The 55,722-nt window shown below is 74.4% G+C and carries 53 protein-coding genes, 2 pseudogenes and 1 riboswitch (2 of these 56 only partly in view); of the genes and pseudogenes, 23 read left to right on the forward strand and 32 right to left on the reverse strand.

From position 1 onward, the window contains the following. Together tuf and ACIRPP_RS00305 are read left to right on the forward strand one after the other, a co-directional pair. Positions 1 to 160 carry the end of an elongation factor Tu gene (gene tuf, locus ACIRPP_RS00300; protein ID WP_403636629.1) on the forward strand. The gene continues 1,016 nt to the left of window position 1, outside the view, so the window shows 160 of its 1,176 coding nt (coding positions 1,017-1,176); its start codon lies beyond the left edge, outside the window; the stop codon is at positions 158 to 160. 92 nt (positions 161 to 252) lie between these two features. After that, a complete protein-coding gene (locus ACIRPP_RS00305) occupies positions 253 to 1,098 on the forward strand; it encodes a spermidine synthase (protein ID WP_403636630.1) in 846 nt (281 codons plus the stop codon). 118 nt (positions 1,099 to 1,216) lie between these two features. Here ACIRPP_RS00305 and ACIRPP_RS00310 read toward each other — a convergent pair whose 3' ends face one another. Further along, positions 1,217 to 2,497: an MFS transporter gene (locus ACIRPP_RS00310; protein ID WP_403636632.1), complete on the reverse strand. Its 1,281-nt coding sequence runs from the start codon at positions 2,495 to 2,497 to the stop codon at positions 1,217 to 1,219. Positions 2,498 to 2,577: 80 nt separating this feature from the next. Further along, positions 2,578 to 3,588 (reverse strand): hypothetical protein, encoded by a 1,011-nt coding sequence (locus tag ACIRPP_RS00315; RefSeq protein WP_403636634.1) that lies wholly within the window; start codon positions 3,586 to 3,588, stop codon positions 2,578 to 2,580. Positions 3,589 to 3,732: 144 nt separating this feature from the next. Here ACIRPP_RS00315 and ACIRPP_RS00320 point away from each other — a divergent pair, with 144 nt between their 5' ends. After that, complete coding sequence (locus ACIRPP_RS00320) at positions 3,733 to 4,170, forward strand: DUF4442 domain-containing protein (protein WP_403637544.1); 438 nt, start codon at positions 3,733 to 3,735, stop codon at positions 4,168 to 4,170. A 54-nt stretch (positions 4,171 to 4,224) separates the two neighbouring features. On the opposite strand, the gene ACIRPP_RS00325 is transcribed toward ACIRPP_RS00320, so the two are convergent. Next, complete coding sequence (locus tag ACIRPP_RS00325) at positions 4,225 to 4,686, reverse strand: cyclic nucleotide-binding domain-containing protein (RefSeq protein ID WP_403636636.1); 462 nt, start codon at positions 4,684 to 4,686, stop codon at positions 4,225 to 4,227. Positions 4,687 to 4,949: 263 nt separating this feature from the next. Between ACIRPP_RS00325 and ACIRPP_RS00330 the strand changes: the two genes are divergently transcribed. Further along, entirely contained in the window at positions 4,950 to 5,852 is a 903-nt protein-coding gene (locus ACIRPP_RS00330; protein WP_403636638.1) for a universal stress protein, read from the forward strand. Between the two features lie 365 nt (positions 5,853 to 6,217). After that, entirely contained in the window at positions 6,218 to 8,596 is a 2,379-nt protein-coding gene (locus ACIRPP_RS00335; protein WP_403636640.1) for a phosphoketolase, read from the forward strand. Between the two features lie 72 nt (positions 8,597 to 8,668). Here the strand turns inward: ACIRPP_RS00335 and ACIRPP_RS00340 are convergent, their stop codons facing one another. After that, positions 8,669 to 9,202 (reverse strand): gamma carbonic anhydrase family protein, encoded by a 534-nt coding sequence (locus ACIRPP_RS00340; protein WP_403636641.1) that lies wholly within the window; start codon positions 9,200 to 9,202, stop codon positions 8,669 to 8,671. Between the two features lie 108 nt (positions 9,203 to 9,310). Here ACIRPP_RS00340 and ACIRPP_RS00345 point away from each other — a divergent pair, with 108 nt between their 5' ends. The 3 genes from ACIRPP_RS00345 (at position 9,311) to ACIRPP_RS00355 (ending at position 11,443) form a co-directional block, all read left to right on the forward strand. After that, positions 9,311 to 10,174: an acyltransferase gene (locus ACIRPP_RS00345; protein WP_403636642.1), complete on the forward strand. Its 864-nt coding sequence runs from the start codon at positions 9,311 to 9,313 to the stop codon at positions 10,172 to 10,174. A 95-nt stretch (positions 10,175 to 10,269) separates the two neighbouring features. Beyond that, positions 10,270 to 10,842 carry an XRE family transcriptional regulator gene (locus ACIRPP_RS00350; RefSeq protein ID WP_164335830.1) on the forward strand — a complete coding sequence of 191 codons (573 nt, stop codon included), beginning with the start codon at positions 10,270 to 10,272 and terminating at the stop codon, positions 10,840 to 10,842. A gap of 43 nt (positions 10,843 to 10,885) precedes the next feature. Continuing rightward, a complete protein-coding gene (locus ACIRPP_RS00355) occupies positions 10,886 to 11,443 on the forward strand; it encodes a YbaK/EbsC family protein (protein WP_403636644.1) in 558 nt (185 codons plus the stop codon). 82 nt (positions 11,444 to 11,525) lie between these two features. Here ACIRPP_RS00355 and ACIRPP_RS00360 read toward each other — a convergent pair whose 3' ends face one another. Then, positions 11,526 to 11,933 (reverse strand): CoA-binding protein, encoded by a 408-nt coding sequence (locus tag ACIRPP_RS00360; protein WP_403636646.1) that lies wholly within the window; start codon positions 11,931 to 11,933, stop codon positions 11,526 to 11,528. Positions 11,934 to 12,464: 531 nt separating this feature from the next. Between ACIRPP_RS00360 and ACIRPP_RS00365 the strand changes: the two genes are divergently transcribed. The 3 genes from ACIRPP_RS00365 to ACIRPP_RS00375 are packed head-to-tail and all read left to right on the forward strand — an operon-like array spanning position 12,465 to position 14,514. After that, positions 12,465 to 13,310 (forward strand): hypothetical protein, encoded by an 846-nt coding sequence (locus tag ACIRPP_RS00365; protein ID WP_403636648.1) that lies wholly within the window; start codon positions 12,465 to 12,467, stop codon positions 13,308 to 13,310. Continuing rightward, positions 13,307 to 13,846 carry a SixA phosphatase family protein gene (locus tag ACIRPP_RS00370; protein ID WP_403636650.1) on the forward strand — a complete coding sequence of 180 codons (540 nt, stop codon included), beginning with the start codon at positions 13,307 to 13,309 and terminating at the stop codon, positions 13,844 to 13,846. Before ACIRPP_RS00365 ends, ACIRPP_RS00370 begins: the two co-directional genes overlap by 4 nt. A 41-nt stretch (positions 13,847 to 13,887) precedes the next feature. Then, entirely contained in the window at positions 13,888 to 14,514 is a 627-nt protein-coding gene (locus ACIRPP_RS00375) for a YigZ family protein (RefSeq protein WP_403636651.1), read from the forward strand. 75 nt (positions 14,515 to 14,589) lie between these two features. On the opposite strand, the gene ACIRPP_RS00380 is transcribed toward ACIRPP_RS00375, so the two are convergent. Continuing rightward, on the reverse strand, positions 14,590 to 15,018 hold the full coding sequence (locus ACIRPP_RS00380) for a DoxX family protein (protein WP_403636653.1): 429 nt from the start codon (positions 15,016 to 15,018) through the stop codon (positions 14,590 to 14,592). Positions 15,019 to 15,538: 520 nt separating this feature from the next. Here ACIRPP_RS00380 and ACIRPP_RS00385 point away from each other — a divergent pair. The 5 genes from ACIRPP_RS00385 (at position 15,539) to ACIRPP_RS00405 (ending at position 22,290) form a co-directional block, all read left to right on the forward strand. Continuing rightward, positions 15,539 to 16,270, forward strand: coding sequence for a lytic polysaccharide monooxygenase (locus tag ACIRPP_RS00385; protein ID WP_403636655.1), 732 nt, complete (start codon positions 15,539 to 15,541; stop codon positions 16,268 to 16,270). Between the two features lie 401 nt (positions 16,271 to 16,671). Further along, the gene (locus tag ACIRPP_RS00390) at positions 16,672 to 17,835 is read left to right on the forward strand and encodes an exonuclease SbcCD subunit D (RefSeq protein WP_403636656.1); all 1,164 of its coding nucleotides are present in this window, start codon (positions 16,672 to 16,674) and stop codon (positions 17,833 to 17,835) included. Further along, the gene (locus ACIRPP_RS00395; RefSeq protein ID WP_403636658.1) at positions 17,832 to 20,831 is read left to right on the forward strand and encodes an AAA family ATPase; all 3,000 of its coding nucleotides are present in this window, start codon (positions 17,832 to 17,834) and stop codon (positions 20,829 to 20,831) included. The genes ACIRPP_RS00390 and ACIRPP_RS00395 overlap by 4 nt, the downstream gene beginning before the upstream one ends. A gap of 44 nt (positions 20,832 to 20,875) precedes the next feature. After that, the gene (locus tag ACIRPP_RS00400) at positions 20,876 to 21,388 is read left to right on the forward strand and encodes an immunity 21 family protein (RefSeq protein ID WP_403636660.1); all 513 of its coding nucleotides are present in this window, start codon (positions 20,876 to 20,878) and stop codon (positions 21,386 to 21,388) included. A gap of 56 nt (positions 21,389 to 21,444) precedes the next feature. Beyond that, positions 21,445 to 22,290: an SDR family oxidoreductase gene (locus ACIRPP_RS00405; RefSeq protein ID WP_403636662.1), complete on the forward strand. Its 846-nt coding sequence runs from the start codon at positions 21,445 to 21,447 to the stop codon at positions 22,288 to 22,290. A gap of 90 nt (positions 22,291 to 22,380) precedes the next feature. Here the strand turns inward: ACIRPP_RS00405 and ACIRPP_RS00410 are convergent, their stop codons facing one another. Both ACIRPP_RS00410 and ACIRPP_RS00415 read right to left on the reverse strand, forming a co-directional pair. Next, positions 22,381 to 24,072 carry a DUF885 domain-containing protein gene (locus ACIRPP_RS00410; RefSeq protein ID WP_403636664.1) on the reverse strand — a complete coding sequence of 564 codons (1,692 nt, stop codon included), beginning with the start codon at positions 24,070 to 24,072 and terminating at the stop codon, positions 22,381 to 22,383. A gap of 32 nt (positions 24,073 to 24,104) precedes the next feature. Further along, positions 24,105 to 24,596 (reverse strand): Lrp/AsnC family transcriptional regulator, encoded by a 492-nt coding sequence (locus tag ACIRPP_RS00415; RefSeq protein ID WP_164337401.1) that lies wholly within the window; start codon positions 24,594 to 24,596, stop codon positions 24,105 to 24,107. Positions 24,597 to 24,655: 59 nt separating this feature from the next. Between ACIRPP_RS00415 and ACIRPP_RS00420 the strand changes: the two genes are divergently transcribed. Continuing rightward, a complete protein-coding gene (locus ACIRPP_RS00420; RefSeq protein ID WP_403636666.1) occupies positions 24,656 to 25,861 on the forward strand; it encodes a trans-sulfuration enzyme family protein in 1,206 nt (401 codons plus the stop codon). A 642-nt stretch (positions 25,862 to 26,503) separates the two neighbouring features. On the opposite strand, the gene ACIRPP_RS00425 is transcribed toward ACIRPP_RS00420, so the two are convergent. From ACIRPP_RS00425 to ACIRPP_RS00435, 3 genes are all read right to left on the reverse strand, one after another. Continuing rightward, positions 26,504 to 27,805, reverse strand: coding sequence for a GNAT family N-acetyltransferase (locus ACIRPP_RS00425; protein ID WP_403637545.1), 1,302 nt, complete (start codon positions 27,803 to 27,805; stop codon positions 26,504 to 26,506). Between the two features lie 116 nt (positions 27,806 to 27,921). Next, entirely contained in the window at positions 27,922 to 29,508 is a 1,587-nt protein-coding gene (locus tag ACIRPP_RS00430) for an alkaline phosphatase D family protein (RefSeq protein WP_403636668.1), read from the reverse strand. A 534-nt stretch (positions 29,509 to 30,042) separates the two neighbouring features. After that, the gene (locus ACIRPP_RS00435) at positions 30,043 to 30,873 is read right to left on the reverse strand and encodes an alpha/beta fold hydrolase (protein WP_403636670.1); all 831 of its coding nucleotides are present in this window, start codon (positions 30,871 to 30,873) and stop codon (positions 30,043 to 30,045) included. Between the two features lie 265 nt (positions 30,874 to 31,138). Between ACIRPP_RS00435 and ACIRPP_RS00440 the strand changes: the two genes are divergently transcribed. Both ACIRPP_RS00440 and ACIRPP_RS00445 read left to right on the forward strand, forming a co-directional pair. After that, entirely contained in the window at positions 31,139 to 32,026 is an 888-nt protein-coding gene (locus ACIRPP_RS00440) for an RNA polymerase sigma-70 factor (RefSeq protein WP_403636671.1), read from the forward strand. A gap of 169 nt (positions 32,027 to 32,195) precedes the next feature. Beyond that, positions 32,196 to 32,957 (forward strand): GntR family transcriptional regulator, encoded by a 762-nt coding sequence (locus ACIRPP_RS00445; RefSeq protein WP_403636673.1) that lies wholly within the window; start codon positions 32,196 to 32,198, stop codon positions 32,955 to 32,957. A gap of 140 nt (positions 32,958 to 33,097) precedes the next feature. Here ACIRPP_RS00445 and ACIRPP_RS00450 read toward each other — a convergent pair whose 3' ends face one another. The 3 genes and pseudogenes from ACIRPP_RS00450 to ACIRPP_RS00460 form a co-directional block, all read right to left on the reverse strand. Next, the gene (locus tag ACIRPP_RS00450) at positions 33,098 to 34,255 is read right to left on the reverse strand and encodes an ROK family protein (protein ID WP_403636675.1); all 1,158 of its coding nucleotides are present in this window, start codon (positions 34,253 to 34,255) and stop codon (positions 33,098 to 33,100) included. A 98-nt stretch (positions 34,256 to 34,353) separates the two neighbouring features. Further along, complete coding sequence (locus ACIRPP_RS00455; protein ID WP_403636677.1) at positions 34,354 to 35,010, reverse strand: response regulator; 657 nt, start codon at positions 35,008 to 35,010, stop codon at positions 34,354 to 34,356. Positions 35,011 to 35,143: 133 nt separating this feature from the next. Beyond that, positions 35,144 to 35,518 (reverse strand): annotated as a pseudogene (locus ACIRPP_RS00460) (sensor histidine kinase); the annotation flags it as partial. Between ACIRPP_RS00460 and ACIRPP_RS00465 the strand changes: the two are divergent. Together ACIRPP_RS00465 and ACIRPP_RS00470 are read left to right on the forward strand one after the other, a co-directional pair. Continuing rightward, a pseudogene (locus ACIRPP_RS00465) lies at positions 35,515 to 35,847 on the forward strand (ABC transporter permease); the annotation flags it as partial. The pseudogenes ACIRPP_RS00460 and ACIRPP_RS00465 sit on opposite strands and share 4 nt — an antisense overlap. 55 nt (positions 35,848 to 35,902) lie before the next feature. Next, positions 35,903 to 36,340 carry a hypothetical protein gene (locus ACIRPP_RS00470; protein WP_403636679.1) on the forward strand — a complete coding sequence of 146 codons (438 nt, stop codon included), beginning with the start codon at positions 35,903 to 35,905 and terminating at the stop codon, positions 36,338 to 36,340. 28 nt (positions 36,341 to 36,368) lie between these two features. Here the strand turns inward: ACIRPP_RS00470 and mug are convergent, their stop codons facing one another. The 12 genes from mug to bioB all read right to left on the reverse strand — a co-directional run bounded on the left by mug (position 36,369) and on the right by bioB (position 50,145). Then, on the reverse strand, positions 36,369 to 36,914 hold the full coding sequence (gene mug / locus ACIRPP_RS00475; protein WP_403636681.1) for a G/U mismatch-specific DNA glycosylase: 546 nt from the start codon (positions 36,912 to 36,914) through the stop codon (positions 36,369 to 36,371). 8 nt (positions 36,915 to 36,922) lie between these two features. Further along, positions 36,923 to 38,365 (reverse strand): adenylosuccinate lyase, encoded by a 1,443-nt coding sequence (purB, locus tag ACIRPP_RS00480; protein WP_403636683.1) that lies wholly within the window; start codon positions 38,363 to 38,365, stop codon positions 36,923 to 36,925. Positions 38,366 to 38,438: 73 nt separating this feature from the next. Next, entirely contained in the window at positions 38,439 to 39,215 is a 777-nt protein-coding gene (locus ACIRPP_RS00485; RefSeq protein WP_403636685.1) for an SGNH/GDSL hydrolase family protein, read from the reverse strand. Positions 39,216 to 39,275: 60 nt separating this feature from the next. After that, complete coding sequence (locus tag ACIRPP_RS00490) at positions 39,276 to 40,289, reverse strand: hemolysin family protein (protein ID WP_403636686.1); 1,014 nt, start codon at positions 40,287 to 40,289, stop codon at positions 39,276 to 39,278. Next, positions 40,286 to 41,716, reverse strand: coding sequence for a hemolysin family protein (locus tag ACIRPP_RS00495; RefSeq protein WP_403636687.1), 1,431 nt, complete (start codon positions 41,714 to 41,716; stop codon positions 40,286 to 40,288). The genes ACIRPP_RS00490 and ACIRPP_RS00495 overlap by 4 nt, the downstream gene beginning before the upstream one ends. 160 nt (positions 41,717 to 41,876) lie before the next feature. Further along, a complete protein-coding gene (locus ACIRPP_RS00500) occupies positions 41,877 to 42,302 on the reverse strand; it encodes a GNAT family N-acetyltransferase (RefSeq protein ID WP_403636689.1) in 426 nt (141 codons plus the stop codon). Positions 42,303 to 42,398: 96 nt separating this feature from the next. Beyond that, the gene (locus ACIRPP_RS00505; protein ID WP_403636691.1) at positions 42,399 to 44,966 is read right to left on the reverse strand and encodes an FtsX-like permease family protein; all 2,568 of its coding nucleotides are present in this window, start codon (positions 44,964 to 44,966) and stop codon (positions 42,399 to 42,401) included. A gap of 4 nt (positions 44,967 to 44,970) precedes the next feature. Next, entirely contained in the window at positions 44,971 to 45,876 is a 906-nt protein-coding gene (locus tag ACIRPP_RS00510; RefSeq protein ID WP_403636693.1) for an ABC transporter ATP-binding protein, read from the reverse strand. Positions 45,877 to 46,123: 247 nt separating this feature from the next. Next, positions 46,124 to 46,852: a class I SAM-dependent methyltransferase gene (locus tag ACIRPP_RS00515; RefSeq protein WP_403636695.1), complete on the reverse strand. Its 729-nt coding sequence runs from the start codon at positions 46,850 to 46,852 to the stop codon at positions 46,124 to 46,126. Between the two features lie 81 nt (positions 46,853 to 46,933). Beyond that, the gene (bioD, locus tag ACIRPP_RS00520; protein WP_403636697.1) at positions 46,934 to 47,650 is read right to left on the reverse strand and encodes a dethiobiotin synthase; all 717 of its coding nucleotides are present in this window, start codon (positions 47,648 to 47,650) and stop codon (positions 46,934 to 46,936) included. Between the two features lies 1 nt (position 47,651). After that, entirely contained in the window at positions 47,652 to 48,932 is a 1,281-nt protein-coding gene (locus tag ACIRPP_RS00525) for an adenosylmethionine--8-amino-7-oxononanoate transaminase (protein ID WP_403636699.1), read from the reverse strand. Further along, entirely contained in the window at positions 48,925 to 50,145 is a 1,221-nt protein-coding gene (gene bioB, locus ACIRPP_RS00530) for a biotin synthase BioB (RefSeq protein WP_403636701.1), read from the reverse strand. The genes ACIRPP_RS00525 and bioB overlap by 8 nt, the downstream gene beginning before the upstream one ends. Before the next feature lie 146 nt (positions 50,146 to 50,291). Between bioB and ACIRPP_RS00535 the strand changes: the two genes are divergently transcribed. Then, a complete protein-coding gene (locus tag ACIRPP_RS00535; protein WP_403636703.1) occupies positions 50,292 to 51,419 on the forward strand; it encodes an 8-amino-7-oxononanoate synthase in 1,128 nt (375 codons plus the stop codon). 61 nt (positions 51,420 to 51,480) lie between these two features. Here ACIRPP_RS00535 and ACIRPP_RS00540 read toward each other — a convergent pair whose 3' ends face one another. Continuing rightward, positions 51,481 to 51,705: a DUF397 domain-containing protein gene (locus ACIRPP_RS00540; protein ID WP_403636704.1), complete on the reverse strand. Its 225-nt coding sequence runs from the start codon at positions 51,703 to 51,705 to the stop codon at positions 51,481 to 51,483. Between the two features lie 9 nt (positions 51,706 to 51,714). Continuing rightward, positions 51,715 to 52,575, reverse strand: a complete 861-nt coding sequence (locus ACIRPP_RS00545; RefSeq protein ID WP_403636706.1) for a helix-turn-helix domain-containing protein — start codon at positions 52,573 to 52,575, stop codon at positions 51,715 to 51,717. Positions 52,576 to 52,784: 209 nt separating this feature from the next. On the opposite strand from ACIRPP_RS00545, the gene ACIRPP_RS00550 reads away from it, so the two are divergent. Next, positions 52,785 to 53,243 (forward strand): ATP-binding protein, encoded by a 459-nt coding sequence (locus ACIRPP_RS00550; RefSeq protein WP_403636708.1) that lies wholly within the window; start codon positions 52,785 to 52,787, stop codon positions 53,241 to 53,243. 65 nt (positions 53,244 to 53,308) lie between these two features. Here the strand turns inward: ACIRPP_RS00550 and ACIRPP_RS00555 are convergent, their stop codons facing one another. The 4 genes from ACIRPP_RS00555 to ACIRPP_RS00570 all read right to left on the reverse strand — a co-directional run. After that, entirely contained in the window at positions 53,309 to 53,911 is a 603-nt protein-coding gene (locus ACIRPP_RS00555; RefSeq protein ID WP_403636710.1) for a DUF6328 family protein, read from the reverse strand. Between the two features lie 94 nt (positions 53,912 to 54,005). Beyond that, the gene (locus ACIRPP_RS00560) at positions 54,006 to 54,479 is read right to left on the reverse strand and encodes a C40 family peptidase (protein ID WP_164338815.1); all 474 of its coding nucleotides are present in this window, start codon (positions 54,477 to 54,479) and stop codon (positions 54,006 to 54,008) included. A 3-nt stretch (positions 54,480 to 54,482) separates the two neighbouring features. Further along, positions 54,483 to 54,685, reverse strand: a riboswitch (cyclic di-AMP (ydaO/yuaA leader). Between the two features lie 346 nt (positions 54,686 to 55,031). Next, positions 55,032 to 55,340, reverse strand: coding sequence for a hypothetical protein (locus tag ACIRPP_RS00565; RefSeq protein ID WP_403636712.1), 309 nt, complete (start codon positions 55,338 to 55,340; stop codon positions 55,032 to 55,034). 7 nt (positions 55,341 to 55,347) lie between these two features. Then, a protein-coding gene (locus tag ACIRPP_RS00570; protein WP_403636714.1) for an ATP-dependent Clp protease proteolytic subunit crosses the window boundary here: on the reverse strand, positions 55,348 to 55,722 show its 3' portion. It continues 261 nt past the right edge of the window; 375 of the gene's 636 nt are visible here — the last part of the coding sequence; the start codon falls outside the window, past its right edge — the gene reads right to left on this strand; it ends in the stop codon at positions 55,348 to 55,350.

A 55,722-nucleotide genomic window follows, 5' to 3' on the forward strand; every position in this document is an offset into this window, starting at 1 on the left:
CGACGTCGACCTCGGCGCGGCGGCCGTCGCCCGGCCCGGGGACACGGTCACCATGACCGTGGAACTGGGCCGCGAGGTGCCGCTGGAGACAGGGCTCGGCTTCGCCGTCCGTGAGGGCGGCCGCACCGTGGCCGCCGGCACGGTGACCGAGGTCGGCTGAACGGCCCGCAGCTGCCCGCCCCCACCCGGGGCGGGCAGCCGCCCGGCCACCCCTCGGCCGACGGGCCCCCGGCCGGACGGGACAATGGGACGGTGACCGAGCCCATCCCCGTGACCCGTGCCGTCGACCACGGCACCGCCAAGCTGATGCCCGACGTCGACCGGGAACGGGCCTGGCTGCTGACCGTCGACGGGGCCCCGCAGTCGTACGTCGACCTGGACGACCCCGGCCACCTGGAGTTCGAGTACGCCCGGCGGCTCGGCCACGTCCTGGACACCCTCGACGGGCCCGGACGCCCGCTGGACGCGGTGCACCTGGGCGGCGGCGCCCTCACCCTGCCCCGCTACCTGGCCGTCACCCGGCCCGGCTCCCGGCAGCAGGTGGTCGAGGCGGACGGCGCCCTGCTGGAACTCGTCACGGCGCACCTGCCGCTGCCCGCCGACTGCGACGTCACCCTGCACACCGCGGACGCCCGCGCCTGGCTGGAGGCGGCCCCGGCCGACTCGGCCGACATGATCGTCGCCGACGTCTTCGGCGGCTCACGCGTGCCCGCCCATCTCACCACGGCCGCCTACGCCGACGAGGCCGCCCGCGTCCTGCGGGACGACGGGGTCTATGTGGCGAACCTCGCCGACGGGGCGCCGTTCGACTTCCTGCGCTCGCAGCTGGCGACGTTCGCGAAGCGTTTCGAGGAACTGGCGCTGGTCGCCGAGCCGGGGGTGCTGCGCGGCCGCCGCTTCGGCAACGCCCTGCTGATCGCCGCCCACCACCCGCTGGACACCGCCGCGCTGGCCCGGCGCACCGCGGCCGACGCCTTCCCGGCCCGGGTGGAGCACGGTGCGGCCCTGCGGAGGTTCGTGGCCGGCGCGCGCCCGGTGCGGGACGAGGACGCCGTGCCCTCGCCGGAGCCGCCCGCCGGAGCGTTCGGCATCGGCTGACCGCCGCGCTCGCCCGGCTGTCCGCGGCTGTCCCCGGCTGTCTCGGCCGAGAGGCCGTGCCCCGCCGCCCGCATCGAGCGGCGGTGAGCGTGCCGAGGTGACGGGCTCGCGTGGCCCCTCACGCCTGCTCGATCACCTCGGGCCGGTCGCTCCCGGCGGGGGCCTCGGTGACCGTGCGGGTCCTGCGGCGCAGGTTGCGCACGTCCGGCACGCACAGCACCGCCGCCGTGGCCACCACGATCAGCGCGGCGCATCCCCACAGCGCCTCCGGGCGCCCCAGCACCGACTCCGCCGGGCCGGCCAGCGCGGTGGCCAACGGCACCAGCGCCACCGAGCCGAACCAGTCGTAGGCGGAGATCCGGGACAGCTTCTCCTCCGGGATCTCCTGGTGCAGGGCGGTCATCCAGGACACGCCGAACACCTCCAGGCAGACGCCGGTCACCAGCATCACCGCGCACAGCGCCCACACCGGCACGGGCACGGCGAGCGCGGCCGACGGCAGCGCCAGGGGGAACACGCACAGGGTGCCGGTGAACAGCAGCCGGACCGGTTTCCAGCGGGTCATGAGCAGCGCGCCCAGCACGGTGCCTCCGCCGAAGAAGGCCAGCGCCAGCCCCCACGGCGCGGCACCGCCCAGGTGGTCCCGGGCGACCAGCGGCCCGTAGACCGCGTCAGCGGCGGCCACCACCGCGTTGGCGAGGGCGAACTGGATGACGATGCCCCACAGCCAGGGACGCCCGGAGAACTCCCGCCAGCCTTCCCGCAGGTCGGAGACGAGGCCGCCGCCGGGGGCGCGCGGGGGGATGTGCCTGACGTCGAGGAAGGCGCGCAGTCCCGCCGCCACCGCGAAGGCGGCGGCGTCCGCCGCGAGGACCCAGCCCGGCCCGATCACGGCGACCATGGCGCCGCCCAGCGCGGCCCCGCCGAGCATCGAGCCCTGCATGGCCATCCGGAACACCGCGAACGCCCGCCCGGCCTGCTCCCCCTCGACGGAGGAGAGCAGCATGCCCTCGGCGGCCGGGCTGAAGAACGCCTGGCCGGTGCCGCCGAGGGCGCTCAGCAGCATCATCTGCCACAGCAGCGGCTCGCCCGCGAGCACCAGGATGGCGAAGGCCGCCTGCGAGACGCAGTTGAGGACGTTCGCCGCGACCATCACGTGGTGCCTCGGCAGCCGGTCCGCCACCGCTCCGCCGATCAGCAGGAACACCACCAGCGGCAAGGTGCGCGCGGCGGCGACCAGGCCCACGTCGCCCGCGCCGCCGCCCGCGGCCAGGACGGCGAAGGCGGCGGCGATCAGCGCGCCGTGGCTGCCCAGGCTGGTCACCACGGCGGAGGCGGTCAACAACGAGTAGTTGCGTCCGGCCCAGGCGGGCCGGCGGCGGGAAACGGAGGTGGACACCCCGTGACTATCTCCGGGGCGGGGCCGACTTGCCAAATGCCAGGTCGCCCCGCCTCTCGGTCATGGTCCGGAACCGGGCGTCAGGTGCCCGTCGGGGGCTCCTCGGTGAGCCGCACGGTGCTCAGGATCTTCTGCACGGTCGCCTCGGACACCTCGTCCTTGACGCCCTTGGCGCCGAACAGGTTCCAGGTGACGAAGTCGCCCGCGCCGTTCTTGAACGCGAAGGTGACCGCCTTGCCCTCGCTGTCGCACTTGCCCTTCTGCGGGGTGCCGTCGGAGTAGGCGGTGGCGAGGCTGCCCTTGATGCCCGAGGTGGTGGTGTACGGCTTCGGCTTGACCGTCTTCACGCTCTTCTTGTCGGGCTGCGTGTAGCCGCCGAAGATCCACCACGGCACGCGGGTCTCGGCCGCCTGGTCCGTCGTCTTGGCGCCGTTCTCACCGCGGGTGCCCGCCGTGACGAGGGCGGTGTCCTCCTCGCGGCCGTCCTTGTCGTCGTCGGTGGTGCACCACTCGGACTTGAGGTAGGCGGGAGCGGTGACCGTGGTGCGGTCCATCTCGCCGTCCTCGTCCTCCCACTCGAAGCCGACGCTGGTGCCGGGCGTCTCGATCTCCCAGTCGGCGGGCACGTCGAACTTCGTGCCGAAGCGCGTGTTCACGACGACCTGCCAGCCGGGAATGGTCGCCTTCTCCGCGTCGCCGCCGCGCGGGTTGTCCTCGGACGCCGAGGCGCTCGGTTCCTCCGAGGGGTCGGCGGACGCGCTCGCCGACGGCTTGCCGTCCTTGCCGCCCTTCGCGGTGTCGTCCTCGTCGCCGCCGAGCACCAGGAATCCGGTCACTCCGGCGGCGATCACGACGGCCGTCGCCGCGACGATCGCCACCAGCTTGGTCCGGTTCCCGTCCCCGCCCTTCGGGGCGTTGGGGTCGCCCGGCACGGTCGGCGCGTTCCACTGCGGCTGTTGCTGCGCGTATGGGTTCGGCTGCTGGTAGCCGGGCTGCTGGTACGGATTCGGCTGCTGGTACCCCGGCTGCTGGTACGGGTTGTTGTCCTGCGGGTTCTGCTCGCCCCCGGGCGGCTGCTGTCCTGGCCACATGGGCAGCCACCCTAGCGGCGCCCCGGACACGATTCGGTCACCGCCCTTTGACGGGGACGTAGCAACCGGGGAAGGGACGTGAGCGGCGGACGGTGGCCTCCCGGGCCTACTCGCGGGTAACCTGCGGGCATGAGCGCAGACCAGATGTCCATCGGCGAGATGCTCGCCGCCACCGTGCCCATGGCCCGGACCCTCGACCTCCGGTTCATCGAGACCACGCCCGAGCGGGCCGTCGTCTCCCTGCCGGACCAGGCCGAGTACCACAACCACGTGGGCGGCCCGCACGCCGGCGCCATGTTCACGCTCGGCGAGTCCGCGAGCGGCGCGATCGTGCTCGCCGCCTTCGGGGACCAGCTCGCCCGCGCGGTGCCGCTCGCGGTCCGCGCCGAGATCGCCTACCGCAAGCTGGCGATGGGCCCGGTCACCGCCACCGCGACCCTGGGGCGTCCCGCCGCCGAGGTCGTGGCGGAACTGGACGCCGGCAAGCGCCCGGAGTTCCCGGTGACGATCGAGATCCGCCGCGAGGACGGGGACATCACCGGCGAGATGACCGTCGTGTGGACCCTCCGGCCCAACGGGTGACCGGCGGCGCCCACCGGTGCGGCTGATCCCGTCGGGGCCGTCCGAGGGCGCGGCTCAGACCGTGCCCGCCCCGTAGGGCCCGTACAGGTCCAGCAGCCGGACCCGGGCGGCGTGCAGCCGGTGGGCGACCACGTTGCCGACCCACTGGGTGACGTCCCGGCCGAGTGCGGCATCCTCCCGGCACATATCGAGGACGGCCGGGGCGTCGAACTCGTACGCCCGCACCGGGGTGGCCGCCTCGGCGCCCAGGTGCCAGACGTGCGGGGTGAACAGCCAGGACCAGCCGACCAGTTCGTTGTGGCCCAGGCGCTCGATGGCGGCGGGGCGGCGGCCCGGCACCCGCATGTCGAGTTCTACGGTGCCGGTGCGGATCACCCAGAACCGGTCCGCCCGGCCGCCCTCCTCGAACAGCCGGGCGCCCTGCGGGAAGGACACTTCACGGGCGGTGCTCAGCAGGCGCTCCCGCTGCTCGGCGGGCAGGGCGCGCGGCATGCTGGGGGACGGGGGAGCGAACATGGCGGGCCTCCCGGAGTGCTTCCACGGTGGACGAGGTGCTGCCTCCAGCGTCCGGCCACGGTGACCGGGGTGTCCATGGGCCGTCCGGCCCCCGGTACCGGCAACCGGCCCTGACGGCCCCGGGTCCGGCCGGGGGAGCGGCGCGCCCGTCCCGGGCGCCGGTGTGCGGGCCCTTCGGCTCCGTGCAGGGACCTGTGGTCCCTTCCCGCCGCGGCACGCGCGGATCAGGCTGAAGGTGATCACCGGATGCCAGGAGGTTCCCCATGTCCCGCACCATCGTGGCCGGCCTGGACGGCTCGCCGGAGAGCAGGGCCGCGGCCGAGTGGGCGGCCCGCGAGGCCGGGCTGCGCGGTCTGCCGCTGCGCCTGCTGCACGTCCGCGAGCGGGAGGCGGAGGCCGCGGTCGCCTCGCAGCACCCGGGAAGCTCACCCGGGGGCGGTCACTGGAGCGTGCTGAGCGAGGCAGCCGAAGGGCTGCGGCTGCGGCACACCGGCGTCGGGGTCGTGGCCGACCAGAGGGACGGCCGCCCGGCCGAGGTACTGGCCGACGCTGCGGACCATGCCGAGCTGCTGGCCCTCGGCTCCCGGGGGCTCGGCCCCCTCGGCGGCTTCCTGGTGGGCTCCGTCGGCCTCGGCGTCGTGGCGCGGGCCCGCCGGCCCGTCGTCCTGGTCCGGGCCGGTGAGCAGGCCGCCGACGAGCACGAACCCGACCCCGCCGGCATCCCGTCCGCCGCGACGCCCTACCGGCCGGTCCTCCTCGGCGTGGACGCCGCCCGGCCCGACGCGGAGGTGATCGGCTTCGCCTTCGCCGCGGCGGCCCTGCGCGGCACCTCACTGCGCGCGGTGCACGGCTGGAACCTGCCGCCCTACTACGTCCACGGACTGCCGGCCGACCCCGCGCTGTACGACGCGGTCGCCGCGGGGGAGGCGGAGAGACTGACGAAGGTGCTGCGTCCGTGGCGGGAGCGGTACCCGCGGGTCGAGGTCGCGGAGGACGCGTTCGGCGGCAGCCCCTCGGTCCGTCTGGTCGAAGCCTCCCGTGAGGCGTCCCTGGTGGTCGTCGGCCGCCGCATCCGGCGCGGCCCGCTCGGCGGACGGATCGGTTCTCTCACCCATGCGGTGCTCCATCATGCGGCGGCACCCGTCGCGGTCGTGCCGCACACGTGAGACGGGGCGGGACGGGCGGGCGGCTCGCGGTACCCGGTTCGCGGTCCTCCTTGGCGCCCGACGCCCCCCTTCGACGCCCGTGGCCGCCGACCCGCGCGTCCCCCGAACGAGCGTCCGACTCCCGCCTGCCACGGCGCCGCCCAGACCCGCCCCACGACCCGCCGACGGGCCCCAGGCCCCGTTCCGCCCCGGGACCTTCGGCCGCCGCCCGGCCCGGCGGCCGGATTGCGCCACCCGGCGCCGGTCCGGCTGTGCAGGGCGTATCGGAAGGCGGAAAGCTGGTACCCGCCCCCCGTCCCCTCCGCAGCCCGCCCCCCCGCCCGTCACCGCCCTACCGTCCCTGTCGACCACCCACGGAGCCCCCGATGCCCGAGCACCAGGATCACCGGACCGTACTGAGCGACGAGGAGCTGCGCGTCCTGGACGCCCACTGGCGGGCCGCCAACTACCTGGCGGCGGGCCAGATCTACCTGCTCGCGAATCCGCTGCTCACCGAGCCCCTGCGGCCGGAGCACATCAAGCCGCGCCTGCTCGGCCACTGGGGCACCTCACCGGGACTGAACCTGGTGTACACGCACCTCAACCGCGTGATCGCGCAGCGGGGGAGGGACACCCTGTGCATCTGGGGGCCCGGTCACGGCGGCCCCTCCGTGCTGGCCAACTCCTGGCTGGAGGGCAGCTACAGCGAGACGTATCCCGACGTCGGCCGGGACGCGGAGGGCATGGAGCGGCTCTTCCGGCAGTTCTCCTTCCCCGGCGGCGTCCCGAGCCATGTGGCCCCCGAGGTCCCCGGCTCGGTCCACGAGGGCGGCGAACTCGGCTACTCCCTCGCGCACGCCTACGGGGCCGCCTTCGACAACCCAGGCCTGCTGGTCGCCTGTGTCATCGGGGACGGGGAGGCGGAGACCGGGCCGCTGGCCACGTCCTGGCACTCCAACAAGTTCCTCGACCCGGTGCACGACGGTGCCGTCCTGCCGATCCTGCACCTCAACGGCTACAAGATCGCCAACCCGACGGTGCTCGCCCGCCTCCCCGAGGCCGAACTCGACTCCCTGCTGCGCGGCTACGGGCACGACCCGATCTACGTGGGCGGCGACCAACCGGCCGCCGTCCACCGGGCGATGGCCGCCGCCATGGACACCGCCCTGGACCGGATCGACGAGGCCCAGCGCGCCGCCCGCGAAGGCGGCGCGACCGGCAGGGTGCACTGGCCGGTGATCGTGCTGCGCACCCCGAAGGGCTGGACGGGACCGGCCGCGGTGGACGGCAAGCCGGTGGAGAACACCTGGCGCTCCCACCAGGTCCCGCTGGCCGGCGTGCGGGACAACGCCGAGCACCTGCGGCAGCTGGAGGCGTGGCTGCGGTCGTACCGGCCGGACGAACTCTTCGATGCCGGCGGGCGGCCGGTGCCCGACGTCCTGGCCTGCCTGCCCGCGGGCGCCCGGCGTCTCGGCTCGACCCCGCACGCGAACGGCGGACTGCTCACGCGCGAGCTGCCGTTGCCGTCCCTCGACGCGTTCGCCGTCCCCGTCGACAAGCCGGGCAGCACCCTGCACGAACCCACGCGGGTGCTCGGCGACCTCCTGGAGCGGGTCATGGCGGACACCGCCGGGCGCAGGAACTTCCGCCTGGTGGGCCCCGACGAGACGGCCTCGAACCGGCTCCAGGCGGTCTACGGTGCCAGCGGCAAGGCGTGGCAGGCCGGGACCCTCGACGTCGACGAGGACCTCGACCCGCACGGCCGGGTGATGGAGATCCTTTCCGAACACCTCTGCCAGGGCTGGCTGGAGGGCTACACGCTCACCGGCCGGCACGGCCTGTTCTCCTGCTACGAGGCGTTCGTGCACATCGTCGACTCCATGGTCAACCAGCACATCAAATGGCTGCGCACCGCCCGCCGGCTCACCTGGCGCGCGCCCGTCCCCTCACTGAACTACCTGCTCACCTCGCACGTGTGGCGCCAGGACCACAACGGCTTCTCGCACCAGGACCCCGGCTTCGTCGACCACGTCCTCAACAAGAGCCCCGAGGTCGTCCGGGTCTATCTGCCGCCGGACGCCAACACCCTGCTGTCCGTCGCCGACCACGTGCTGCGCAGCCGCGACTACGTGAACGTCGTCGTCGCGGGCAAACAGCCCTGCTTCGACTGGCTGTCCATGGACGAGGCCCGCGTGCACTGCGCGCGCGGCGCCGGCATCTGGGACTGGGCGGGCACCGAGGACGGCGGCGAACCCGACGTCGTCCTGGCGTGCGCCGGCGACGTGCCGACCCAGGAGGTGCTGGCCGCCGCTCACCTGCTGCGCCGTCACCTGCCGGAACTGGCGGTCCGGGTGGTCAACGTGGTGGACCTCGCCCGGCTGCTGCCCCGCGGGGAGCACCCGCACGGCCTGACCGACTTCGAGTACGACGGCCTGTTCACCGCCGACAAGCCGGTCATCTTCGCCTACCACGGCTATCCCTGGCTGATCCACCGCCTCGCCTACCGCCGCACCGGCCACCACCACCTCCACGTGCGCGGCTACAAGGAGGCCGGCACCACGACGACGCCGTTCGACATGGTCGTCCGCAACGACCTCGACCGCTACCGGCTCGTCATGGACGTCATCGACCGGGTGCCCGGTCTCGCGGTCCGCGCCGCCGCCCTGCGCCAGCGGATGGCCGACACGCGCACCCGCCACCACGCGTGGATCCGGGAGCACGGCACCGACCTGCCCGAGGTCGCCGAGTGGAGCTGGAGCTCCTGAGCCGCGGCCCCCGCCGTCCGGGCCGGGGCGGGGAAGGGACTCCCCGGCTCCCGGCTCCGGGGCTCGGCCGGGCTACAGCCCGTAGACCTGCTCCTCGTGCGCGCCGGCCAGCTCCGCGTACAGCGTGCCGTTGAGGGTCAGCCCGGCGCGCTCCTCGGCCGTCAGCTCCCGCCGGACCTTCGCCGGCACGCCCGCCACCAGCGAGCCCGGCGGGACCCGCATGCCCTGCGGCACGAGCGCCTGCGCGGCGACGAGGGACCCCTCGCCGATCACCGCGCCGTTGAGCACGGTGGCGCCCATGCCGACCAGACAGTCGTCCTCGACGGTCGCGCCGTGCACCACCGCGTTGTGCCCGACGGACACCCGGCGGCCCACGGTGACGGGAAAGCCCGGGTCGGCGTGGAGCGTGCAGTTGTCCTGGATGTTGCTGTGCGCGCCGACCGTGATCCGCTCGACGTCCCCGCGGAGCACCGCCCCGTACCAGACGCTCGCCTTCTCGTGCAGGGTCACGTCGCCGATCACACTCGCCGTCGGCGCCACGAACGCCTCCTCGTGCACCGCCGGTTCCTTGTCGCCGATGCCGATGATCAGCGGCCTGTGCTTCATGTCGCCTCCTGCTCACGTGATGAGGGGCACCGTACGCCACCCCCGGTGGGGTGAAGATCACAGGTCACCCGGGCCCCCGGCGAGGCGCCCGCCGACTACGGTGAGCGCGTGCCGAAAAGCAGGAACACGTTCTCGTCCTGGCCGCGCCGCCTCGCGCAGCGCGCGGTCCACGCGGGCTGGGCCTGGGCACAGCGCACCGGCTCGGTGACCGCCCAGCACCCCGGCCGGTTCCGCTTCGGCGCCCTCGGCACCGGCACCCGGCTGGCCTTCCCTCTCGGCACCGTGTTCGGCGAGCCCTGGATCCACCTCGGCGCCCACTGCATCGTCGGCGAGCAGGTCACCCTGACGGCGGGCCTGATGCCCGACCTCGACCTCGGTCCCGAGCCGATCCTGCGCATCGGCGACGGCGTCGTCCTGGGCCGCGGCAGCCACGTCATCGCCGACACCACGGTCACCATCGGCAGCGACTGCTACTTCGGCCCCTACGTCTACGTCACCTCCACCAACCACTCCTACGACGACCCGCACGAGCCGATCGGCAAGCAGTGGCCGCGGATGGAACCGGTGGAGATCGGCCCGGGATGCTGGATCGGCACCGGCGCGGTGATCCTGCCCGGTGCCCGCCTCGGGCGGAACGTCGTGGTCGCCGCGGGCGCCGTGGTCCGGGGCGAGGTGCCCGACCACGCCGTGGTCGCCGGCGCCCCGGCGCGCGTCGTACGCCGCTGGACCCCCGGTGACGGCTGGCAGCCGCCGCTGCGCACGCCCGCCCCCGTGCCCATCCCGGAGGGCGTCACCCCCGAGCAGCTGCGGGCGCTGTCGCGGCTGGACGAGCGGAGCGTGGCCGCCCTCGCGGAGCTGGACGGGAGGAGCGGGGCCCCGCCCGGGGAGCCCGGCGGGGCGGACACCGGCCCGGCCGGGCCGGCGGACCCGGACGGGGCGGGCCGGCCCGCCCAGCTGGAGCTGGAGAGCTGACGCGGCGGCCCCCCGCGGTCGCGGGCCGGCCCGCCCCCGCGGCGGGTCTTCTATATTGACCGCACAGGACGGCAACGGACGGGAACGGACGGACAGTGTCTGACCTCGAGCTGCTGACGCGGTCCCTGGGGCGCAACGTCAAGCGGTGGCGCACCGAGCGCGGCTTCACCCTCGACACCCTCGCCGCCCGGGCCGGGGTGAGCCGCGGGATGCTCATCCAGATCGAGCAGGCCCGCACCAACCCCAGCATCGGCACCATCGTCAAGATCGGCGACGCCCTCGGCGTCGCCGTCACCACCCTGCTCGACTACGAGCGGGGACCCACGGTCCGTGTCGTCCCCGCCGACCAGGCAGTGCGGCTGTGGCACACGGAGGCCGGCAGCCACAACCGGCTGCTCGCCGGCGCCGAGGCCCCGGGCCCGCTGGAGATGTGGGACTGGCGGCTCATGCCGGGCGAGTCCAGCGACTCCGACCCGCACCCCGTCGGCACCGTCGAGCTGGTGCACGTCACCGCCGGGGAGCTGACCCTCACCGTCGACGGGGTCGACCACCGGGTGCCCACCGGCGCCAGCGCCTCCTTCGAGGCGAGCACCCCGCACACCTACGGCAACCGGGGTGACGTACCGATGGAGATGATCATGACCGTGTCCGTGCCGCCCGTGCACTGAGACACCCCTCCGGCCGCCGCCGTGGCGCTGTTACGGTGCGGCCATGCGCGCACCCATCGGAGACTTCGACCACGCCACCCCCGCCCCGGAGTGCCTCGACGAGCTCACCGCGCCGGTCGCCGCCGCCGTCCGTGCCTGGACCGGCAGCGTGCCCGCCGAGCAGATCCTGTACGTCGACACCGACCCGCGCTGGGCCGACACCGCCGTCTTCGTCGAGCACTACGGCCGGGACCTGCCGGAGCGGTCCGCGAACTGCGTGGTGGTGGCCGGCAAGCGGGGCGGGGAGACGACGCTCGCCGCCTGTCTGGTGCTGTCCACGACCCGTGCCGACGTCAACGGCGTGGTGCGCCGCCGGCTCGGCGCCCGTAAGGCGTCCTTCGCGCCGATGGAGACCGCGACCGGCGAGACCGGCATGGAGTACGGCGGCATCACCCCCCTCGGCCTCCCCGACGGCTGGCCGGTGCTGGTGGACGCCGCCGTGGCCGACCTGCCGTACGTACTCGTCGGCAGCGGACGCCGTCGCGGCAAGCTGCTGGTCCCGGGCAAGGCGCTCGCGGAACTCCCGGACGCCGCCGTGGTGGAAGGGCTCGGCATCTCCTGAGGCAGGGCAGCCAGGGCGGAGAAGGAGCGCGGACGGATCCAGTGGTGACGCCCTGTCAGTTCTCTTGCAGGGTGACCCGGATTCAGCGCAGCCGGGGGATCTCGATCGCGGGGCAGCGGTCCATCACCATGTCCAGACCTGCCGCGCGGGTCCGCTCGAAGGCCGCCTCGTCGACGACACCGAGCTGGAACCACACGGCACGGGCGCCCTTGGCGACCGCCTCGTCGGCCACCCCGCCGGCCAGGTCGCTGTTCACGAACACGTCCACGACGTCGACCTCGAAGGGGATGTCGGCCAGGGACGCGTAGCCCTGCTCGCCGTGGACCGTCTCCGCCTTCGGGTGCACGGGCACGATCCGCTTGCCGAACCGCTGCAACACCTGCGCCACGCCGTACGCGGCGCGGTCGCGGTTGGACGACAGGCCCACCACGGCCCACGTGTCGCCGAGCTCGGTCAGAATCTTGCGGACGGTTGCGTCGTCGCCGTACACCGCGGACCTCCAAGGGATCGGAATCGAGGGTGGCAGGGGTGCCCCCTCACCGGCGGAACACTTGGGGCCGCCGGGTGATTCCCCCGCGGCCGGGCGCGCTCGCCGACGGGACCGCGACCGCCCGCCCGCACAGCCGGCCGCCCTGCGCGGGACGCGATGATCCGGAGCCCGCGGTGATCCGGAGCCCGCGGCTGTCCCGCGGAGAGGTACTCCCCGGGCGGTACCTCACGGGTTGACCCCGGCTCCATCCCCGCTCGATCACCATGACCCTGCAGGACGACGGACGCTGGGGCATGTGGATCGGCAACGACGGCCGGGCGCTCTACTACAACCGCGCCACCTTCACCGTGTGTCCCTGATCCACCGAGGTCCGCTCGCGGCCTGCCCCGCGGAGCACCCCGCGCGGGGCAGGGAGGCGGCGAAGCCGGCCGGTCCCTCCCGCTCCCTCCCGTTCCATGCCGCTCACGCGGGCGGACGCCGAAAGTGTGCGAGAGACCTGCGTCTTCCCGCCGACACGCCTACGCTCGCCTCGTGCTGCGCATCACCGACGCCCGAACCGGCCGCCTCGTCGACGCCGCCCCCGTCCGGCGGGGCCTGACCCGGGTCGAGGCCCATACCGAGGGGTTCGACGCCACCGCCCTGCGGGTGATGGTCGTCGCCGACCTGCTCGTCCGTGCCCTGGAGCTCGGCGGCACTCCGGTGTGGGCGTTGCTGCGCGCCGACCGGGGCCGCCCGGAGCTGCGGGCCGCGGCCGCCGCCCTGGGGGTACGCCCGTTCGAGGACGACCGGCAGGCGGACCCCGGCCTCGGCGAGGCTAGGATCCTGCACGTGGTGGGGGAGGACGGCACGAAACCCGACGGAGCGCGAGTCGAGGTCGCAGCCGCCGTGGCCGAGGGCTTGACGGTCCTGACCGCCACGACCGCCCCGGACAGCACGCACGGCCCCGGGGATCCGGCCGGCACGCACAGCACTGAGGGCCTGGCCGCCCCGGCCTCCGCAGACCCCGGAGCCCCGCCCGGCACCACCGACCCCGGCCCCGACCCCGCCGCCCTCCGCCTCGCCCTCCTCTCCCACCCCAGGGACACCCCCGTACGCCTCGACCCGGCCGCGGTGACCGGGGCCGCGCGCACCCTCGCACACTGGCGCCGGGCGGTCGCCGACTGGGCGTCCAGGCCCTCCCGGCCCGTTCCGGACGCGGTGCGCGCCCGGCTGCGGTCCGCCTGGGAGAACGACCTGGACGCCGTGCGCGTGCTCGACGTCCTTCACGACGTGGCGCACGCGCCCGATCTCCCGGACGGCGCCCGGTTCGAGACCTTCGCACACGCCGACCGCCTGCTCGGCCTGGAACTCACCCGCGACCTCGGATCACCGGCATGATCGAACGAACCGGAGCGGGCCCGCTGCGCCGCCTCTTCGTCCTGCGCCACGCCAAGTCCGCCTGGCCGGAAGGCGTCGCCGACCACGACCGGCCCCTCTCCGCACGCGGCCGCCGGGACGCCCCCGCCGTCGGCCGGGCGCTCGCCGACGCCGGACGGCTGCCCGGCCAGGCCCTGTGCTCCACGGCCGTCCGCGCCCGCCTGACCTGGGAGGGGGCGTCGGCGCAGTGGGGCACACCCCCGCCGGTCCGCTTCGACCGGCGCCTGTACATGGCGGGCGTGCCGGAACTCCTCGCCGTGCTGCACGAGGTGCCCGACGAGATCCGCACCGTCCTGCTGATCGGGCACAACCCGGGGCTGGAGGACCTCGTCCTCACCCTGGCCGGTGACGGCCTGGACGACACCTTGGACCGCGTCCGCGTCAAGTTCCCGACCTCCGCGATCGCCGTCCTGGCCTGGCGCGGCGGCTGGCCCGACCTGACCGCCGGCTCCGCCCTGCTCACCTCGTTCACCGTGCCGCGGGGGACGAAGCCGTAGCCGGTCCGGCCGGTGCGGGACCCTGCGCATAGGCTGGCCGGATGCAGGACGAGTACCGCACCGTCGCGCGCGCGGGTGTGCACGAGACCGAGATCAACCGCTCCCGCTTCCTGTGCGCCCTCGCCCCGGCGGCCACCGAGCAGGAGGCGCAGGACTTCATCGCGTCCGTGCGCCGCGAGCACGCCGACGCCACCCACAACTGCTGGGCCTACGTCATCGGGGCCGACGCCTCCGTCCAGAAGGCCAACGACGACGGAGAGCCCGGCGGCACCGCCGGCGTGCCCATGCTCCAGATGCTGCTGCGCCGCGAGATGCGCTACGTCGTCGCCGTCGTCACCCGCTACTACGGCGGGGTCAAACTGGGCGCGGGCGGCCTCATCCGCGCGTACGGCGGCGCGGTCGGCGAGGCCCTGGACAGCATCGGCACGATCACCCGCCGCCGGTTCCGCCTGCTCACCGTCACCGTCGACCACCAGCGGGCCGGCAAGGTCGAGAACGACCTGCGCTCCACCGGCCGCGACGTCCGGGACGTGCGCTACGGCGAGCACGTCACCATCGAGGTCGGTCTGCCGGACGCCGACGTGGACGCCTTCCGCGCCTGGCTCGCCGACGCGACCGCCGGGACGGCCCGCCTGGAGGTCGGCGGGGAGGCGTACGGGGACGCGTGAGCGTTGCGTCCCCTTTCCCGCCGGCTTCCCGCGGAACCGGGCGGTGGAAACCGCGTGAGTGCCCCTTCGGGGCGGTCATGTCGTCGTTGTCGTCCGGTCACGTCGCTCTCCCCGGTGGGTGAGCAGGCCGGCCAGGGTCCACCGGCCGGGGCCGAGGGCGGAGATGAGCAGGAAGGACCAGCAGAACATGACGGCCGTCTCGCCGCCGTTCTCGATGGGGAAGACCGCATGGGGCTGGTGCACGACGAAGTAGGCGTACGCCATGGATCCGGAGCAGAGGATGGCCGCGGCGCGCGTCCCGAGGCCGCACAACACCAGTGTGCCGCCGAGCAGTTGGATGGCAGCGGCCCACCAGCCGGGCCACGCGGCGACTTCGGGCTTCGCTCCGTGCGGGCCGCCCAGGACGTCGAACAGGGTGGCGGCTCCGTGACAGGCGAACAGGAGTCCCAGGACGATCCTGAACAGTCCGATCACGTGTTCTCTGCTTCTGTCCAGCGCTTTCATCGGTGTGTCTCCTCTGTCTCGCGCAGCGCTCTCGCGGAGGCTGCGTCGCGGTGGGGGCGAAGACTGGCCGGGTGCTCGGGTGCTCGGGTGCTCGGGTGCTCGGGTGCTCGGGTGCTCGGGTGCTCGGGTGCCTCGGCCGGGAGGGATTCCGGCGGACGGGCGGCGTCGGGCCGGGACGTGGGGGATGCGCGTCCGGTGCGCCACTCGGCGGAGGCATGGCGCAGATCGCGGCCGGGCGGTACGGGGCATCGGCGAGGCGGCCGCAGGGTGGCAGTCGAACTGTGAACCATGCCCGGGGGTCTTGTCTAGACCAATAGGGCGGGCAGTTCGGCTTCACGGGCGGCGGCCCCGAAGTGGCGTGCGCTGCTGGGGTGTTCGCGTTGTTCAACCTCTTGACCGGAGCGGATCCGTCGATAAGGTCTAGACCTGAATCGAGAAGGTCTAGACCTGCCCGCACGTGATCGGTGCGGAACGCGCCCCCTGAACGGCTGCCTGACGACTCAGAAGGAAGTGGAATGGCATGAACACGAAAAAGAAGGCGGCTCTCGCGATCGGCGCGCTGGTGGCCCCCCTGCTCGCCATCAGCCTCCCGGCCGGTACGGCCAGCGCCCACGGCTGGGTGACCGACCCCGGCAGCCGGCAGGACCAGTGCGCCGCGGGCGTCGTCGACTGCGGCCAGATCAAGTACGAGCCGCAGAGCGTCGAAGGGCCGAAGGGCCTGCGCAGTTGCAGCGGCGGAAACGCCCAGTTCGCCGAACTTGACGACGACAGCAAGGGCTGGCGGGTGACACCTGTCAGCAGTACGCACACCTTCAACTGGCACCACACGGCACGGCACTCCACCGCCAACTGGCAGTACTTCATAGGCAACACGAAGATCGCCGAGTTCGACGGCCGTGGTGCCCAGCCTCCCGCCGACGTCAGCCACCAGGTGAACTTCGGGTCCTTCACCGGCCGTCAGAAGGTGCTTGCCGTGTGGAACGTGGCGGACACCGGAAACGCCTTCTACGCCTGCATCGACGTCAACGTCGGCGGGGGCAACGGCGGAGGTGACGACGGCGGAGGTGACGACGGCGGAGACGGTGAGCCGGGTGACTGCGTCGCGCCGCTCTGGAGCGCCGGAAACGTGTACACCGGCGGCGACACCGTCTCCTACGGCGGGCACACCTGGCGGGCCAAGTGGTGGGTGACGGGCGAGCAGCCCGGTACCACCGGTGAGTGGGGCGTCTGGGAAGACCTCGGGGCCTGCTGATCCCGCCCGCCACCGGGGCGGGGCCGTCACTCCCTGTACGGCCGCGCCCCGGTGAGCCCCGCGCAGCAGCGGGCGGTCTCCGGATGCCGAGCAGGTCGGCCCCGGGACGGGACGCGTCGGCGAGAACGGCTGAGGACCGGCGCCTCGTCCTGGGCGAGCAGTGTCGTCGTTCACGGCGTGGCACACTCCACGACCTGTTCGAGGCGGCTCGGCCGCACCACCGTCGAGTGACGGCCGACCCCCGTGGCCCTGTGCTGTCCGACGCGGGTGGCAGACTGAGGCGCGTGAGGGATCAGGTGCCGACCGGCGCCGGCGTGGTCGACGACGGCCACGGGCCGTGCCGGTCCGGTGTCTGCCACAGGGGCTGAGGAGGGGGAAATCATGCGGGCCGGAGTCGCGCTGTGAGGTTGCTGCACACGTCCGACTGGCACCTCGGCCGGTCCTTCCACCGGGTCGGCATGCTCGGCGCCCAGGCCGACTTCATCGGCCACCTCGTGGCGACCGTGCGTGAGCGCGCCGTCGACGCGGTGGTCGTCTCCGGGGACGTGTACGACCGGGCCGTGCCGCCGCTCGCCGCGGTCGAACTGTTCGACGACGCCCTGCACCGGCTGGCCGACCTCGGTGTGCCGACGGTGATGATCTCCGGCAACCACGACTCCGCCCGCCGGCTCGGCGTCGGCGCCGGGCTCATCGGCCGTGCCGGCATCCACCTGCGCACCGACCCCGCCGCCTGCGGCACCCCCGTGATGCTGTCCGACGCCCACGGCGAGGTCGCCTTCTACGGGCTGCCCTACCTCGAACCCGCCCTGGTCAAGGACCGGTTCCAGGTGTCGAAGGCCGCCCACGAGACGGTGCTGGCCGCCGCCATGGACCAGGTCCGCGCCGACCTCGCCGCCCGCCCGGCCGGCACCCGCAGCGTCGTCCTCGCCCACGCCTTCGTCACCGGCGGCGAACCCAGCGACAGCGAACGGGACATCACCGTCGGCGGAGTGGCCGCGGTGCCCGCCGGGGTCTTCGACGGCGTGGACTACGTGGCCCTCGGCCACCTGCACGGCTGCCAGACCCTCACCGAGCGGGTCCGCTACTCCGGCTCCCCCCTGCCGTACTCCTTCTCCGAGGCCCGGCACCGCAAGAGCATGTGGCTCGTCGACCTCGACGCCGACGGGGCCGTCACCGCCGAACGCGTCGACTGCCCGGTGCCGCGCCCCCTGGCCCGCATCCGGGGCCGCCTGGAGGACCTGCTCGCCGACCCCGCGCTCGCGGTCCACGAAGAGGCGTGGGTCGAGGCCACCCTCACCGACCCGGTCCGCCCCGCCGACCCCATGGCCCGGCTCACCACGCGCTTCCCGCACACCCTCAGCCTCGTCTTCGACCCGGACCGCGCCCCCGGCGACCCCGAGGTGTCCTACGCCCGGCGGCTCGCCGGACGCGCCGACCAGGAGATCGCCGAGGACTTCGTCGCCCACGTGCGCGGCGCCGGACCGGACGAACGGGAACAGGCCGTGCTCCGGGACGCCTTCGACGCGGTCCGCGCGGACGACGCCGTCAAGGAGGTCGCCCGGTGAGGCTGCACCGGCTGGACATCACCGCCTTCGGCCCCTTCGGCGCCGCCCAGACGGTCGACTTCGACGAGCTGTCCGCCGCCGGCCTCTTCCTGCTGCACGGGCCCACCGGCGCGGGGAAGACCTCCGTCCTCGACGCCGTCTGCTACGCCCTGTACGGGGCCGTCCCCGGCGCCCGGCAGAGCGGCGGCGGCCAGGGCGTCACCCTGCGCAGCGACCACGCGGCCCCCGGCACCCGCACCGAGGTCACCCTCGAACTCACCGTCGCCGGACGCCGCCTGCGCATCACCCGGCAGCCGCCCTGGGAGCGCGCGAAGAAGCGCGGCACCGGCACCACCGTCGACAAGGCCCAGACCTGGCTGGCCGAACACGACCCGGTGGGCGGCACCTGGAAGGACCTCAGCCGCTCGCACCAGGAGATCGGCGAGGAGATCACCCAGCTCCTCGGCATGAGCCGCGAACAGTTCTGCCAGGTCGTGCTGCTGCCCCAGGGCGACTTCGCGCGCTTCCTGCGGGCCGACGCCGAAGCCCGCGGCCGGCTGCTGGGGCGGCTGTTCGACACCCGCCGTTTCGCCGAGGTCGAGAAGCGCCTCGCCGAACGCCGGCGCGGCACCGAGTCCCGGGTCAGGGACGGGGACGCCGACCTGCTGGCCGACGCGCACCGGATGCAGCAGGCCGCCGGCGGCGCCATGGAACTGCCCGACCTGACCCCCGGCGACCCCGGCCTGGCCGACGCCGTGCTGAGCGCCGCCGCCGTCGCCCGCAGCACCGCGCGCGAACAGCTCACGATCGCCCATTGCCGGCTCGCCGCCGCCGAGTCCGCCCGCGCCGCCGCCTCCCTCGCCCTGGACGAGACCCGCGAACGGGACCGGCTGCAGCGGCGGTTCGCCGAGGCCCGCGAGCGTGCGGCCCGGCTGGAGGAGCGCGCCGACGCCCACCGGGAGAACGAGGCACGCATGGCGCGCGCCCGCAAGGCCGAGGCGGTGGCGCCCGCCCTGGGACTGCGCGAGGCCGCCGACACCGACCACCGCCGGGCGGCCGCCGCCGAGACCCGCGCGCGTGCGGTGCTGCCCGACGCCCTCGCCGACGCCGAAGCGGCCGGGCTCGCCGCCGCCGCACGGCGGGCCGCCGAGGAGCTGGGCGGCCTGGAGTCGGCCCGCCGGGCCGAGCAGCGTCTCGCCGGACTCCTCGACGAGCGCACCGGCCTGGACCGCCAGGAACGCGCCGACGCCGACACCCTGGAGGACGCCGAGACCTGGCTCGCCCGGTGGGAACAGACCCGCGACGGACTGCGGGCCGCCATCGAGTCCGCCCAGCAGGCCGCCGCCCGGGCGGGCGAGCTCGCCGGACAGCGCGACACCGCCCGCCGGCGGCTGACCGCCGCCCGGCAGCGCGACGAACTCACCGCCCGCACCGAGGACGCCCGCCGGACCGCCCTGGACTCCGCCGAGGCCGCCGCCCGGGCCCGCGACCACTGGCTCGACCTCAAGGAACAGCGGCTCGACGGCATCGCCGCCGAACTCGCCGCGCACCTCACCGACGGCGCCCCGTGCGCCGTCTGCGGCGCCACCGAACACCCCGCCCCCGCCCGCAAGGACGCCGGCCACGTCGGCCGCGAGGCGGAGGAGCGCGCCCTGGCGGAGTACCGGGCCGCCGAGGAACGCCGCACCCGCGACGAACGCGGCCTGGCGCAACTCCGCGAGGACCTGGCCGCCGCCCGCGCCGAGGCCGGGGACACTCCCGCCGCACAGCTCGCCGAGGCCCTCACCGAACTGGAGGAGCAGTACGGACGGGCCCGGGACGCCTCGTCGGCGCTGCACTCCGCCCAGGAGGAACTGCGCCGCGCCGAACAGGAACACGCGCTGCGCAGCTCCGCCCGCCAGGAGGCCGCCGTGCGGGCCGCGTCCCGGGTGGGCCACCGCGAGCGCCTCGACCGGGAACGGGCCGCACTGGAGGAGGAGCTGGCCCGGGCCCGGGGCACCGCGCGCAGCGTCGCCGAACGCGCCGCCGAACTGGAGCGGCACGTCGCCCGGCTCACCGACGCCGCCGACGCCGCCCGCGCCGCCGAGGACACCGCCCAGCGGCTCAAGGACGCCGACGCCCGCCTCGCCGACGCCGCCTTCCGGGCCGGCTTCGACACCCCGCAGGCCGCCGCCGACGCCCTCCTCGACGACGCCGCCCACCGGGAGCTGCAACGGCGCCTCGACGCCTGGCAGCACGAAGAGGCCACCGTCCGCGCGGTCCTCGCCGAACCCGACACGGTGGCCGCCGCCGGACAGCCGCCCGCCGACGTCGCCGCCGCCCAGCGCGCCGCCGAGGACGCGGACCGCCGCGTGCGCGAGGCGGCCTCCGCACGCGACGCCGCCGCCCGCCGCTGCGCCGAACTCGACCGGCTCTCCGCCCGGTGCGCCGAGGGCGCCCGCCGGCTCGCCCCGCTGCGCGAGGAGTACGACCGGGTGGCCCGCCTGGCCGCCCTCACCGCGGGCACCTCGGCGGACAACGACCGCAGGATGCGGCTGGAGTCGTACGTGCTCGCCGCCCGCCTGGAACAGGTGGCCGCCGCCGCCACCGTGCGCCTGCTGCGCATGTCGTCCGGCCGCTACACCCTCGTCCATTCCGACGACCGCGCCGGGCGCGGCCGCAGCGGCCTCGGCCTGCACGTCGTCGACGCATGGACCGGCCGCGAGCGCGACACGGCCACCCTGTCCGGCGGTGAGACGTTCTTCGCCTCGCTCGCCCTGGCCCTCGGCCTCGCCGACGTCGTCACCGACGAGGCGGGCGGGGTCCGGCTGGACACCCTGTTCATCGACGAGGGCTTCGGCAGCCTCGACGACCAGACCCTCGACGAGGTCCTCGACGTGCTGGACTCGCTGCGGGAACGCGACCGCAGCGTCGGTATCGTCAGCCACGTCGCCGACCTGCGGCGGCGCATCCACGCCCAGCTGGAGGTCGTCAAGGACCGCTCCGGATCCGTGCTGCGGCAGCGCGCGGGCCACTGAACCCCCGTAGCACCGAGCGGAGTTGGGGCCTGTAGGTTCGGCGCATGGTGCGTCACGCGGAGCCGGGCACGGCACAGTGGGTGGAATCGGGCGGCGGTCCGCTCGTCGCGGTACCGGAAACGGTGCTGGCGTTCTGGACGGGCGCCGACGGCGAGGAGGCGGCCTCGGACTACGACCGGGCCTGTGAGGTGGACGGCGCCGTCGGACTCCTCCCCGTCGGGGACACCACCGCCCTCGTCCTGGGCGACGAGCCCGCCGCCACCGCCTACCTCCCCGAACACGGCACCCTGGTCCGGTGGCTGGCCGCCGACTCGGAGGCCGACCTGCTGGCCGGCGTCGGGGAGGCGCTGGACACGGCCGACTGGGAGCCCGAGGTGGAGTGGCGGGTGCCCGGCCCGGTCGTCCTGTTCGACGCGGCCTGGCCCGGCGCCCACTCCACCGGCACCGACCACCTCCGGCTCGACCTGCCCGCCGGCCGCTACGCGGTCCGCGCCGCCCAGGCGCGGCCCGGTGCGGAGACCTGGCTGTCCCTGGTCCAGCTGCGGCCCCTGCCCTGACCCGCGGGGGGAAATCAGGGTGCGCCGGCACCGGGCGCCCACCATCATGGGCAACCATGCCCCGACTGCCCCATCCCACCCCCGAGTCACTGCGCCGCGACCCCCTGCCGCTGCGTGGCCGCACCGCCCTGGTCACGGGCGCGAGCCGGCGTGGCGGCATCGGCTGCGCCGTGGCCCGGCGCCTGGCCGCCCTGGGTGCGAGCGTCTATCTGCACCACCACGTGCCGCACGACGCCGCCCAGCCGTGGGGTGCCGACCGGCCCGAGGAGGTGGCCGCCGCCGTCCGCGCCGCTTGCGGCGACCCCGGCGCACGCGTGGCCCACGGCCCCGGCGACCTCAGCGACCCGCGGGAGCCCGCCGCCCTGCACGCACGCGCCGCCGAGGCGCTCGGCGGACGGCTCGACATCCTGGTCGCCAACCACGCCCTCAGCGGTTCGGACGGCGACCTCGACACCGTCGACGCCGCGATGCTGGACGCGCACTGGGCCGTGGACGCCCGTTCGGTGCTGCTCCTCGTCCAGGCCCACGCCCGGCACCGCGCCGCGCTGGAGCCCGGTACCCCCGGCGGGCGGGTGCTGATGATGACCTCCGGCCAGGACATCGCCGGCGGCATGCCGGGCGAGATCGCCTACGCCCTGCAGAAGGGCGCCCTGGCGTCCATCACCCGCTCCCTGGCCACGACGCTCGCCGCCCACGCGGTCACGGTCAATACCGTCAACCCGGGCCCCGTCGACACCGACTACCTGACGGGTGAGGACTACGACGCGGTCGCCGCCCGCTTCCCGTCCGGGAGGTGGGGCATGCCCGACGACCCGGCCCGCCTCCTCGCCTGGCTGGCGACGGACGAGGCGGAGTGGGTCACCGGGCAGGTGGTCGACTCGGAGGGCGGCTTCCGGCGCTGACGCTCCCCGCTCGCCTCCCGCGCCCCCGCTGCGCGCGGGCGCGGTCCGGGCCCGCGACGGTGCGCGCGGGCCCGGACCCACCGTGGCCGGCTACAGCGCCGACAGCTCGTCCACCAGGTCGTCCAGGCCGAGCGACCCCTGCGACAGCGCCGCCATGTGCCACGCCTTGAGGTCGAAGGCGTCGCCGTGCCGGGCCCGGGCGTTCTCCCGGCCCCGCAACCAGGCCCGCTCGCCCAGCTTGTAGCCGATCGCCTGGCCCGGGATCGTCAGATAGCGGGTCAGCTCGCTCTCCACGAAGTCCGCCGGACGGCTGCTGTGCGCGCCGAAGAACTCCTGCGCCAGCTCCGGCGTCCACCGCTCACCCGGGTGGAACGGCGAGTCCGCGGGGATCTCCAGCTCCAGGTGCATGCCGATGTCCACGATCACCCGGACCGCCCGCATCATCTGCGCGTCCAGGTAGCCGAGCCGCTCCTCCGCGTCGGTGAGGAAGCCGAGCTCGTCCATCAGCCGCTCCGCGTACAGCGCCCAGCCCTCGGCGTTCGCGCTGACCATGCCCATCGTCGCCTGGTACCGGGACAGGTCGTCGGCGACGTGCACCCACTGCGCCAGCTGGAGGTGATGGCCGGGCACCCCCTCGTGGTACCAGGTCGACACCAGGTCGTAGACCGGGAAGCGGTCCAGGCCCATCGTGGGCAGCCAGGTCCGGCCCGGCCGGGAGAAGTCCTCCGACGGGGGCGTGTAATAGGGCGCCGCCGCGCTGCCCGGCGGGGCGATGCGCGACTCCACCTTCCGCACCCGCTCGGCGAGTTCGAAGTGCGTGCCGTCGAGGGACTCGATCGCCCGGTCCATCACGCCCTGGAGCCACTCCCGGACCTCGTCGACGCCCTCGATGTGCCGGCCGTGCTCGTCGAGGTGCGCCAGCGCCACCCACGGCGTCGCGGCACCGGGCAGGATCTTCTCGGCCTCCTTGCGCATCTCGCCGAGCAGCCGGTGGTACTCGGCCCAGCCGTACGCGTACGCCTCGTCCAGGTCGAGATCCGTACCGTTGAAGTAGCGGGCCCAGCGGGCGTAGCGCTCCCGGCCCACGGTGTTCGGCGCGCCCTCCACCGCCGGCACGTACACGTCGCGCATCCAGTCCCGCAGCCCCACCACTGCGGCGGTCGCCGCGCGCGCCGCCTCGTCCAGCTCGGGGCGCAGGGCGTCCGGCCCGGCGGCGGCGAAGTCCTCGAACCAGCCGCGGCCCTCACCCGTGTCCGACCATTCGGTGAGCTGCCCGACGAACGTGGCGGTGGGGCGCGGCGCCGCGTACAGCTTGCGCTCCAGGCCGAGGGCCAGGGACTCCCGGTAGCCGCCCAGCGCGGCCGGCACGGCCCGCAGCCGCTCGGCGATCGCCGACCAGTCGTCCTCCGTGTCCGCCGGTGTCACGGTGAAGACCTCACGCACCGACTGCGCGACGGTGCCCAGGTTGCCCACCGAACGCAGTCCTTCGTCGGCCTCGTGCACGGCGAGTTCCGCGGTGAGCCGCTCGCGCAGCAGCCGGGCGCACCGTCGCTCGATGTCGCGGTCCGCACCGGGCAGCCGCTCGGCCTCGTCGAGCCGGGCCAGCGTGCGGCGTTGCAGCTCGGCGACGGCCTCCTGCCCGGCGGGCGAGAGGTCGGGCAGCCGGGAGGAACTCTCCCTGACACCCAGATAGGTACCGGAGATCGGGTCGAGGGCGACGAGCTCGTCGACGTAGGCGTCGGCGACCTCGCGGGGCAGCGGGCTGTGGGTGCTCTGTGACATGCGGACCATCCTGGTACGCGGCCCGCCGCACGTCACCCGGATTGAGCCGAGGGCGAAGACGGCAGGAGCGGCCCGCAGTCCCACTGCTGGAAGATCAGCCGGGTCTCCACCCGCGCCACCTCCCGCCGCGAGGTGAACTCGTCCAGCACCAGCCGCTGCAGGTCCGTCATGTCGGCCACCGCGACATGGACCAGATAGTCGTCCGGCCCCGTCAGGTGGAACACGGTCAACGACTCCGGCAGTTCCCGGATCCGCTCCACGAACGGCCCGACCAGCTCCCGTCGGTGCGGCCTGACCTGCACGGACAGCAGCGCCTGGAGCCCACGGCCCAGCTTGGCGGGGTCCAGCTTCAGCCGGTGCCCCAGGATCACGCCGGAGCGGCGCAGCCGGGTCACCCGGTCCAGACACGTCGACGGCGCGACCCCCACCTGCGCGGCGAGGTCCCGGTACGTCGTCCGGGCGTCGTTCTGCAACAGCCGCAGCAAATGAAGATCGACCGGATCCAGTACGACAGATTCAGCCACTGGCCGAACGTAGCACGGACAACCGCCCCACGACTCCGGTCGGTGTTCACCCTTCCGCCATGGACCTGGGCATGGACACGCGAGGCGCGGATGCGCGCCGCACCACGAGAGCACTCGCCACCGAGGCCGTGCACGCCGGCCGGGACGACCTCGCCCGGCAAGGACTGCACGCCCCGCCGATCGACCTGTCCACCACCTACCCCTCGTACGACAGCCGGGCCGAGGCCGCCCGCATCGACGCCTTCGCCACCACCGGCGCGGAACCGGACGGCCCGCCCGTCTACGGGCGCCTCGGCAACCCGACCGTCGCCCGCTTCGAGACGGCCCTGGCCCGCCTGGAGGGCACCGACGCCGCCGTCGCCTTCGCCAGCGGCATGGCCGCGCTCAGCGCCGTCCTGCTGGTGCGCGGCTCCATGGGACTGCGCCATGTCGTCGCCGTCCGCCCGCTCTACGGATGCAGCGACCACCTCCTCACCGCCGGACTGCTCGGCTCCGAGGTGACCTGGACCGACCCGGCGGGCGTCGCCGACGCGCTGCGCCCCGACACCGGCCTCGTGCTGGTCGAATCACCCGCCAACCCGACACTCGCCGAGGTCGACCTGCGGGCCGTCGCCCACGCCTGCGGCTCGGTGCCGCTCCTCGTCGACAACACCTTCGCCACGCCGGTGCTCCAGCGCCCCGCCGAGCACGGGGCCCGGATGGTGCTGCACAGCGCCACCAAGTACCTGGGCGGACACGGGGACGTCCTCGCGGGCGTGGTGGCCTGCGACGAGGAGACGGCCGGCCGGCTGCGCCAGGTCCGCTTCGCGACCGGCGGCGTGCTGCACCCGCTGGCGGGCTACCTGCTGCTGCGCGGGCTGTCGACGCTCCCGGTACGGGTGCGGGCCGCGTCCGCGAACGCCGCGGAACTCGTCCGCCGGCTGGCCGCCGACCCGCGCGTGGCGCGGGTGCACTATCCGAGCATCGGCGGCGCGATGGTCTCCTTCGAGGTGCACGGCGACCCGCACGAGGTGATCGCCGGCGTCCGGCTCATCACCCCGGCCGTCAGCCTGGGCAGCGTCGACACGCTCATCCAGCACCCGGCCTCGATCAGCCACCGCATCGTCGACGCCGACGACCGCCGCGAGGCCGGGGTCGTCGACCGGCTGCTGCGCCTCTCGGTGGGGCTGGAGGACGTCGAGGACCTCTGGGCCGACCTGGACACCGCCCTGGGGGAGCGGACCGCGGCGGCGCCCTCCCGCACGGAGGCGATGGCGGGGGGCTGAGGCGCACCGCGCGGGGGCCTTCGTCCGGGGCGCACCGGGCCCGGGTTACGGGGCCCGGGCCGCACGGAGAAGCCGACGGCAGCGCCGCTGGCCAAGGGCACCTTGTCCGGCCGACGGCAGCGCCCCGGCCAGGGTCACCTTGTCCCGGGGACGGCGAACGGCGGACCTGACCCCGCCGGGGCCGTCCCCGGCGGTCCGGTGCGGGCGGTGAGGGCGACGGAGGACGACGGCCGGGCGCGCCCGCCGGGCCGGTACCCGGGGCGTCCCCGGGTCCGCCGCGGGAGGGGACGGCGATGCCGCCGGCGTCGGTCCGGCATGCCCGCGAGGGCTGTCGTACGGGGCTGTCCCGGGCTGTCTGCCGCGGGGCGGGGAGGGCGGTGGCTCCGGCCGTCGGTCCGGCACGCCCGTCGGCCACCGTACGCGCTGTCCTCGGCTGTCTGCCGCGGGGAGGGCGATGCCGCCGACGACCTCCGGCACGCTCGACGGCTGCCGCACGGGGGCAGACGGTCCGGTACGCCCGCCGGCTCCCGCACGGGGCCGTCCCCGTCCGTCCGACGCGGACGGACGGGGACGGACGGGGACGACGCCGCCGCGGAGATGCCCCGGCCGCCCGTCGGCCGTCGCTCGGGGCCGCCCCCGGCGTCACGGCCGGACGATGCGCTTCCCGGGCACGGGGACGTCCCGAGTGGTCCCCGCCGGGTGCGGCTCGCGGCCCGGCGCGGCCGGGGCGGCGTCCAGCTGCGCGGTGATGACCAGGGTGCCTTCCTCGATCCGGTAGTCGAGGGGGAGGCCCAGCCCGCGCATGGCGGCGACCATGCCGGTGTTGGACGCCTGCGTCACGGCGTAGACGTGGGCGCAGCCCGCCTCCACGGCCATCGCCACCAGCCGCCCTAGCAGTTCACCGCCGATGCCCCGGTGCTGCCAGGCGTCCTCGACGATCAGGGCCACCTCCGTCTCGTCGCCGTCCCACAGCAGGTGGCCCAGGCCGACGATGCGGCCCGAGGCGGTCTGCGCGGCGAGGGTGCGGCCGAAGCGGGGGCCGAGCAGGTGGCGCAGGTAGCGGTCGGCGTCGCCGACCGGGCCGTGGTAGCGCATCCGCAGGGTCTGCGCCGAGCACCGCTCGTGCATCTCCCGCGCGGCGGGGACGTCGGAGGTGTCCGCGCGGCGCACGGTGATGTCCCTGCCCTCGGCCAGCGTCAGCACGTCCCGGCCGGGAGGCAGCCGCGGGCCGAGCCGGGCGTCCAGTTCCACCAGCGCCCGGGCCCGGGCGAACTCCGTGGGGGTGAACGGCAGATGAGGCCGCTCGACGATGATCGTCCCGCCGTCGGGGGCCCGCAGCCGCATCACGGTGTCGTCCAGGGCGTCCTCCACCGGGGCGCCGCCCGCCGTGCGTCCGGCCGGTGACGCGGCGGGCAGCGAGCGGATCGTGCAGCGTCCCAACAACTGGCGTAGGCCGAGCGGGAGTTCGGCGGCGTCCACCGCGGTGCGGGCGGCCAGCCCCAGCACCCGGGTGGGGGTGTCCACGAGGTCGTGCGCGTCGGCCCGCTCGATCCAGGTGTCCGCGCCCCCGGCGGCCGTCACGGCCGCCGAGAGGTCGGCGCCGGCCAGGCCGGCCGGGGCGCGCAGCAGGAACTCGTCCACCGTGGCGGCGCCCAGCGGGTGCGTCTGCAGGCTCAGGATGTCGACCTGCCGCCCGGCGAGCGCCGTGCACAGCGCGGCCAGCGATCCCGGCCGGTCCTCCACCGTCGTCCGCATCCGCCACAGGGCACCCTCGGGGCGGGCGGCTCCGGTATCCGGTTCCGGTGGTGCGTGACCGTGTTCCGGTGGTGCGTGTCCGTGGCGCCGTGTCCGCCAACTCCGCAGCAGCGTTCTGAACGTGCCTGCGGAGGCGGCCGGGCGGAGGGCGGCGCGGCCCTCGGGGGCGGTGGGCGTCACATCGGACATGTCTCGGCTCATGCGACCACTGTGGTGGCAGCGTGTTTCGTGATCACGAACGTGCTGTGACCGGTGGGTAAAGAGTTCTTATGTCCTGATTGCGGCCCTCGCCGCGCGGGTCTCTGTCACTGCCCGACCCGCCCCGGCACCAGCCGCTTCGTGTACAGCACGGTGCCGTCCTGCTCCCGCAGCCGGACCGTCAGCTCCCCGCTGTCGCCGTCGATGTCGACCTGGCCGAAGAACTGGTACCCGCCGGCGGGCGAGACGTTCGACGTGGTGGGAGCCTTGACGAACACCCGCTCCGGGCCGAAGGTCCCGTCAAGTGCCACCGCGGGGAAGGCCCCGGCGTTGAGGGGCCCGGAGACGAACTCCCAGAAGGGCTCGAAGTCGCCGAACGCCGCCCGCTCCGGCCGGTAGTGCTGTGCCGAGGTGTGGTGCACGTCGGCTGTCAGCCACACCGTGCCGGTGATCCGCCGGTGCTTCACGAACCGCAGCAGTTCCGCGATCTGCAGCTCGCGCCCGAGCGGCGCCCCCGGATCACCCTGGGCCACCGCCTCCACGTGCTGCCGCCCCTCGGTGGTGTCCGGCACCACCAGCCCGATCGGCATGTCCGCCGCGATCACCTTCCACACCGCCCGGGACCGTGCCAGCTCCCGCTTCAGCCAGTCCAGTTGCTCACGGCCGAGGATGCCCTGCGGGTCCACGGTCTGGCGGCCGGGGGAGTTGGCGTTGCGATGGGTGCGCATGTCCAGCACGAACACGTCGAGCAGCGGACCCTGCCGCAGCACCCGGTACATCCGGCCCTCGCGCGCGCCGGGCCGGGGAACGGACGTCGGGAAGTACTCGCCGAAGGCGCGCCGGGCCCGGGCCGCCAGCACGTCGACGCGCTTCTCCGTGTACCGGGTGTCCGTGTCGGCGATCCGCTGGCCCGGGTACCAGTTGTTGCGCACCTCGTGGTCGTCCCACTGGACGACGGACGGCACCCGGGCGTTGAACCGGCGCAGGTTCTCGTCGAGCAGGTTGTAGCGGAAGGCGCCGCGGAACTCCGCCAGGGACTCGGCGACCTTGGTCTTCTCCTCGGTGGTGATGTTGCGCCACAGGCTGCCGTCGGGCAGCGACTGGGTGGGCGCGATCGGTCCGTCGGCATAGATCGTGTCGCCGCTGAACAGGAAGAAGTCCGGGTCCAGCCGGTCCATGGCGTCGAAGATCCGGTAGCCGCCGAGGTCGGGGCTGATGCCCCAGCCCTGCCCGGCCAGGTCGCCCGACCACACGAACCGGACGCCGTCCCGCCGGCGCACCGGCGCGGTGCGGAAGGTGCCGGTGACGGGTGCGCCGGTGCGGCGCGGGTCGTCCGGGTCGGACAGCGTCACGCGGTAGTGGATCCGCTGACCCGGCGACAGCCCGCGCAGCCGGGCGGTGCCGGTGAAGTCCGTGCCGGCATCGAGCAGCGGGCCGTGCCACCTCCGCGGGTTGCGGAACGACTCCGTCGGCGAGGTCTCCACCAGCATGCGGGCGGGCCGGTCCGAGCGCACCCACACCAGCCCGGAGTCGTGGGTGACCTCGCCGCTCTGCACACCCCAGGGCGCGCCCGGGCGTCCGGACCGGGCGAAGGCGGGGGCCTGCCCGAGGGCGGGGGAGAGGGCCAGGGCCGCGGAGGCCGCGACCGAGCCGCGCAGCACGGTGCGGCGGGCGGGGAACTGACGGTGCGACATGGACTGCGCCTCCAGGAGCGGGATCCGGTCAGTGTGCGCCGTCAGATGTACTCGGGCGGCGCGGCACGCACCCGAACTCCGTGTGAACAACCGGTTCGCACGCGGGCGGGCCCCGCCGGCGGCGCAGGCAGCGGCCGGTCGGGCGCCGCACGCAGCGGCCCGGCGCCGCGCCGCGATCTTTCCGTCTGCGCGGGAGGGCGTCCGCGAGCCGCCCGCCCTCGTGCGAGAGCGCCCGCAGTGCGTCCGCCCGCGCGGGAGGGCGTCCGTGGCGCGTCCCTCCGCGCGGGCGGCGCAGTCGCCGGACGGGCGGGCGACGCACTCACCGGCGGCGGTGCCGGGCAGATCCGTCCCCGCGCGGGAGGGCGCCCGCGAGCCGTCCGCCCGTGCGGGAGGGTGCCCGTGGCGCGTCCGCCCGCGCGGAGGGCGCCCACGAGCCGTCCGCCCACGAGCCGTCCGCCCGCGCGGGAGGGTTGCCCGAAGTCCGTCCGTGCGCGAGGGCTCCCGCAGTCCGTCCGCCCGCCCGCGCCGGAGGCGTCAGCGGCTGCCGTCGAGGAGGACGCGCGCGACCAGCGCCGGGTCGTCGTTCATCGGCACGTGGCCGCAGCCCGGCAGCCGCACCAGCCGGGCGCGGGGGATCATCTGCTTCGCCCGCACCCCCTGACGGGGTACGAGGAGCCGGTCCTTGGCGCCCCAGGCCACGGTGACGGGGATGCCGGGCACGTCGTCGGTGAAGCGGACGGTGGTGCCGGCCCGCAGGGTCTCGGCGAACGCGGGCGCCCCGGCGAGCGCGAGCGTCTCGGCGACCACGGCCTCCGGCGCGCGGCGCCCGGGGCGGGCGTAGATGGTGCTGGTGAGGGCCGCGCGGCCGGCCGCAGACCGGGCGAGCCGCTCGACCAGCGGCTGCGGCATCCGCTCCGCGAGGCGCCGCATCGCGATCAGCACGCCGAAGGCGTAGCGCCGCTCGGTCTGCGTCCAGAAACCGGCGGGGGAGAGCGCGGTGACGGACCGTGCGAGCCCCGCCCGGCCCATCTCCAGCGCCAGCAGACCGCCGAGCGAGTTGCCCGCCACGTGGGGCCGGCCGATCTCCAGCTCCGCGCAGAGGGCGCCGAGGGCGGCGTTCATGGTCGGCAGGTCGTGGGGGAGGCCGTCGGGCAGCGCGGGGGAGGCGCCGAACCCCGGCAGGTCCACGGCGATCACCTCGCGCTCCGTCGCGAGGATGTCCACCACGGGGTCCCAGGCCTGCCGGTGATGGCCGATGCCGTGCAGCAGGAGGAGCGGTTCGCCTCGGCCCGCGCGCGTGTGGGACAGGGTCACGGTGTGCGGGCCGTGCGGGGTGGTGACCTTGAAGGAGACGGTCGCGGACATGATGGGTGCTCCTCGTCTGGGACTCGTGGGCCGGGGACCCGTGGGCCGGATCTCGTGGTCCGGGCGCGGTGCCGGACCCCGGACGCCGCCTGACGCCGTGAGACAGCTTGTCAGCAATTACTACCGACGGGTAGCCCCCGGTGCCGCATCCCCTCCGCACGCCGTGCCCGGATCCTGCCTCCCACGGCACGGACGCGCCCTCGCCGCCCCCGGGCGCGGCGGTCCGGCCTGGACACCGTCCCGTCCCGTCGGCTGGGATGGCCCGGTGAGCGACGACACCGTGACCGACGCCTTCGAAGAGCACCGCCCCGTCCTCCTGGGCGTCGCCTACCGCATGCTGGGCCGCGTGGCCGACGCCGAGGACGTCGTCCAGGACGCGTGGCTGCGCTGGGCGCACGGCGACCGCTCCGAGGTGCGCGAACCGCGTGCCTTCCTGGTGCGCGTCACCACCCGCCTCGCCATCGACCGGCTGCGCCAGATCAAGGCGCGCGGCGAGACCTACGTCGGCCCGTGGCTGCCCGAGCCGTACGTCACCGAGTTCGGCGAGGCCGTACCCGACACCGCCGAACGGGCCGTGCTCGCCGACTCCGTCTCGCTCGCCGTGCTGGTCGTCATGGAGTCCCTGTCGCCGCTGGAACGCGCGGTCTTCGTCCTGCGGGAGGTCTTCGGTTATCCGTACGCGGAGATCGCCGCCCTGCTGGACCGCGCCGAACCGGCGGTGCGCCAACTCGCCGGGCGCGCCCGCCGGCACGTCGACGAGCGGCGCCCGCGCTACGAGGTCGATCCCGCCCGGCGTCGCGACCTCACCGAGCGCTTCCTGACCGCCGCGGCCGGCGGCAGCCTGGAGCAGCTCCTGGAACTGCTCGCCCCCGACGTGCGCCTCGTCGGCGACAGCGGAGGCAAGGCCCGGGCACCCCTGCGCGAGCTGCACGGCGCCGACCACGTGGCCCGCTTCCTCACCGGCGTCGCGGGCAAGGGCGTCCCCGACGTCACCGTGCGCTTCCTGGAGGTCAACGGGGGGCCGGCCGTGCTCGTCCTGTCCGGCGGCAGGCCCGACTCCGTCTTCCAGGTGGACGTGGCCGAGGGCCGCATCCAGACCCTCTACATCATCCGCAACCCCGACAAGCTCCGTTCCCTGGCCCACATCGGATAGCGCCGCCCGCCTGCGCTCCGGGCGCCGGGCGGCCCGGCCGGGCCCCGCCGCCGGGTCGATTGGTATTGACCAAGGGTGTGGGCCGCCCTATGGTCGCTGATAAGTGCAACAACCTTTAATAAACAAGGGCGCTAAAACGCCGCCGCACACGGCGAACGCGGAGGACAGGGTGGGGACCACGCAGCTGGAAACGGTGCCGGAACCGAAGTACTGGCATCTCAGGACCGTGCTCAGCGAAGCGCTGGAGACCGAGTTCTCCGTGGGTGAGATCCTGCCCAACGAACGCGATCTCGCGGCCCGCTTCGGTGTCGCCCGCGCCACCCTCCGTCAGGCCCTGGAGCAGCTCGAACTCGAAGGCAGACTGCAGCGCCGCCGCGGCGTCGGCACGACGGTGGCACCCCCGCGCGTGGGTGTGTCCGTGGGTACGCAGCAGCACGCCTGGCCCGGCGGCCCCGACGACGCCTGGCAGACCCTCGACAGCACCCTGGAGGTCCCGTCCGCCGCGATCGCCGAGGCTTTGGCGACCGGCAAGGACGAGCCCGTCCACACCGTGCGCCGCTCGCGTGTGTCGCAGGGCCAGCCCGTCGCCGCCGAACTGCTGTACATCCCCGCGTCCTCCGTGCCCGACCTCTCCGGCATCGACGCCCCGTCCGGTCCGGCCCGCGCGCGTGCGGTCCTGCGGGAGCTGCAGCGCCTCGAACTGGAGCGGCAGGAGAACGCCGTGGAGCTGGGCTCCGCCCGCGCCGACGACGCCCGGGAACTGGACCGCCTGCCCGGCGCGCCCGTCCTCGTCGTCACCACCCGCTTCGTCGCCCGGAGCCGCACGGCCGCGCTGTCCGTGGCCACCTACCGGGCCGACACCTGCCGGCTCACCTTCGGTGACTCCGGCGGCGTCGAGATCCACCACGGCCCACAACGCCACGCCTCCTGACCACCGCCTCCGCCCCCCGGACCGCCGTCACACGACGGTGCCCCGGGGCGGACGCGCGCACGCCGTGCGCGGACGCACCCCCCCGGACCGCTTGCCCGCAGGCCGCCACCGGCGGGCGTGACCAACCGGCGGACCCTCGCCTACCGGCGGGCCGTCACCGCCCCCTCGACGGCGAAGAGTTGCTGCTCCACGTGGTCCAGGGCCAGCCGCAGCGCACCGGTGGCGACCACCGCCTCCCCGAGGAGGGACAGGGCCACCTTGGGCGGGCGCAGACAGTAGCGGGCCAGCTCGCGGCGCAGCGGCGCCAGCACACCGTCCAGGCCGGCCGCCCAGCCGCCGATCACCACCAGCTCCGGGTCGAGGGCCAGCACCAGCGCTGCCACGTCGTGGACCAGCCGCTGGATGAAGCGCTCCATGGCCGCGACCGCCCGCAGATCGCCCTCCCGCGCCTGCGCGAAGACCTGGGCGACCGCCTGCTCGTCCAGCGGGTGCAGCGGCTCGTCCGTGGTGGACAGCAGCGTCTCCGGGGTCACCTCCCGGCCCAGCAGGTGCAGCGCGCCGATCTCCCCGGCCGCCCCGCCATAGCCCCGGTGCAGCCGGCCGCCGATCAGTGCACCGGCGCCCGGACTCAGCCCGGCCAGCACGAAGACGACGTCGTCGGAATCGGTCGCCGCGCCCTTCCAGTGCTCGGCGACCACGGCCGCGTTGGCGTCGTTCTCCACCAGCACCGGGCAGGGGAAGGAACGGCCCAGCCGCTCGCCCAGCCCCAGCCCCGTCCAGCCGGGCAGGGCCGTGCCCAGCCGCACCGTGCCGTCCGCCTCGACGATGCCGGGCGTGCCGACACCCACGGCACGCAGCGAGTCCCGGGCGACCCCGGCGCGGCGCAGCAGCTCGGTCACGGCCGTCCGCAGCCGCTCCAGCCGCTCGTCGGCCGTCGCCGTCTCCCGCACCTCCTTGGCCTGGGCCCCGATGATCCGCCCGTCCAGTCCGGACAGCAGGGCGCTCACCCGGTGCGGGCCGATCTCCAGGCCCAGCAGATGCCCGGCCTCGGTACGGAACCGGAACCGGCGGGCCGGCCGCCCCTGCCGCCGGGCGGTGCCCTCCTCGGCGGCCTTCTCCGCGACCAGTCCGGCCTCGATGAGGCCCTCCACGACGCCCTCGACAGTGGGCCGGGACAGCCCTGTGACCCCACTGATCTCGGTCAGCGTCGCACAGTCCGCGGACCGCAACGCGTGGAGCACCACCGCGGAGTTGATCCTCCGCAACAGCGAGGGGTCCCCGCCGGTCAGCCGACCCACCGTCCGTCCTCCGAGCTCGTGCGGGTGTTGGCCGGATCGTACTCGGCGCGGCGCACCCCGGCGACCTCCGGGCACCCGGGCCCCCACGGCCCACGCCCTCAACGGGGCGTCACGAACCCCGACTCGTACGCGGCGATCACCGCCTGCGTGCGGTCCCGCGCCCCCAACTTCCCGAGCAGGCTGCTGACGTGCGACTTCACCGTCTCCGCCCCCACGACGAGCCGGGCGGCGATCTCCGCGTTCGACAGTCCCCGCGCCATCAGCCGCAGCACATCGGCCTCGCGCTCGGTGAGCCGCGTCGGCCACGACGGGGCGTCCTCCTCCGGCTCACCCGCCCCGTAGGAGGCGGCCAGTCGGCGCACCGAGGCCGGGAACAGCAGGGAGTCGCCCTCGGCGACCAGCCGGACCGCGTGCACGATCTCCGCCGGGCGGGCCCGCTTCAGCAGGAACCCGTCGGCCCCCGCGCGCAGCGCGTCGTAGACGTACTCGTCGTTCTCGAACGTGGTCACCACCAGGATCTTCGGCGGTGTGCCGGAGGTTCGCAGCAGGGCCCGGGTGGCCTCGATGCCGTCCATCAGAGGCATCCGCACGTCCATGGCCACCACGTCCGGCCGCAGCTGCCGCACCAGCGGGATCACCGCCGCGCCGTCGGCGGCCTCGCCGACCACCTCGATGTCGGGCTGGGCCTCCAGCACGGCCCGCAGACCCGCGCGCACCAGCGGTTCGTCGTCGACGAGCAGGACGGTGACCGGCATGCGGACAGCCTAGAGCGTCCCCCGGACCACGCCGCACCCGAGGGTCACCGGGCACCGGCCATCGCGGGCCCCGGGCACCGCCGTACACCGCAAAGCGCGGCGCGGCGGCCGCGCACCGGTCGGGACGGACGAGTCAGGCCACCGGCAGCTCGGCGCGTACCCTCCAGTTCCCCTGCTCGGGCCCCGTCCACGCGCGTCCGCCGAGGAGCGCGGCGCGCTCCCGTATGCCCCGCAGGCCGCTGCCCTCCCGGTGGCCGGGAGCGTCCCGCGGCAGCGAATTGCGCACGTCCAGGCACAGCGTGCCGTCGGCGACGCCGATCCGTACCCGCACCGGGACCGCCCCGGCGTGCCGCAGCACGTTCGTCAGCGCCTCCTGGAGGATGCGGTAGCCCTCCCGGGACACCGGACCCGGCACCGTCTCCACCGGCCCGGTCACCTCGGCGTCCACCGTCGCCCCCGACGCCCGCGCCGACTCCAGCAGACGGTCGGCGTCCACGAGGGCGGGGCGGTACCGTCGGCGAGCAGGTCCGCGCGGTGGTGGGCTGCGCCGTCTACCTGATGCTGATGGCGCTGTTCTCCGCCGGGCTCGCCACGGTGCTGCGCAGCCAGGTGGCGACGCTGTCCGTGCTGATCCCGTTCATCCTCATGGTGTCCTTCGTGATCGGCGACATGTCCGGCACGGTCGCCGACGTCCTGCCGGACCGGGCCGGCCAGGTGATCCTCCACCAGTCCTACGACGGAATCCTCGGCCCCTGGGCGGGACTTGCCGTGAGCGCGCTGTGGACGGCGGCGGCCCTGCTGGCCGGCGCGTGGAGCCTGCGCCGCCGGGACGCCTGACCGGGGCCTGCTGACGCCCCGCCAAGTGTCAGTGGCGGCGGGTTTACTGGAACCCATGGACATCGCCCGGCACATGGCCCTCCTCGACGAGCTGTGCGTCCGCCCCTTCCCGGCGGACCACGGCCCGTCGCACGGTGGTCCCCGGGGACCGGGACTCCACGTCGCGGTGCTGGCGGGCAGTCACCCCCTGCGCGCCGACCCGGCGTCGTGGGCGGTGGCCGTCGAGCAGATCGAGGCGGAGTGCGAGGCCCTGCGGGAGCGGCTGACGGCGCGCTGGGGCCGGCCCGGCCTGTGGAACCTGCAGACGGTCCTGCTGCGGACCGAGCGGGAGGAGATACCCGAGCCCTGGGCGTGGCTGAGCGCCCGGGCGGCCACGGCGTGGCTGTGGGAGGTGGAGGGGACGGGACGGTGGGCGGCGGTGGCCGTCGCCGACCGGGACGGCGCCGACGGGGTGCAGCTGCTGGCGGTGGTCAGCGACATACCACCGGCCTGACCGCCCCAGGGAGGGTGGGCAGGGGGCGCTACGCCCGCGCGGCCTCCCGCAGCCGGGCGAACTCCTCCGCCAGGGTCGTGGGCGTCCAGTGGGCGTTCAGCCCGCTCGGGTTCGGCAGCACCCACACCCGCGTGTCACCGATCGTGCGGTCCTGCGGCCCCACCCGGGCGGCGCGGTCGTCGAACGCCACCCGGTAGGCGGTGACGCCCAGGACGGCGAGCCAACGGGGCCGCAGCCGGGCCACCTTCTCCGCGAGCAGCCGCCCGCCCTCCTGGTACTCCCGCGCGGTCAGCTCGTCCGCCCGTGCGGTCGCCCGGGCCACGACGTTGGTGATGCCGAGCCCGTAGCCCAGCAGCTCCTCCTGCTCCGCGGGCGCCAGCAGCCGCGGCGTGAACCCGGAGCGGTGCAGCGCGGGCCAGAAGCGGTTGCCGGGGCGGGCGAAGTGGTGGCCCGTCGCGGCCGTCATCAGGCCCGGGTTGATGCCGCAGAACAGGACGTCGAGGCCGTCCGCGACCACGTCCGGCACCAGCCGGTCACGGGCGGCCTCCAGCTCCTCGCGGGTGAAACGGGGCACGGAGCGGGTCAGAGGATCGCCCCGGGGGAGTAGCCCGCGGCCTCCGGGTGCTGCTTGACGATCGCGTCGATCCGCCCCACCACGGCGGCGACCTGGCCGGCCGCGGCACCGGTGAAGGACAGCTTGTCCGCCATCAGCTCCTCCAGCTCGGCCCGGCTCAGCGGCAGACGCTCGTCGGCGGCCAGCTTGTCCAGCAGGTCGTTGCGCTCGGCGCCCTGCTCCCGCATCGCCAGCGCCGTGGCGACCGCGTTCTCCTTGATCGCCTCGTGGGCGACCTCCCGGCCGACGCCCGCGCGCACCGCGCCCATCAGCACCTTGGTGGTGGCGAGGAACGGCAGGTAGCGGTCCAGCTCCCGGGCGACGACCGCGGGGAACGCGCCGAACTCGTCGAGGACGGTCAGGAACGTCTCCAGCAGCCCGTCGAGCGCGAAGAACGCGTCCGGCAGCGCGACCCGGCGCACCACCGAGCAGGACACGTCGCCCTCGTTCCACTGGTCGCCCGCCAGCTCGCCGGTCATCGAGGCGTAGCCGCGCAGGATCACCATCAGGCCGTTGACGCGCTCGCAGGAGCGGGTGTTCATCTTGTGCGGCATCGCCGACGAGCCGACCTGGCCCGGCTTGAAGCCCTCGGTGACCAGCTCGTGCCCCGCCATCAGGCGGATCGTCTTCGCCAGCGACGACGGCGCCGCCGCGAGCTGCACCAGCGCGGTCACCACCTCGTAGTCCAGCGACCGCGGGTAGACCTGGCCGACCGAGGTGAACGCCTCGGAGAAGCCCAGGTGCCCGGCGATCCGCCGCTCCAGCTCCGCCAGCCGCTCCGTGTCACCGCCGAGCAGGTCCAGCATGTCCTGCGCGGTGCCGACCGGGCCCTTGATGCCGCGCAGCGGGTAGCGGCCCAGCAGTTCCTCCACGCGGCCGTGGGCCACCAGCAGTTCGTCGGCGGCGGTCGCGAACCGCTTGCCGAGCGTGGTCGCCTGCGCGGCCACGTTGTGCGAGCGCCCGGCCATGACCAGCTCGCCGTACTCCCCGGCCAGCCTGCCCAGCCGTGCCAGCACGGCGACGGTGCGGTCCCGCATCAGCTCCAGCGACAGCCGGACCTGCAGCTGCTCGACGTTCTCGGTGAGGTCCCGGGAGGTCATCCCCTTGTGGACGTGCTCGTGCCCGGCGAGGTCGTTGAACTCCTCGATCCGTGCCTTCACGTCGTGCCGGGTGACCTTCTCGCGCTCCGCGATCGAGGCCAGGTCGACCTGGTCGAGGACGCGCTCGTAGTCGGCGATCGCCGCGTCCGGAACCTCGATCCCCAGGTCCTTCTGGGCCCGCAGCACGGCGAGCCAGAGCTGCCGCTCCAGCCTCACCTTCTGCTCGGGCGACCAGAGCGTGGCGAGCTCGGCGGAGGCGTAACGTCCGGCGAGGACGTTCGGGATACGGGGCTTGGCAGGCGCAGCAGTCACGTGTACGGAGTCTACTGGCGGTTCCTGCAGGCAGCCGCCACGGGGTGATTCGGCGGAACCTCCAAGGCCGGGGTCACCCGTGGTCGTACGGCAGCAGGTCGGGACGCTTGGGCGGCAGGCCGTCGCCGGAGGAGCGGCCGGTCAGACGGCGGCCGATCCAGGGCAGCAGGTGCCGGCGGGCGAAGCGGACGTCGGCGACCCGGCGGGAGGCCCAGCCCGACGGCAGGGTCGCCGCCGGCGGGATCGCCCAGTCCGGGTCCTCGGGCGGGTGGCCCAGCGTCTGCCACACCGCTTCCGCGACCCGGCGGTGCCCCTCGGCCGTCAGGTGCAGCCGGTCCACGTCCCACAGCCGGGGGTCGGAGAGCGCGGGAGCCCCGTACAGGTCCACCACCAGCGCGTCGTGCCGTCCGGCGAGTTCCTCGACGCAGGCGAACAGGGCCTCCATGCGCGGACGGAACCGCTCCAGCACCGGTCCCTGACGGCCGGGGCTGCGCATCAGCACCAGTTGCTTGCAGTTCGGGGCCAGCCGCTCCACGGCCTCGGTCAGCAGGTCGCGGACCCGGACCATGTCGCACTTGGGGCGCAGCGTGTCGTTGAGGCCCCCGACGAGGGTGATCACGTCGGGGCGCATGGCCGCCGCCACGTCCACCTGTTCGTCGACGATCTGCTGGATCAGCTTGCCGCGCACGGCGAGGTTCGCGTAGCGGAAACCGGGGGTGACGGCCGCCATCCGGGCGGCCAGCAGATCCGCCCAGCCCCGGTACGTTCCGTCGGGCAGGAGGTCCGACATGCCTTCGGTGAAGGAGTCGCCGACCGCGACCAGGCTGGTGTGGGTGGGGTTCGTCTGCATGGCGCCACCGATGCTATCCGGTGCACATACCCAGCGGTCGGTCGGCTCCGGCCCAGGGGCTCAGGCCCGCTGCCCGAACAGCTCCTGCAGCACGTCCTCCATGGTGACCAGCCCGGCCAGCTTCCCGTCGGCGCCCAGCACGGCCGCCAGGTGCGTCCGGCTGCCGCGCATGGCCGTGATGACGTCGTCCAGCGGGGTGCTCTCCCGCACCCGCGCGATGGGGCGCATGTCCCGCAGCCGGAACGGCATGTCCCTGGGCGAGGCGTCGAGCGCGTCCTTGACGTGCAGGTAGCCGACGATCCGCCGCCCCTCGTCCACCACCGGGAAGCGGGAGAAGCCGGACTCCACCGACAGCGCCTCCAGCCCCTCCGGGGTGACACCCAGGCGGGCGTACACCACCCGCTCCAGCGGCATCACCACGTCCCGGACCGGCCGGCGGCCCAGCTCCAGGGCGTCGTTCAGCCGCTCGCGCGCACGGTCGTCGATCAGCCCGGCCTCACCGGAGTCCTTGACGATCTGCGCCAGCTCCGCGTCCGAGAAGGACGCCACGACCTCGTCGCGCACGTCGACGCGCAGCAGCTTCAGCAGCGTGTTCGCGAAGGCGTTGATGGTGAAGATCACCGGACGCAGGGCGCGGGAGAGCGCCACCAGCGGCGGGCCCAGCAGCAGGGCGCTGCGGGTGGGCTCCGCCAGCGCGACGTTCTTCGGCACCATCTCGCCGAGCAGCATGTGCAGATACGTGGCGAGCGTCAGCGCGATCACGAACGACACCGCGTGCCCCGCGCCCGCGGGGACGCCCACGGCCTCGAACACCGGCTCCAGCAGATGCGCGATGGCCGGCTCGGCGACCACACCGAGGACCAGGGTGCACAGGGTGATGCCGAGCTGCGCGGCCGCCATCAGCGCGGACACGTGCTCCAGCCCCCACAGCACGCTCCGCGCGCGCCGGTCGCCCCGGTCGGCGTGCGGCTCGATCTGGCTGCGGCGCACCGAGATCAACGCGAATTCGGCGCCCACGAAGAAGGCGTTGACGACGAGCGTCGCCAGACCGATCAGCAGCTGTACGGCGGTCATCGCCGCGCCCCCTTGTCGTCGTGCCGGTGCCCGCCCCGGGTGCCGTCCGTCGCGGGTTTCCCGCCCGGCGCGTCGTCGTGGCCGCCGTCGTCCCCGCCGCCGTCGGAGGAGCGGGTGCCGTCGTCGAGCGGCGCGTGCAGCAGCAGGCGCGCGGCCCGGCGGCCGGTCGCGTCCACCACCTCGACCCGCCAGCCGGAGACCTCGCACACGTCCCCGGCTGCCGGTATCCGCCCCAGCCGGGTGGCGACCAGGCCGGCCAGCGTCTCGTACGGACCCTCCGGGGCACGCAGGCCGACCCGGGTGAGCTGGTCCATGCGCGCCGAGCCGTCGGCCGAGAACAGGGCGTGCCCGTCCTCGTCGGCGCCGGCCCGCGCCAGGTCGGGCGTCTCGTGCGGGTCGTGCTCGTCGCGGACCTCCCCGACGACCTCCTCGACGATGTCCTCCAGGGTGGCGACGCCCGCCGTGCCGCCGTACTCGTCGATGACGACGGCCATGGTGCGACGGCCGGAGAGCCGGTCCAGGAGCCGGTCGACGGTCAGTGATTCGGGCACCAGCAGCGGATCGCGCATCATCTCGGACACCGGCACCCGCGCCCGGCGCTCGGCCGGTACCGCCAGGACGTCCTTGACGTGGGCGGTGCCCACCACGGCGTCGAGGGTGCCGCGGTAGACGGGGAACCGGGACAGGCCGGTGGCACGCGTCGCGTTCGCCACGTCCTCGCAGGTCGCCTGGACCTCCAGGGCGACGACCTGGACGCGGGGCGTCATCACGTTCTCCGCGGTGAGGTCGGCCAGGTTCAGGGTGCGGACGAACAGCTCCGCGGTGTCCGGCTCCAGGGCGCCCTCCTTGGCGCTGTGCCGGGCGAGCGCCGCGAGTTCCTGCGGTCCGCGCGCCGACTCCAGCTCCTCGGCGGGTTCCAGCCCCATGCGGCGCACAATGTGGTTGGCCGTGTTGTTCAGGTGGGTGATGAAGGGCCGGAAGGCGGCGCTGAACCAGCGCTGCGCGTTGCCCACCCGCTTGGCGACGGCGAGCGGCGAGGAGATCGCCCAGTTCTTCGGCACCAGCTCGCCGACCACCATCAGGAACACCGTGGACAGGGCCGTGCCGATCACCAGGGCCAGCGAGCGGGCCGCGGACTCGGACACCCCGATGCCCTTCAGCGGCCCGGAGATCAGCGCCGCGATCGACGGCTCCGAGAGCATGCCGACCACCAGGTTGGTGACGGTGATGCCGAGCTGCGCTCCGGACAGCTGGAACGTCAGGTTCCGTACGGCCTTGAGGGCACCCGCGGCGCCCCGTTCGCCGCGCTCGACCGCGCGCTCCAGCTCGGCCCGCTCGACCGTGGTGAGGGAGAACTCGGCCGCGACGAACGCGCCGCAGGCGAGCGAGAGCAGGATCGCGACCAGCAGGAGGAGCACTTCGGTCATCGGGACACCTCCGTCCCATGGTCGGACAGGACCGGGACGCATGCGCGACGGCGCGTACAGGGAGGCTCGCCCATGGGCGGACGCACACAACCTTTCATGGAGGACCGAGTGGCCATCCAAGAGTAAAGGATGGGCAAAAGGCGGATCGGTGGCCTGTGGATCACGCGCCGAGCGGCTTCACCCAGCGCCGCCACCGCTCCTCGGGCCCGTACCCGGCGGCGCTCCAGGCGAGGTGAGCGGTGGTGTTGTCCCGCAGCACCATCGCGTCGGCCCGACGCCCGCCCAGGGCCGTGAAACGCTCCTCCGCCGCCGCGAGCAGCGCGGAGGCGACGCCCTGCCGGCGGCGCCCCGGGTGTACGGCCAGCCGGTACAGGTGGCAGCGCCAGCCGTCGAAGCCGGCGATCAGCGTCCCGGCGAGTTCACCGTCCTGCTCGGCGAGGATCAGCGCCTCGGGATCCCGGGCGGCCAGCCGTTCCACGCCGGCCCGGTCGTCGCTGATGCTGGTGCCCTCCGCGGCCACCTTCCAGAAGGCCAGGACGGCGTCGAGGTCGGCGGCCGTGGCGGCCCGTATGCGCAGCTCGTTCATGCCCCGATCACAGCACGGGGCACGCGCCCCCACCGGGGAATTCCACGATCCGGACCACCCGCCCGCGCCCCGCCCGCGCCGCACTCCGGCCCGCCCTCAGTCGTGCGCGATGGCCTCCAGGACGTTCATCCGCGACGCGCGCAGTGCCGGCAGCAGGGCCGCCGCGATGCCGATCACGGCCGAGCCGACGACCACCGCGACGATCGTCCCCCAGGGGACGGCGAACGCGGTCATGCCCTGCAGGGCCAGGACCTGCTGCGTGCACACGCCCCACACCAGGCCCAGCGCCAGTCCGAGCACCGCGCCGAAGACCGCGATGACCACCGACTCCAGCCGGATCATCCGCCGCAGCTGCCGCCGGGCCAGTCCGATCGCCCGCAGCAGTCCGATCTCCCGGGTGCGCTCCACCACCGACAGGGCGAGGGTGTTGACCACCCCGAGCACCGCGATGATGATCGCCAGCCCGAGCAGGGCGTAGACGAGGTACAGCAGGACCGCGATCTGGTCGTGCACCAGGTCCTTGTACTCGGCCTGGTCGCGCGCCTGGACCTGCGGGTAGGGCTCGAGCGCCGTCTCCAGGCGGTCGCCCAGGACGTCCGCCTCCGTGCCCGGCGCCGCGTTCACGTACAGCGAGGACTCCTGTCCGCCGGGCAGGTACTTCTCGACCGTGGCGATGCCCATGAACAGCCCGCCCTGCATGCCGAAGCCCTCGCCGCCCGCCATGTCCGTGAGGGCGGTCACGGTCAGCTCGGTGCGCTGCCCGCCGGGGAACTCGACAGGGACGGCGGTGCCGACGCGGACGCCGTGATCCTCGGCGAAGTCCGCGTCCATTGCGATGCTGCCGTCGGCCAGGGCCGCCGCGGTGTCGCCGCTCGCGTAGGTGACGTTCGCGACGTCGTCGACCTCGTCGTCGTAGCCGGCGGCGGTCGTCTCGATCCGCTCCCCGTCCGGCAGGTGCACGGCCAGCGGGGCGAACCGCTGCCGCACCACCAGCCCGACGCCCTCCGTGTCCCGCACCCGGTCGGTGACCTCCTGGGAGAAGGGCAGGAAGTTGGCGTTCTGGACGACGAAGTCCGCGCCCAGCGTCTTGTCGATCTGCTCGTCGAAGGAACGGGACATCGAGGCGCTGGCCACCGACATGCCGCCGACCAGGGCGAGCCCCACCATCAGTGCGGCCGCGGTGGCACCCGTACGGCGCGGATTGCGCAGGGCGTTGCGCTGGCTCATCCGCCCCACCGGACCGAACAGCACCGGGAAGGCGGCCCCCAGCACCCGGATCACCGGCCGTACCAGCAGCGGCCCGGCGACGACCGTGGCGACCAGGGTGAGGACGACGCCGAGGCCCAGCAGGGACGCCGCGGTCGAGGTCTCCCCGGACAGCGCGCAGCCCACGAGGGCCGCGGCGCCCAGCGCCCCCAGCGCGGAACCGGCCACCGCGCGCGTGCGCAACGGCCGCCCCACGCCGGCGATCTCGGCGTCCGCGAGCGCCGCCATCGGCGACACGCCCGCCGCGCGGCGGGCCGGGAGATAGGCGGCGACGAAGGTCACGCCCACGCCGACGGCATAGGCGGACACGGGCGTGATCCAGCCGATGACGATCTCGGCGGCCTTCAGGTTCATCCCGACGGTGCTCATCAGCGCGATCAGGCCGAAGGCGAGCCCGATACCCGCCGCCAGACCCAGCGTCGAGCCGACCACGCCCAGCAGCACGGCCTCGGTCAGCACCGAACGGCGCACCTGCCGCCGGTCGGCTCCGATCGCGCGGAGCAGCCCGAGCTCGCGCGTGCGCTGGGCGATCAGCATCGAGAACGTGTTGACGATCAGGAACACGCCCACCAGTACGGCGATCCCGGCGAATCCGAGCATGACGTACTTGATCACGTCGAGGAACCCGCCGAGCTGCTCGGCGGCCGTCTGCGCGGTCTCGTCGGCGGTACGCACCTCGTAGGCGCCGGACCCCAGTTCGGCGGTCACCCGCTGCTTCAGCACGTCGTCGGACACGCCCGGGGCGGCCGTCAGGGAGATGCTGGTCGCCAGGTCGGCGGAGCCCAGCAGCTCGGTCGCGGCGACCCCGGGGTCGAGGAAGACCAGCGCCGCTCCCGGATTGGTGGTGGTGAACGTCGCGATCCCGACGATCTCCACCTTGAACGAACCGGGCTGCGCCTGCACCGTCAGGGTGTCCCCGATCCCGACGCCCTTGGAGTCGGCGGTGTCCGCGTCCAGGACCGCCTGGCCGGGGCCGCGCGGTGCGCTGCCGGAGGTCAGCTCGACGACACTCTGCTCGCTGACGTGCCAGTCCACGGCGAGGGTGGGCGCCCCGGTGGTCGAGCCGAGCGACCGGTCGTCCTCGTCGACCACCGTGATGTTGTCGGCCTCCACGTCCGGGTGGCCCGACGCGACGCCGTCGAGCGCCGACAGCCGCTCGGCGAGCGACGCCGGCAGGGTGCGGACCGCACCCGTCGGCACCGAGGACTGCAGGTCCTCCCGGGGGGTCACGGTGACGTCGGCGGACGAGGACGCGAAGAGACGGTCGAAGGTACGGGAGACCGTGTCGGAGAAGATCAGGCTGCCCGCGACGAACGCCACGGACAGCACGACGGCCAGCGCCGACAGCAGCAGCCGGCCCTTGTGGGAGAGGAAGCTCCTCAGCGTCGCCTTCAGCACGGTCTCAGTCCTCGCCGTGTCCGGCCCGCTCCGCCGGGGCGGCGGCGGTACCCTCGTCGGCGGCCGCTGCGGGTGCCGCTTCAGGTGTCGCTCCGGGTGCCGCTCCGGGCGGGGGCGCCTCGCCGTCGGCCTTGGCGCGGATCACGTCGAAGCGCTTCATCCGTTCCAGCACGGCCTCCGCCGTGGGCCGCGGCATCTCGTCGACGATGCGGCCGTCCGCCAGGAACAGCACGAGGTCCGCGTGGGCGGCGGCGCCCGGGTCGTGGGTGACCATGACGACGGTCTGGCCCAGCCGGTCCACGGCCTCGCGGAGCATGCCGAGCACCTCCAGCCCGGCCCGCGAGTCCAGGTTGCCGGTCGGCTCGTCCGCGAAGATCAGCTCGGGCCGCGACGCCAACGCCCGGGCGCAGGCCACCCGCTGCTGCTGGCCGCCGGACAGCTGCGCGGGCCGGTGCTCGAGCCGGTCCCGCAGCCCCAGGGTCTCGATCACCTGCTCCAGCCACCCCTCGTCCGGTTTCCGGCCCGCGATGTCCATGGGCAGCGTGATGTTCTCCAGCGCGTTCAGCGTCGGGATGAGGTTGAACGACTGGAACATGAACCCGATCCGGTCGCGGCGCAGACGGGTCAGTTCCCGGTCCCGGAGGCCGGTGATCTCGGTGTCCCCGAGCCACACCTGGCCCGCCGACACCGTGTCCAGCCCGGCCAGGCAGTGCATGAGCGTGGACTTCCCCGACCCCGACGGCCCCATCACGGCGGTGAACCGGCCGCGCACGATGTCCACGTCCACCGAGTCCAGGGCGAGCACGGCGGTCTCGCCCGATCCGTACGCCTTGGTCAGGCCGCGGGCGCGGGCCGCGATCCCGTCGGCCGACGCGAGGCCGGGGGCGTGCTCCGCAGCTGGTGTGGACAAGACCGCCTCCTGGGGGTGGACGGGGTGGACGCGGATACGGCGTCCGGGCGCCCCGTCGTGTTCGTCGCGCCCGAGGGTAATGTGACGTGGTCCACACCCGGTATCCCCCGTGGGTGCGGGAGCGTCTCCGCCCCAGGTGCCGGATCCCCGATGCCGGTGTAAGGGGCACCCGGTTCGGCCGCCCCGCACCACGTGCCCCGCGCCCGCCCCCCGTACCGCGTGCCCCGCGCCCCGAAGGGCGACCCGCTCAACGTCCGCCGACCGGCCCCGACGGCTCCGCCGGAGGCTCCGAGGCGTCCGTCACCGGGCGCCACGCCGTGCCGAGCGAGCAGTACGACGTGGGCAGCACCGGCCCCTCCTCGGGCATCAGCATCCGCCGGTAGGGCCCGAGGACGAACCCGGCCTCCCGCAGCGCCGCGACCGGGTCGCGGGCCAGGTGGCAGCCGCCGGCCAACGGCGGGTACACCGTCCGGTCCAGCGCCCGCTGGGTGAGCCGCATGGCGCGGCCGCCCCCGCTGCCGTGCTCGAAGAACCTCACCTCGCCGCCCGGCCGCAGCACCCGCCGGAACTCCGCGAGCGCCCGGGGCACGTCCCGCACGCTGCACAGCACCAGGGACACCACCACCGCGTCGAACGCCTCGCTCTTGACGGGCAGGGCCTCCGCCGCTCCCGGTGCCACGTCCACCGGCACCCGGGCGCGCAGCGCCGACTCCACGGCGAGGGAACGCAGCCGGCGCTCCGGTTCGATGGCCACCACCTCGGCGACGGTGTCCGGATAGTGCGCGAAGTTCAGGCCGTTGCCGGCGCCCACCTCGAGCACCCGTCCGGACAGTCCGTCGAGCAGGCGGCGCCGCACCCGGGCCATCCCCATACGGGACTCGGCGGCCACGCTCGCCCGGGCGTACCAGCGGGCGAACAACGGATGGTGCACGCAGTCCCGGCTCTGACCGGCGGGGCGGGCGGACCGTAGGCGCATGAGGACCTCCCTGGACGGGCGTACCGCAATTCTCCCCCGCGGCGCCCCTCCCGCACCCCCTTCGGCGGTCCGGAGGCGCGGTCAGGGAGCCTCGCGGGCCCGGAACGCCTCCGCGTCCCACGTCCCGTCCAGGCGCGGGGCCAGCCAGCCGGGTGCGGCCGTCCGGAAGGCGTCCGGGGGCCGGGCCGCCGCCCCGGCCGGGACCGCGCCCAGCAGCGGAAGCCCGCTCACCTCCGGCAGGTCCGCCAGGTTGCAGCGCGCGGCCAGGCCGGGCGCCCCGGGCCAGCTGCCGATGACGACGCCCGCCGCCTCCAGGCCCCGGCGGTCCAGTTCACGCGCCGTCAGTTCGGTGGCGTTCAGCGTGCCCAGTCCCGCCGACGCCACCACCAGCACCGGTGCCGACAGCAGGGCGGCCGCGTCCGCGAGCGTGCCGCCGGCCGCGTCGAACCGGACGAGCAGGCCGCCCGCGCCCTCCACCAGCACCAGGTCGTGCCCGGCGGCCAGCGCGGCGGCACGCTCGGCGACGTCGTGCGGACGCACCGCGGCCAGGCCCGCCCGCCGGGCCGCCGTGGCCGGGGCCAGCGGCTCGGGGTAGCGCCGTGTCTCGGCCGCCGTCACCGGGCCGGCCAGCCGCAGCACCTCCTCGACGTCGCCGGGCTCGCCCGGCCGCACGCCCGTCTGCGCCGCCTTCAGCACGGCGACCGACCGGCCTGCGGCCAGCGCGGCGGCGGCGACCGCGGCCGTCACCACCGTCTTGCCCACCTCGGTCCCGGTGCCCGTGACCACCAGTACCGCCACGTCAGCCCTCCTCGGCGGCGGCGCACACCGCCCGGGCGATCCGCGCCACGTCGACGTCGTGCGTGACGAACGGCGGCATGGTGTAGATCAGGTCGCGGAACGGCCGCAGCCAGACCCCCTCGCGGACGGCCGCGGCGGTCGCCGCGGTCATGTTGACCGGGCGGTCGAGCTGGACGACGCCGATGGCGCCGAGGACCCGCACGTCACGCACGCCCGGCAGATCCGCGGCCGGAGCCAGCCCCTCGCGCAGCCCCGCCTCGATCCGCTTGACCTCGGCGAGCCAGTCCTGTCCGAGCAGCAGTTCGACCGACGTGCAGGCCACGGCGGACGCCAGCGGGTTGCCCATGAAGGTGGGCCCGTGGGCGAGCACCGGCACCTCGCCGCGCGAGATGCCGTCGGCCACCCGCGCGGTGCACAGCGTGGCCGCCATCGACATGTAGCCGCCGGTCAGCGCCTTCCCCAGACACATCACGTCCGGGGTCACGGCGGCGTGGTCCGCCGCGAACAGCGCGCCGGTGCGTCCGAAGCCGGTCGCGATCTCGTCGAGGACGAGCAGCACTCCGTGCTCGTCGCACGCCTCCCGCAGCACCCGCAGGTAGGCGGGGGAGTGGAACCGCATCCCGCCCGCGCCCTGCACCACCGGTTCGACGATCACCGCGGCCAGCTCCGCCGCGTGCCGCCCGATCAGCTCCCGCAGCCCCTGCGCGTACGCCTCGTCGTACTCCGCGGGCGGCGCGTCGGCGAACACCTGCCGGGGCAGGACACCCGCCCACAGCCCGTGCATCCCGCCCTCCGGGTCGCACACCGACATCGGCTGCCAGGTGTCCCCGTGGTAGCCGCCGCGCCAGGTCAGCAGCCGCCGCTTCCCGGGGCGGCCCAGCGAACGCCAGTACTGCAGGCACATCTTGACCGCGACCTCGACGGACACGGACCCGGAGTCCGCGAGGAAGACGTGCTCCAGCCCCTCGGGCGACATGTCGACAAGGAGCTTCGCCAGCCGTACCGCGGGCTCATGGGTGAGCCCGCCGAACATCACGTGGCTCATCCGCCCGAGCTGGTCACGGGCGGCCTCGTTGAGGACCGGGTGGTTGTAGCCGTGGATCGCCGACCACCAGGAGGCCATGCCGTCGACCAGCTCGCCCGAGCCGTCCGCGAGCCGCAGCCGCACCCCGCTCGCCGACTCCACGACGAGCGGTTCCTGACGGCCCGGCATGGGCCCGTACGGATGCCAGACGTGCTGCCGGTCCAGCGCCAGCAGCTCGGCGACCGACCGCTCAGGCATTGGGAGCGAGGTCCGTTCCGGCACCGCGGCGGCGGACCGCGACCAGGTCGGGGCGCGGCTCCTCGGCCGCCGGGACGGTCTCCGGCGCCGCGTCACCGCACGCGTGCCCGGCGGCCGGACCGCAGCCGCCCGCACCGCAGGACGCCGGCTCGCCGGACGCCGCGGACCCGCACACGTCCCCGGCGCCGTGGCCCCCGCAGCCGCCGCCCGTGCGGTGCTCGGGCAGGGTCACCTGGTCGGCGCCCTCCACCTCGAACCCGGCGTCCGCGATCATCTCCAGGTCGGCCCGGCCCGCCTGGCCCTCACTGGTGAGGTAGTCGCCCAGGAAGATCGAGTTGGCCAGGTGCAGCGCGAGCGGCTGCATGCTGCGCAGCTGCACCTCGCGGCCGCCGGCGATGCGCACCTCGACGTCCGGGCACACGAACCGGGTCATCGCCAGGATCCGCAGGCAGCGCTGCGGGGTGAGGTTCCACTGCTCGGCGAGCGGGGTGCCCTCGAACGGGATCAGGAAGTTGACCGGCACCGAGTCCGGGTCCAGCTCGCGCAGGGCGAACACCACGTCGACGAGGTCCTCGTCGCTCTCGCCCATGCCCGCGATCAGCCCGGAGCAGGCCGACAGACCGGCCGCGTGCGCCTTGCGCACCGTGTCCACCCGGTCGGCGTACGTGTGGGTGGTGGTGATGTCCCCGTAGGTCGCCTCTGACGTGTTCAGGTTGTGGTTGTAGGCGTCCGCCCCGGCCTCCCGCAGGCGTTCCGCCTGGCCGTCGGAGAGCAGGCCGAGACAGGCGCACACCTCGACGTCCTCGTTCTGGTCCTTGATGGCCCTGATGGTGTCCGAGACCCGGTCGACGTCCCGGTCGGTCGGGCCGCGGCCGCTGGCCACCAGGCAGACCCGCTTGGCCCCGCCCGCGAGACCGGCCGCGGCGGCCTTGGACGCCTCGTCGGGCTTCAGCCACGTGTACTTGAGGATGCCGGCCGTGGAGCCGAGCCGCTGGGAGCAGTAGGAGCAGTCCTCCGGACAGAGCCCGGACTTGAGGTTGACCAGATAGTTCAGTTTCACGCGGCGCCCGAACCAGTGCCGCCGCACCTTCCCGGCCGCGGCCACCACGTCGAGCAGCTCGTCGTCCGACGTCCCGAGGACGGCCAGAGCTTCCTCGCGGGTCGGCGTCTCGCGCCGAAGCCCCTTGTCCACCAGCGTGTTCAGCAGGTCCATGAAAGCCGATCCTGTCCTACTCGACCGCCCCGGGCCAAGGAGACTTCGGACAACAGACCCGCTCGGGCGTGTGGGTATCACCACACGGTGCTCCCGGGCCGCTCCCGCTAGTGTCTGTGCACTGCCTACAAAGGACCGGAGGGGCCATGGCGTTCGGCTGGATCGAGGAACAGGCGCGGACACGCCGCCGCGCCGGTCTCGTCAGGACGCTGCGTCCGCGCCCGGCCGATGCTCCGCTCGTCGACCTGGCGAGCAACGACTACCTGGGCCTGGCCCGCCACCCGGAGGTGACCGAGGGGGCGGCGCGGGCCGCCCGCACCTGGGGCGGCGGCGCGACCGGCTCCCGGCTCGTCACCGGCACCACCGAACTGCACGCCGAGCTCGAGCGCGAACTGGCCGCGTTCTGCGGCCACGAGTCGGCGCTGGTCTTCTCGTCCGGTTACGCCGCCAACCTCGCCGCGGTCACCGCGCTGGCCCCGCACGGCTCTCTGATCGTCTCCGACGCGGGCAACCACGCCTCCCTCATCGACGGCTGCCGGCTGGCCCGCGGGACCACGCAGGTGGCGGCGCACGCCGATCCGGAGGCGGTGCGCAAGGCGCTCGCGGGCCACGACGGGCCCGCCGTCGCCGTGTCCGACACGGTGTTCTCGGTGGACGGGGACGCCGCCCCGCTCACCGCGCTCGCCGCGGCCTGCCGGGAGCACGGCGCGGGTCTGGTGCTCGACGACGCACACGGCCTGGGGGTCCTCGGCTCGGGCGGCCGCGGCGCGCCGCACGCGGCCGGGCTGGCGGGTGCCGACGACGTGGTCGTGACGGTCACCCTGTCCAAGTCGCTCGGCAGCCAGGGCGGTGCGGTGCTCGGACCCGCCCGGGTGACGGAGCATCTGGTCAACGCGGCGCGGACGTTCATCTTCGACACGGGCCTGGCGCCCGCCGCGGCGGGCGCCGCGCTGGCGGCCCTGCGCCTGCTGCGCCGCGAGCCGGAACGGGCGGCCCGGGCGCACGCCGTGGCGCGCGAGCTGCACGCCCGGCTGACGGCCGCGGGCCTGGACGCGGTGCGTCCCGACGCCGCGGTCGTCTCCGTGCGGGCTCCGTCCCCGGAGCAGGCCGTGCGATGGGCGGCCGACTGCCGGGCGGCCGGTCTGTCCGTGGGCTGCTTCCGTCCTCCTTCCGTGCCCGACGGCGTGTCACGGCTCAGACTGACCGCCCGCGCGGACCTGTCCGGGGCGGAGATCGGACGCGCTGTACAGGTGATCGGCGAGACGCGGCCATGAGTCGGCGTGGCACGGCCGTGCGTCGCCCGGCGGGTGGAGGGGCCGGTGGCCGAGGGGCCGTTCAGCCCGTCCCGGCGACGAAGCGCGCCCAGCTCCCGGGGGAGAAGGCCAGCGCGGGTCCGGCCGGGTTCTTGGAGTCACGCACGGCGAGCAGTCCGGCCCAGGGGCCGTCCGCGGGCCGGGCCGTCTCGACACAGTTGTTGGCGCCCGTGCTGTAGCTGCTGCGCAGCCACCGCACACCGGGCAGATCGGTACTGGAAGGAATGGTCCGAGGCGGTGCAGGCATCGTGCCTCCTTACGCGCCGGCGGCTGTCCCGGCGATGAAATCCAACGAGTCCTCGGGTGAAAGGGCGTGGATCGACAGGGCGTCGAAGGCCTCCAGATACGCCCGGAGGTCTTCTTTCCGCTCCAGATAGAGGCTACTCGTCAAGTGGTCGAGAACCACCACATCCAAGTCGGATGTGCGCGAGAACGAAAAGATGACGAAAGGGCCGGTAACGCCGATGTGCGCCCCGGCGGTGAACGGCAGTACCTGTAACCGGACATGAGGCAGGCGCGCGGCCTCCGTCAGCCGGTTCAGCTGGCGGGCCATCACCCCGGGACCGCCGACCTGACGACGCAGCACCGCCTCGTCCAGCACCGCGGTCAGCTCCAGCGGCTGCTCCCCGAACAGCACGTCCTGCCGGGCCAGCCGCACCTCCACCAGGGTGTCGAGCCGTTCCTCCGACACGCCCTCCAGCGCGGCCCGGGTCACCTCGCGCGCGTACTCCGGGGTCTGCAGCAGGCCCGGCACCACCGTCGTCTCCAGGGTGCGCATCGCGCCGGCCTGCGACTCCAGGCTGATGAAGTCCCGGTAGGTGGGCGGCAGTACCCCGCGGTAGGCGTGCCACCAGTGGTGCCGGCCGTCGGCGTCGCCCGTGCCGGCCAGCACCATCAGCAGGTCCCGCAGCTGGGCGTCGCCCACTCCGTAGGCGTCGAGAAGTAACCGTACGTCGGCCGGTTTCACCCCGCTGGTGCCCGTCTCGATGCGGCTCACCTTGGACTGGTGCCAGCCCACCAGCCCGGCCGCCTCACCGCTGGTGAGTCCGGCCGAGGTGCGCAGCGCACGCAGCTCGGCACCCAGTTTCCGGCGACGCACGACGGGACCGTGCTGCATGGTCTCCCCCTACTCCTTGCGTGCCGCCCAAATACGCTCTCCCGTGGCAGAGTTCACCGCATTGAGCGACAGATATATGCATATCCCGGTGGATCGGCGCCCTTCACCCCGCCGGGGTGGCAGTCTGGCGACGAAGCACCAGTGCGGGACCGTACTCCAACCATCCGCTCCGTGTCGGACCGCGGTCCCGTGGAAAGGGACGACTCGCCATGGCAGACCACCTGGAATCATCCGTCACTCTGCCGAGCGATCCCGCCTCGGTCTCCGCGGCCCGGGCCCATGTGGCGGGCGCCCTGGCGGAGTGGGGCATGCCGGCCGACGCGGAGGTGTCCGACAGCGTCCGGCTGATCGTCTCCGAACTGGCCACCAACGCCGTGCAGCACACCTTCGGGCAGTCCCCGACCTTCCGGGTGGACGTCGGCCTCGTCCGCGACGAGCGGCTGTACGTCGCCGTCACCGACAGCCACCCCAGGTTCCCCCGCAGACTGCCCGCCGCGGTGCAGCAGGACAACGGGCGGGGGCTGGTCATCATCCGGTGGCTGACCGCGGAGTGCGGTGGCCGGCTGAGGATCCGGCCCACGGGTGAGGGCGGCAAGACGGTGTCCGTGGAGATCCCGTGGACCGTACCGGCCGAGCCGGTCCCGGCCGCGGGACAGCAGGAACCCTAGAGGGGGATCCGGGGCACCCCGGGTGACCCGGCGCGCCCGGCCGGGGAGGACGGCCGTGTGGGGGCTCAGCGGTTCCGGGCCGGCCCCGCGCGGCGCGGGGCCGGCGGACGCAGGCCGGACGGCCGCCCGATGGTCTCGCGCAGCGGCGCCGGCCGGGGCGACGGCCCGGGCACGCCCCGGCGGTCGTCCTCGGTACCCGCGCGGCCCACCAGACGGGGGAGCAGACCCCACAGCCCGAGGCAGACCAGAAACGTCCCGCCACCCGAGGCGATGCCCCCGGACCGGCCGGCCGTCACGTCCACCACCAGCATCACCGCCCCGCTGAAGGCGAACGTCAGGACCACGAGACCGCAGGTCGCCAGCCGCGACGAGACCTGCACGATCCGCGGCTTGGCGCCCTGCTGGAACAGCGAGCGGTGCAGCGCCGCCGGCGCCGTGAACAGTGCGGCGGCCAGGACCGCCAGCAGCAGGGTGGTGACGTAGGTGGCGCGCTGCACCGTGTCGAGCGAGGTGAAGCGCGAGGTGAAGGCGAGTGACAGCAGGAAGGCGAAGAGGATCTGCACACCCGTCTGGGTGACCCGCAGTTCCTGGAGGAGCTCGACGAAGTTGCGGTCGGCGCGCTGCAGCGGGGTCTCGCCGCGCGCCGTGCAGGGTGGATGCTCGGCCATCCCGTACCAGTACCCGCACCGGCCGTCCCATGCCTGGCCGGGACGGTCGGGTCCGGTGGGGCGGCAGCCCTCCAAGTGCCGCCGCCCCCGCGGCTCACTTCACCCGGCCGTACCAGACACTGCCGGTCCAGATCTTCTGCAGGCGTACCACGTCCCCGGTCTTCGGGGCGTGCCAGAGCTTGCCCTTCCCGGCGTAGATGCCCACGTGGTAGACGTAGCTGCCCGAGTGGAAGAACACCAGGTCGCCCGCCTTGCGGTTCTTGGCGGAGATGTGGCGGGTCTTGTTGTACTGCTGGGCGGCCGTGCGGGGAAGCTTCTTGCCCGCCTTCTTGAACGCGTACTGCGTGAGCCCCGAGCAGTCGAAGCGGTTCGGGCCGGTGGCCCCCCAGCGGTAGGGCGCGCCCTTCTTGGCGGCGGCGACCTTCAGTGCCTTGGTGGCGGGGCTGGCGGCGGCGGCCTCGGAGGCGACTCCGGGGACCACGATCGAGCCGCCGACGGCGGCGAGGGTGAGGGCCGAGGCCGTGCCGGCCCGGGCCATGAGAGACGGGACACGATTGAGCGCAGACATGCGCAACCCTTCGTCAGCCGCCTGTGAAGGATGACCTGTCGGATTCGGGCTGGCGAAGTTGCCCGGCCGCACGGATGCGGCTTCACCCCAAGGACTGCTCGGACCTGACGGTCCGGCAACCCGTCGTGCTGGGTCCTCCACTCCTGCCGATCCACTCCGTGTCGACCGGTCATCCGGGCGGCGGCAGGACTCGGCGTCCGCCCGGATCGCCCCGCCGCGGCGGCGGGGTCTTGTCGTCAGTCACGGATCTTGACCCATGGCGTGCCCGATATCCCAACGGAACCGGGGGTTTGTGTTGTTACTCACCACTCATCCGTTCGGGTGGACATCCGTACGTCCGGGTCGGCGTCCCGGCCTCCGAGGAGCCCCGGACCAGCGGCGGAATGTCTCATTCCGCCCTGGGGCCGGGCGCGTTGCGCAAGCCGGACGGGCCGGAAAATGGATGTGTGTCTACGCCGCTTGGGGGTAGCCCGTTCAGTCCGTTTCAACTCCCGTCCGGACGCGCCGCCCGAGCGGCCCGCGCGTCCGGACGACGTCCGCTCCCCGCTCCCGTCAACTGCCGGAACGGGGCGGCAGCGTGACCCGTGCGGTGCGACGCTCACCGTCCAGCACGCGCAGGGCCCGCGCGAGGGTGGGGGAGTGCAGTTCGCTCTCGCCCCGACGGTGCATCAGGGCCAGCGCGTCGCGCAGCTCGGCGGCCCTGCCCACCAGCGCCTGGGCGGCCCGCAGTCCGCGGTAGGTGTCGCCGTCCCGGGCCGGGTTGATGCGCCCGATCAGGTCGACGACCTCGAGGTAACGGTCGATCAGCTCCGCCTCCGCGCGGGTCAGTGCGGGCAGCGGCGGCAGTTCGGGGGGCAGCACCGGCCACTCACCTCGTCCCGCGAGCTGTGGGGTGCGTGTCCCTGCGGCCGGGCACGACGGCGTCCGCGAGGCCGTACTCCACCGCCGCCCGCGCGTCGAGGACCAGGTCCCGCTCGATGTCCGACCGCACCTGCTCCGCGCCGCGGCCCGTGTGCCGGACGAGGATGTCCTCCATCCGCGCGCGCACCCGCTCCAGTTCACCGGCCTGGACGACCAGGTCGCTGGTCGGGCCCTCGACCGGTTCCAGCGACGGCTGACGCAGCACCAGGCGCGCCCCGGGCAGCACGAACCGCTTGCCCGGCGTGCCCGCGGCCAGGAGCAGCGCGGCGGCACCCTCCGCCCGGCCGAGGCACACCGTCTCCACGTCGCAGGTGACGAAGCG

The organism is Streptomyces sp. NPDC101219 (assembly GCF_044767675.1).
Classification (GTDB): Bacteria; Actinomycetota; Actinomycetes; order Streptomycetales; family Streptomycetaceae; genus Streptomyces.

Bases quoted from the DNA above. Each gene is read 5' to 3' on its own strand.
- ACIRPP_RS00315 (WP_403636634.1), bottom strand. From the start codon at position 3,588: ATGTGGCCAGGACAGCAGCCGCCCGGGGGCGAGCAGAACCCGCAGGAC.
- ACIRPP_RS00320 (WP_403637544.1), top strand. From the start codon at position 3,733: ATGTCCATCGGCGAGATGCTCGCCGCCACCGTGCCCATGGCCCGGACC.
- ACIRPP_RS00325 (WP_403636636.1), bottom strand. From the start codon at position 4,686: ATGTTCGCTCCCCCGTCCCCCAGCATGCCGCGCGCCCTGCCCGCCGAG.
- ACIRPP_RS00330 (WP_403636638.1), top strand. From the start codon at position 4,950: ATGTCCCGCACCATCGTGGCCGGCCTGGACGGCTCGCCGGAGAGCAGG.
- ACIRPP_RS00335 (WP_403636640.1), top strand. From the start codon at position 6,218: ATGCCCGAGCACCAGGATCACCGGACCGTACTGAGCGACGAGGAGCTG.
- ACIRPP_RS00340 (WP_403636641.1), bottom strand. From the start codon at position 9,202: ATGAAGCACAGGCCGCTGATCATCGGCATCGGCGACAAGGAACCGGCG.
- ACIRPP_RS00355 (WP_403636644.1), top strand. From the start codon at position 10,886: ATGCGCGCACCCATCGGAGACTTCGACCACGCCACCCCCGCCCCGGAG.
- ACIRPP_RS00370 (WP_403636650.1), top strand. From the start codon at position 13,307: ATGATCGAACGAACCGGAGCGGGCCCGCTGCGCCGCCTCTTCGTCCTG.
- ACIRPP_RS00375 (WP_403636651.1), top strand. From the start codon at position 13,888: ATGCAGGACGAGTACCGCACCGTCGCGCGCGCGGGTGTGCACGAGACC.
- ACIRPP_RS00380 (WP_403636653.1), bottom strand. From the start codon at position 15,018: ATGAAAGCGCTGGACAGAAGCAGAGAACACGTGATCGGACTGTTCAGG.
- ACIRPP_RS00385 (WP_403636655.1), top strand. From the start codon at position 15,539: ATGAACACGAAAAAGAAGGCGGCTCTCGCGATCGGCGCGCTGGTGGCC.
- ACIRPP_RS00400 (WP_403636660.1), top strand. From the start codon at position 20,876: ATGGTGCGTCACGCGGAGCCGGGCACGGCACAGTGGGTGGAATCGGGC.
- ACIRPP_RS00405 (WP_403636662.1), top strand. From the start codon at position 21,445: ATGCCCCGACTGCCCCATCCCACCCCCGAGTCACTGCGCCGCGACCCC.
- ACIRPP_RS00410 (WP_403636664.1), bottom strand. From the start codon at position 24,072: ATGTCACAGAGCACCCACAGCCCGCTGCCCCGCGAGGTCGCCGACGCC.
- ACIRPP_RS00420 (WP_403636666.1), top strand. From the start codon at position 24,656: ATGGACCTGGGCATGGACACGCGAGGCGCGGATGCGCGCCGCACCACG.
- ACIRPP_RS00425 (WP_403637545.1), bottom strand. From the start codon at position 27,805: ATGTCCGATGTGACGCCCACCGCCCCCGAGGGCCGCGCCGCCCTCCGC.
- ACIRPP_RS00430 (WP_403636668.1), bottom strand. From the start codon at position 29,508: ATGTCGCACCGTCAGTTCCCCGCCCGCCGCACCGTGCTGCGCGGCTCG.
- ACIRPP_RS00435 (WP_403636670.1), bottom strand. From the start codon at position 30,873: ATGTCCGCGACCGTCTCCTTCAAGGTCACCACCCCGCACGGCCCGCAC.
- ACIRPP_RS00455 (WP_403636677.1), bottom strand. From the start codon at position 35,010: ATGCCGGTCACCGTCCTGCTCGTCGACGACGAACCGCTGGTGCGCGCG.
- ACIRPP_RS00470 (WP_403636679.1), top strand. From the start codon at position 35,903: ATGGACATCGCCCGGCACATGGCCCTCCTCGACGAGCTGTGCGTCCGC.
- ACIRPP_RS00485 (WP_403636685.1), bottom strand. From the start codon at position 39,215: ATGCAGACGAACCCCACCCACACCAGCCTGGTCGCGGTCGGCGACTCC.
- ACIRPP_RS00490 (WP_403636686.1), bottom strand. From the start codon at position 40,289: ATGACCGCCGTACAGCTGCTGATCGGTCTGGCGACGCTCGTCGTCAAC.
- ACIRPP_RS00495 (WP_403636687.1), bottom strand. From the start codon at position 41,716: ATGACCGAAGTGCTCCTCCTGCTGGTCGCGATCCTGCTCTCGCTCGCC.
- ACIRPP_RS00500 (WP_403636689.1), bottom strand. From the start codon at position 42,302: ATGAACGAGCTGCGCATACGGGCCGCCACGGCCGCCGACCTCGACGCC.
- ACIRPP_RS00515 (WP_403636695.1), bottom strand. From the start codon at position 46,852: ATGCGCCTACGGTCCGCCCGCCCCGCCGGTCAGAGCCGGGACTGCGTG.
- ACIRPP_RS00525 (WP_403636699.1), bottom strand. From the start codon at position 48,932: ATGCCTGAGCGGTCGGTCGCCGAGCTGCTGGCGCTGGACCGGCAGCAC.
- bioB (WP_403636701.1), bottom strand. From the start codon at position 50,145: ATGGACCTGCTGAACACGCTGGTGGACAAGGGGCTTCGGCGCGAGACG.
- ACIRPP_RS00535 (WP_403636703.1), top strand. From the start codon at position 50,292: ATGGCGTTCGGCTGGATCGAGGAACAGGCGCGGACACGCCGCCGCGCC.
- ACIRPP_RS00540 (WP_403636704.1), bottom strand. From the start codon at position 51,705: ATGCCTGCACCGCCTCGGACCATTCCTTCCAGTACCGATCTGCCCGGT.
- ACIRPP_RS00545 (WP_403636706.1), bottom strand. From the start codon at position 52,575: ATGCAGCACGGTCCCGTCGTGCGTCGCCGGAAACTGGGTGCCGAGCTG.
- ACIRPP_RS00550 (WP_403636708.1), top strand. From the start codon at position 52,785: ATGGCAGACCACCTGGAATCATCCGTCACTCTGCCGAGCGATCCCGCC.
- ACIRPP_RS00555 (WP_403636710.1), bottom strand. From the start codon at position 53,911: ATGGCCGAGCATCCACCCTGCACGGCGCGCGGCGAGACCCCGCTGCAG.
- ACIRPP_RS00560 (WP_164338815.1), bottom strand. From the start codon at position 54,479: ATGTCTGCGCTCAATCGTGTCCCGTCTCTCATGGCCCGGGCCGGCACG.